Genomic DNA, 56,693 nt, shown 5'->3' with positions numbered 1-56,693 from the left:
GCTCGGTTACCTGACGGAAGCGGCCAACACGGTTGGCGCGCACCTGGTCGCCAAGCCGCGCGCCAACGTGCAAGCTGCCTTTGCCGTACCGAAAAAAGCCTACGTGCTGCTGCACGCCGAGCCGGAACTCGATGCCGCCAATCCACAAGCGGCCCGCGCCGCCCTGGATGGCGCCGACATGGTCGTGGCCATGTCCGCCTTCAAGCACGGCATGGATTACGCCGACGTTTTGCTGCCGATCGCTCCGTTCGCTGAAACCTCGGGCACCTTCGTGAACTGCGAAGGCCGCGCGCAAAGCTTCAACGGTACCGTCAAACCGCTGGCGGAAACCCGTCCAGCCTGGAAAGTGCTGCGCGTTCTGGGCAACATCCTGGGCCTGGCCGGTTTCGACTACGACACCTCGGAAGCGATCCGCGACGAAGCGTTTGGCGCCGGCGTGACCGATCTGTCGGCACAGCTGAACAATATCGCCAGGAACGCGCCGGAAGCGGCAACGTACGCACCGGCTTCGCCTGCGCTGCAACGCATCGCCGACGTGCCGATCTACTTCGCCGACGCGCTGGTACGCCGCTCCGAACCGTTGCAACGCACGGTCGATGGCGCCGCGCCGCAAGCCCACCTGTCCGCCGAACTGGCTGGCAAGCTGGGCATCAAGGCGGGCGACAAGGTCAAAGTGGCGCAAGGCTCCGGCAGCGCCATCCTGGTGGCGGCAATTCACGCCGGCCTGCCAGCCAATGTGGTCAAAGTGTCGGCGGCGCATGCCTCGACGGCTAGCCTGGGCGGCATGTTCGGTGACATCACAGTTGAAACAGCAGAGGGGAAAATCTGATGGCTCTGCCTGAATTTGTAAACGTCATCAACAGCAGTGGCCAGGATTTGCTGGGCGGCTCGTGGCCGTTCTTCTGGACCCTGATCAAGATCCTCTGCGTGCTGCTGCCGCTGATGGGCCTGGTTGCCTACCTGACCTTGTGGGAACGCAAGCTGATCGGCTGGATCCAGATCCGCGTCGGCCCGAACCGCGTGGGACCGTTGGGCTTGCTGCAGCCGATCGCCGATGCGCTGAAACTCTTGTTCAAAGAGATCATCATCCCGTCCAAGGCCGCCAAAGGCCTGTTCGTCATCGGCCCGATCATGACCATCATGCCGGCCCTGGCCGCCTGGTCGGTCGTGCCATTTGGTCCGGAAGCCGTGCTGGCCAACGTCAACGCGGGCTTGCTGATGCTGCTGGCGATTACCTCGATGGAAGTCTACGGCATCATCATCGCCGGCTGGGCCTCGAACTCGAAGTACTCGTTCATGGGCGCCATGCGCGCTTCGGCACAGATGATTTCGTATGAAATCCCGATGGGCTTCGTGATGGTCATCGTGCTGATGGTCTCGGGCAGCCTGAACTTCATCGACATCGTCGGCGGCCAGCAAATCGGCTACTTCGCCGACAAGGGCGTGAACTTCCTGTCGTGGAACTGGCTGCCGCTGCTGCCGATGTTCGTCATCTACATGGTGTCGGGCCTGGCTGAAGCCAACCGTCACCCGTTCGACGTCGTCGAAGGCGAGTCGGAAATCGTGGCCGGCCACATGGTCGAGTACTCGGGCATGGCCTACGCCATGTTCATGCTGGCCGAATACGCCAACATGATCCTGATCGGCGCGCTGACTTCGCTCATGTTCCTCGGTGGCTGGTCCGCACCATTTGCTTTCCTCGAGTTCTGGGGTGGTTTCGGCGGCTTCTTCTGGCTGTTCGCGAAAACCTTCTTCATCGTGTCGGTGTTCATCTGGGTACGCGGTACTTTCCCACGCTACCGTTATGACCAGATCATGCGCCTCGGCTGGAAAGTGTTTATCCCGTTGACGCTGGTCTACCTGGTCTTCGTCGCTGCCTGGATGCAGACATCCTGGAATATTTGGAAGTAAGAGAGTGCATACGAATGGATAAGGTAAAAGATTTCTTCAGCAGCCTCTTGTTAGGCGAGCTGATCAAGGGCATGGCGCTGACAGGCAAGTACATGTTTTCGCGCAAGATCACGGTGCAATTCCCGGAAGAGAAGACACCGATCTCGCCGCGTTTCCGTGGCTTGCACGCGCTGCGCCGCTACCCGAACGGCGAGGAACGTTGCATCGCCTGCAAACTGTGCGAAGCGGTTTGCCCGGCGATGGCCATCACGATCGAATCGGAACAGCGTGACGACGGCTCGCGCCGCACCACGCGTTACGATATTGACTTGACCAAGTGCATCTTCTGCGGTTTCTGCGAAGAGTCCTGCCCGGTCGATTCGATCGTCGAGACGCAAATCCTGGAATACCACGGCGAGAAACGCGGGGATTTGTATTACACGAAAGAGATGTTGCTGGCCGTGGGTGATCGTTATGAAAATGACATCGCCGCTGCGCGCGCCGCCGACGCACCTTATCGCTGATGGATGCGCCGTAGCCTCTGGCTGCGGCGCGCCCCTCGTTCATCTGTACGTCTATTGGGTTTTTTATGGACTTTAAAACAATTTTGTTTTACGCCTTCGCGCTGATCTTGATTCTGGCAGCGACGCGCGTCATCACGGCCCGTAATCCGGTCCACGCAGTACTGTTCCTGGTACTGTCGTTCTTTTCCGCAGCCGGCATCTGGATGCTGCTGCAAGCTGAATTCCTGGCCATCGTGCTGGTATTGGTGTACGTCGGCGCCGTGATGGTGCTGTTCCTCTTCGTGGTCATGATGCTCGATATCAATATCGACCGCATGCGCGAAGGTTTCTGGGGCTATCTGCCTTTGTCGGTGACGGTGGGCGTGATCATCGTGCTGGAAATGGCCGCTGTCCTGTGGCACGGTTTCCGCAACTTTGCGCCTAGCATCGCTCCGGTCAACGTCAATCTGGGCGGCACCAAGGAACTGGGCCTGCTGATCTATACGGAATATGTGTTCGCCTTCGAGATCGCCGCCGTCGTGCTGCTGGTGGCCATCGTTGCCGCGGTCGCACTGACCCTGCGCAAACGCAAGGACACCAAGCACTTTGCTCCAGGCGACGCCGTGCGCGTCAAGCGCAACGACCGCCTGAAGATCATCAAGATGGACGCGGTTGTCGAGCGTCCTGCGGCTGAGCCGGAAGTTAAGGAGGCACCATGACATTATCGCTCACACATTTTTTGGTCCTGGGCGCGATCCTGTTCGCAATCTCGATCGTCGGTATTTTCCTGAACCGCAAGAACATCATCGTATTGCTGATGGCAATCGAATTGATGCTGCTGGCGGTGAATATGAATTTCATCGCGTTCTCCCATTTCATGGGCGACGCGGCCGGTCAGATCTTCGTTTTCTTCATCCTGACGGTTGCCGCCGCTGAGTCGGCTATCGGTCTGGCTATTCTGGTGGTGATGTTCCGTAATCTGGATACCATCAACGTCGAAGACCTGGACAGCCTCAAAGGCTGATGTTTTTCAGACTCGATCTCTCGAATAATAACGATTAAGGTTCATCATGGCGGGGCAACTCCTCAACCCTAACCTCCTTCTTGCCGTACCGCTGGCGCCGCTGGCCGGTGCCGCGATTGCAGGCTTGCTTGGCACCCAGTTCCTGGGTAATTTGGTCGGACGCAAGACGTCGCATACCGCGACGATCCTGGGCGTACTGATTGCGTTCATCCTGTCCGTGCAGACACTGCTGGCAGTGATGGATGGCGCGACATTCAATGGCACGATCTATAACTGGATGACGATCGGCACCCTGAAGATGGAAGTGGGCTTCCAGATCGATTCGCTGTCGGCGATGATGATGTGCGTGGTCACCTTCGTCTCCCTGATGGTGCACATCTACACGATCGGCTACATGAAGGACGACGAAGGCTACAACCGCTTCTTCGCCTACATCTCGCTGTTCACGTTCTCGATGCTGATGCTGGTCATGGCCAACAACTTCCTGCAACTGTTCTTCGGTTGGGAAGCCGTGGGCCTGGTTTCTTACCTCTTGATCGGTTTCTGGTACCAGCGCCCGACGGCCATCGTGGCCAACATGAAGGCTTTCCTGGTCAACCGCGTGGGCGACTTCGGCTTCATCCTGGGCATCGGCCTGCTGCTGGCCTATGCCGGCACCATGAACTACCAGGAAGTGTTCGCCAAGAAAGACGAACTGGCGCTGTTGAGCCTGCCAGGTACCGACTGGGCCCTGCTGACCGTGGCCTGCATCTGCCTGTTCATCGGCGCGATGGGCAAGTCGGCGCAGTTCCCGCTGCACGTGTGGCTGCCTGACTCGATGGAAGGTCCTACCCCGATCTCGGCACTGATTCACGCCGCGACGATGGTGACGGCCGGTATCTTCATGGTTTCGCGCATGTCGCCGCTGTTCGAACTGTCCGACACGGCACTGTCCTTCATCCTGGTGATCGGCTCCATCACGGCATTGTTCATGGGTTTCCTGGGCATCATCCAGAACGACATCAAGCGCGTCGTCGCTTACTCGACCCTGTCGCAGCTGGGCTACATGACCGTCGCGCTGGGTTCGTCCGCGTACTCCGTGGCCGTGTTCCACCTGATGACACACGCATTCTTCAAGGCACTGCTGTTCCTGGGCGCCGGTTCCGTCATCATCGGCATGCACCATGACCAGGATATCCGCAACATGGGTGGCCTGCGCAAATACATGCCGATCACCTGGATCACGTCACTGGTCGGTTCGCTGGCCCTGATCGGCACGCCGCTGTTCTCCGGTTTCTACTCGAAAGACAGCATTATCGAAGCCGTCGAAGCGACGCACATCTGGGGCGCTGGCTTTGCCCAGTTCGCCGTGCTGGCTGGCGTGTTCGTCACCGCCTTCTACTCGTTCCGCATGTACTTCCTCGTCTTCCACGGCAAGGAGCGTTTCGGCCAGGCGCACGCGCACGGTCATGACGACCATCACGCGCCTGCGGCCAAGCACGATGCCCATGCGCATGACGACCACCATGAAGAAGAGGAAGACGACCACGCGCACCACGGTCTGGAACCTGGCCAGAAGCCGCATGAATCCCCATTCGTCGTCTGGTTCCCGCTGGTGATGCTGGCGATTCCGTCGCTGATCATCGGTTACCTGACGATCGGCCCGATGCTGCATGGCGATTTCTTCAAGGGCGTGATTTTTGTGGGCGAAAACCATCCAGCAATGGAAGAGTTGTCGCATGAATTCCACGGCGCAATGGCGATGGCGATCCACGGCCTGTCGACGGCACCGTTCTGGCTGGCATTGTCCGGCGTGGTGGCAGCCTACTACTGCTACATGGTCAACCCGCGTGTACCGGCCTGGTTCTTTGCCAAGTTCCACGCGATCCACACCCTGCTGGACAACAAGTACTACATGGACAAGTTCAATGAAGTCGTGTTCGCCGGCGGTGCCCGCTTGCTGGGTAATGGCCTGTGGAACTTCGGTGACAAGAAGCTGATCGATGGCCTGCTGGTCAACGGTAGCGCCAAGGTTGTCGCCTGGCTGTCCTCGCTGTCGCGAGTGTTGCAGACCGGCTACATCTATCACTATGCATTCGTGATGATCCTGGGCGTGCTGGGCTTCCTGATCTATTTCCTGCCATTCTGGCCCGCTAAGTAAGCTGACCTGATAAAAGAATACTGAGAACCATGATGCAGTCTACGATTTCTACACTACCTCCTTACCTGAGTCTGTCGATCTGGGTGCCGATCATTTGCGGCGTCCTGATCCTGGCTCTCGGCCGTGACAGCAAAGCGGGCTTTACCCGCTGGCTGTCGCTGGCTGGCGCCGTGCTCAGCATGCTGTGCACCTTGCCGCTGATCCAGCATTTCGACAACGCCGCACACGGCATGCAATTCGTCGAAAAAGCACCGTGGATAGCAACCTTCAATATCTGGTACTCGCTGGGTATCGACGGCCTGTCCCTGTGGTTCGTGCCACTGACCGCCTTCATCACCGTCATCGTCGTCATTTCGGCCTGGCAAGTGATCGAGAAGCGCATCGCTCAGTACATGGGGTCGTTCCTGATCCTGTCGGGCCTGATGATCGGCGTGTTCTGCGCGCTGGACGGCTTGCTGTTCTACTTCTTCTTTGAAGCAACCCTGATCCCGATGTTCATCATCATCGGTATCTGGGGCGGCTCGAACCGCGTGTACGCGTCGTTCAAGTTCTTCCTGTACACCTTCTTCGGTTCGCTGCTGACCCTGGTTGCCATCATCTACCTGCGCAATGTGTCGGGCACCTTCGACATCCTGGCCTGGCATGCGTTCAAGCTGACGATGAACGAGCAGATCTTCATCTTCCTGGCCTTCCTGATGGCGTTTGCCGTCAAAGTGCCGATGTTCCCGGTCCACACGTGGTTGCCGGACGTCCACGTGGAAGCGCCTACGGGTGGTTCCGCCGTGCTGGCCGCCATCATGCTGAAACTGGGCGCCTACGGCTTCCTGCGTTTTTCGTTGCCGATCACGCCGGACGCCAGCCACTACCTGTCGGGCTTCATGATCACCCTGTCGCTGATCGCCGTGATCTACATCGGTCTGGTTGCCCTGGTGCAAACCGACATGAAAAAACTGGTCGCCTATTCGTCGATCGCGCACATGGGCTTTGTGACCCTGGGCTTCTTCATGTTCAACGACATTTCGGTGCAGGGCGGTATCGTGCAGATGGTCTCGCACGGTTTCATCTCCGGCGCGATGTTCCTGTGCATCGGCGTGCTGTATGACCGCATGCATACCCGCAACATCGCCGACTACGGCGGCGTCGTGAACCGCATGCCGAAATTTGCCGCCTTCTTCGTGCTGTTCTCGATGGCCAACTGCGGCTTGCCAGCGACGTCCGGCTTCGTCGGCGAGTTCATGGTGATCCTGGGCGCGGTGAAATACAACTTCTGGATCGGTCTGCTGGCTGCAACGGCACTGATCTGGGGTGCGGCGTACTCGCTGTGGATGGCCAAGCGCGTGGTGTTCGGCAAGATCAAGAACAAGCATGTGGCCGAACTGACCGACATCAACAAACGTGAATTCTTCATGCTTGCTGTGCTGGCCATCGCCGTGCTCGTGATGGGTCTGTACCCAGCCCCGTTCACCGACACGATGCAAACTTCGGTTGCTGACCTGCTGCAGCATGTCGCCACCAGCAAGTTGCCTTAAATAGAAGACCGATAACATGACTAATGCACCTAATCTGGTACCGCTGTACGCGGAAATCTTTCTGCTGATCGCCACGTCGGCGCTCTTGCTGATCGATATGTTCTTGCCTGCGGCGAAGCGTTCGATCACCTATGCGCTGTCCTTGCTGACCTTGGCAGGCTGCGCCTTGCTGACCGTGGGCGACTTCAACGCGGGCACCACCGTCTACACGTTCCACAATATGTTCGTGTCGGACCCGATGTCGCAGCTGCTGAAACTGTTCTCGTACGGCGCCGTGGCGCTGACCCTGATCTACTCGCGTGCCTATGCCACCGACCGCAACATGCTGTCGGGTAACCTGGGCGGCGAGTTCTACGTACTGGCCCTGTTTGCACTGCTGGGCCAGATGATCATGATCTCGGCCAACAACTTCCTGATCATCTACCTGGGTCTGGAACTGATGTCGCTGTCGCTGTACGCACTGATCGCTTTGCGCCGTGACAATGCCAAGGCCACGGAAGCGGCCATGAAATACTTCATCCTGGGCGCGCTGGCTTCCGGTTTCATGTTGTACGGTATCTCGATGCTGTACGGCGCGTCCGGCACCCTGGACCTGGGCGAACTGCGCGTGGCGCTGGAAAACGGCAAGACCAACGGCACCATCATGGTCTTCGGCCTGGTGTTCCTCGTTGCGGGCCTGGCCTTCAAACTGGGCGTCGTGCCATTCCACATGTGGGTGCCTGACGTGTATCAAGGTTCGCCAACGGCCGTGACCTTGCTGCTGGGCGGCGCGCCGAAACTGGCCGCGTTTGCCATCACCCTGCGTTTGCTGGGCGAGGGCTTGCTGCCAATGGCGCATGACTGGCAGCAAATGCTGCTGGTGCTGGCCGTGATGTCGCTGGCCATCGGTAACTTCACCGCCATCGCGCAAACCAATTTGAAGCGTATGTTGGCGTACTCGACCATCGCACAAATGGGCTTCGTTCTGCTGGGCTTGCTGTCCGGTACCGTTGACGCACCGAACAACACCCTGAACGCGGCTGGCGCAGCCACCGCCTACGGCGCGTCGATGTACTACGTCATCACCTACGTGTTCACCACCCTGGGTACCTTTGGCGTGATCATGTTGCTGGCACGCAATGGTTTCGAAGCAGAAGAACTGGCCGACTTCAAGGGCCTGGGCAAACGCAGCCCGATCTTCGCCCTGGTGATGACCCTGTTCATGTTCTCGCTGGCCGGCGTGCCGCCGCTGATGGGCTTCATGGCCAAGTACTCGGTGCTGGCCTCCGTGCTGGCCACGGGCCAGCTGTGGCTGACCATCGCCGCCGTGCTGTTCTCGCTGATCGGTGCCTTCTACTACCTGCGCGTCGTGAAAATGATGTGGTTCGACGAGCCGACGGACAGCAATGCACTGGTCGTGCATGGCGACATGCGCGTCGTGCTGGCCCTGAACGGCGTGTTGGTTCTGGCCCTCGGTGCGATGCCTGAAGGCATCCTGGCTGCCTGCGCGACCGCCATCACCAAGACCCTGGCGTCCTGACCGATGGATGTCACCGTCTCGAGCTGGCTGGTGATCGCCCTGGGCATCCTGGGCGCCAACCTGCCTTTCCTGAACGAGAAGCTGTTTGCCGCGGTGCCCCTGAAAAAGGCGGCGCAGGCGGAGCAGGGCTGGCGCAAGCCGCTGGCGCTGCGCCTGCTGGAGATGGTGATTCTGTATTTCATCGTCGGCGCCGTGGCCTTCGCGCTCGAAGCGCGCATCGGCAACGGTTTCCCGCAGACGTGGGAGTTCTATGCCATCACCGGCTGTCTGTTCCTGGTGCTGGCTTTCCCGGGCTTTGTCACACGCTACCTGCGCAAGCGGCGCTAGAACGCTGACCAAACCTGCTGCGCGTCGCGCTTTGCGGCCTGCGATGCTCACTGTGCTACAGCACAGTTCCGCTTCTCAGCCACAAATCACTGCCGCTCGCGACGGTTTTGTCAGTGTTCTCCCCCTCCGAAAGCGGCGCCTCTGGCGCCGTTTTTTATTGAATAAAGGAATTCCATGGATACGCAAGCCACTGATACGCAATTGATTGAAACCAAGGTCGATGGCGAGCTCGTCTACCAAGGCGGCTTCCTGCGCGTGCAGCGCGACCGTGTCGCCCTGCCTGACGGCAAGATCACGGCGCGCGAATTCGTCCTGCATCCGGGCGCCGTCGTCATCCTGCCGCTGCTCGACGATGGCACGGTGCTGATGGAGCGCCAGTACCGCTATCCGCTGGACCGGATCTTCATTGAATTCCCGGCCGGCAAGATCGACGCGGGCGAATCGCACCTGGCGTGCGCCCAGCGCGAGTTGCTGGAAGAGACGGGCTACACGGCCAGCGACTGGCAATTCGTCTCCACCATCCACAACGCCATCGCGTATTCCGACGAACACCTGGAATTGTTCCTGGCGCGCGGCCTGGTCGCCGGCGAACGCCAGCTCGACGAGGGCGAATTCCTGGAAACATTCACGGCCACCGTGCCGCAGCTGCTGGACTGGGTCAAGGATGGCACGATCACGGACGTGAAAACCGTCATCGGCATCTTCTGGCTCGACAAGATCACCAGCGGCGCCTGGCAAGCGGCTTGATACAGCGCATGCGCACGGCAATCTTCCTGCTGCTGGCGTCGGCCAGCCTGGGTGCGCACGGGGCCGCGCGCACGCCGTTCCAGGTGCGCTGCGAGGACACGATCAGCAAGACGGTGTCCGTGCTGACGGCGCAGCAGAACGGCTACAGCATCGACACGCATCTGCCATACAAGGCGCTGACGGTGATGAAGGGCATGGCGCGCGCCAACACCTGGGTGCTGGGCTTGACGAAGACGGATTCGCGCGTCGCCATCGCCCTGGCCGGTCCCATGCTGCAAGATCCGGCCAGCGGCTATGAATGCGTGGCGCCGCAGATCACCGTGTCCCTCACATATGCGCCCGTGGTGCTCTATATCGGCCGCGAGTTTGCGCCAGGCACTTGCGCGTATGATGAGATACTCGCGCACGAGCTGCGGCACATGAAGACCTATATGGAACACTTGCCGCGCGTGGAAAAAACCGTGCGCGCGTCGCTGGCCAAGCGCTTCGAGGCGCGGCCCCTGTATGCGCCCAGCGGCACGGCCAAGGCGGCGCTGGCGCGCGAGATCGACACGGGCTGGTTGCCATACGTCAAGGCCGAAATGCGCAAGGTGGAAGCCTTGCAGGCGGCCATCGATTCTCCGCAAGAATATGCGCGCCTGGGCAAGGCCTGCAAGGGCGAGATCCAGAACATCCTGACGGGCAAGACAGCGTCCGCCAACTAGACAAGGAATGGCATGACAGCAGCACCGAATAGCATCCGTTACTTTGCGTTGATCCCCGCCGCCGGCGTGGGCGCGCGCATGGAGGCGGGCAGTCCCAAGCAATATTTAGCCATCGCTGGCAAACCCATGCTGCGCCACGCGCTCGACGCCTTTCTCGCCAGCCCCCTGATCGCGCATACCTATGTCGTCGTCAGCGCGGAGGATGGCGTGATCGACACGGTCGTGCCGGAGCACGGCGTGACTGTACTGCGCTGCGGCGGCGCCACGCGCATGGACAGCATCCTGAATGGCTTGCACGCCTTGCACGGCAGCATCGCTGCCCACGACCAGGTGCTGGTGCACGACGCGGCGCGGCCCGGCCTGACGCCGGCGCTGATCGCAAAACTCATCACGGAGGTGGGCGACCACCCGGCCGGCGGCTTGCTGGCCTTGCCCGTGGTCGATACCGTCAAGCGGGCCGGCCCTGCCAGTCTGTCGGCGCAGACGGTGCCGCGCGACGGCCTGTGGCTGGCGCAGACGCCGCAAATGTTCAGCTATGCGCTGCTGCACCAAGCCTTGTCCGAAGCGCCCGATCCGCAAGCGATTACCGATGACGCCAGCGCCGTCGAAGCGCTGGGCCTGGCGCCCAGGCTCGTCGAGGGTCATCCGCGCAACCTGAAGGTGACCTTGCCGCGCGACATACACACGGCAGAGCTGTATTTGACCCATCCTTGAATCCTGAATCGAAAGACCGCATGACGACCATCACCACTCCCGTATTGCCATTTCGCATCGGCCAGGGCTATGACTGCCACGCGCTGGTGGAAAACCGCGACCTGATCATCGGCGGCGTGAACATCCCCCATCACCTGGGCTTGCTCGGCCATTCCGATGCCGACGTGCTGCTGCACGCGATCACGGATGCCATCTTCGGCGCCGCCGCCCTGGGCGACATCGGCCGTCATTTCCCCGACACGGACGTGCAATTCAAGGGCGCCGATTCGCGCACCCTGCTGCGCGAAGCCGTGCGCCGCGTGCAGGCCACCGGTTATATCATCGGCAATATCGACGCCACCATCATTGCCCAGCGCCCGAAAATGGCGCCGCACATCGCCGCCATGTGCGCCAATGTGGCCGAGGACCTGGGCGTGAGTGTGGGGCAGGTCAACATCAAGGCCAAGACGAATGAAAAACTGGGCTACCTGGGCCGTGAAGAAGGCATCGCGGCCGAAGCCGTGGCCTTGCTGCTGCGCGCCTGATACGCCACCGACCATCGACCACTGACAGGAGAGAGCATGTTCCAGCGACGCCGTATCAGCATTGTGCTTGCATGGGCACTGACCGCCGCGCCATCGGCCTGGGCAGAACTGCAAGCGACGGGCGAGCCGCCCGCCGCGAAACAGGGCTGGAAGGCCGAGACCGTCGCGCAGGGCGTGCGCCAGCCCTGGGGCATCGCCTGGCTGGGCGAGGGGCGCGCGCTCGTCACCAGCAAGCAGGGCACTTTGCACCTGCTGAACGGCAAGAAATTCGAGGACGTGGCGCTGGAAGGCATGCCCAAGATATTTACGGGCGGGCAGGGCGGCCTGCTTGATATCGTGATTCACCCGCAAGATGCCAGCAAGCCGAATCCACGCGTCTACATGACGGTGTCGACGGGTACGAATGACGCCAACCGCACGACCCTCGTGCGCGGCGTGTTCGACGGCAAAAAGGTGACGGGCATCCAGACCCTGTTCAAGGTGGCCACGGACAAGAGCGGTGGCCAGCACTTCGGTTCGCGCCTGCTGTGGCTGCCGGACGGTACTTTGCTGATGAGCGTGGCCGATGGCGGCAATCCGCCGTTGCGCATTGGCGACCGCCTGGCGCGCGAACAGGCGCAAAACCTGGCCACGCACCAGGGTTCCATCCTGCGCCTGACGGAAGACGGCAAACCGGCGCCCGGCAATCCGCTGGCGGCCAAGGGCGCCTTGCCGGAAATCTGGTCGTACGGCCACCGCAACGTGCAGGGGTTGGCGCTCGATCCCGTCTCCGGCCGCGTGTGGGCCACGGAACACGGCCCGTACGGCGGCGATGAGCTGAACCTGGTGGTAGCGGGCGGCAACTACGGCTGGCCCCTGCAAAGCTATGGCGCCGACTACACGACGCATGAACCGGTCGGCAAGCACGAAGTGGCGGGCATGCTCAATCCGAGCGTGGCCTGGGTGCCATCGCCGGCGCCGTCGGGGCTGGCCGTCTACACGGGCGACAAGATTGCCGCCTGGCGCGGCAGCATCTTCAGCGGCGGCCTCGCGGCCCAGGATATCCGCCGCATCGCCGTCGATGCAAATGGCAAGGTGACGGGGCAGGACCGCCTGTCCATCGGCGCGCGCGTGCGCGACGTGCGCCAGGGGCCGGACGGCTATCTGTACGCGCTGACGGATGAAGACAAGGGACGCTTGCTGCGCATCGTGCCGCAGTAACACGGCAGGCGCCCACTTCGCTTAAGATGGCGCCTTTACTTCATTCAAGGTGGCGGCATGGCCCGTGATACTTATGCATACCGGCACGTCGCCGTCGAATCGCGCGCGATTCATGGCAAGGTGGAAATCCGCCCCGTGCCGGGCCAGGCTTTTTCACCGGAACTGGCCGTGCAGTGTTCGCGCCGCCTGGTCGACCTGCAACAGTACCCGCTGGGCAGCCGCTTTCTGCTCTTTGCCAAGCTGACGGACCGCCTGGGCGGCACGCCTTTCCTGTATGCGTATCACGGCGATGCGGACGTGGTGATGACGCCGGCCGAAGTGACGAAATTCCTTGGCGAATTCCGTCGCGGCCGCATTTGACATCTACGAGGCCATGCAGGCCGCGCCGGTCTTGACGCTGGCGCGCGGCTTGCCGAAAATGGCGATCGTCAGCGCGCAGCCGAGGGCGAACAGGCCACCGATGACCATCGCGCTCGATACACCGAGCCGGTCGACGGCCATGCCTCCCAGCAAGGCGCCCGACGCCAGCGACACTTGCACGATGGCGACAAACAGCGCGCTGCTGCCTTCCATCAGTTCCGGCGCCGCCTTGAACATCCACGTCTGCACGGCGATCGGCATGGCGCCGAAACCGAAACCCCACACGGCCACCAGCAGCATGGCGGTGAGCGAGTGGCTGCCGAACGCGGCCAGGGCCAGAGTGGACATGCCCAGCACGGCACCCGTCACCATCAGCGCGGCCCGTTCGTAGCGGCCGGCGGCCCAGCCGCCCGCGAGGTTGCCGATGAAGCCGGAAGCGCCGTAGACGAGCAGCATGGCGCTGACCGTGCCGGCCGCCAGGTGCGAGATTTGTGTGAGGAAGGGCGCGATGTACGTGTAGGCGGCGAACTGGCCCGTGAAAAGCATGGCCGTGGCGATCAGACCCAGGCGTGCCTTGCGGATGCCGAAAATCATCGGCAACTGGCGCAAGCGGATGGCTTGTGTCGGCCGCAGCTTGGGCAAGAGGAGCAACTGGCCGAGGAAGACCAGCACGGCGATGGCGCTGGCCGCGCCGAAAGCGACCCGCCAGCCCACCAGTTCGCCCACCAGCGCACCGGCCGGCACGCCCGCCACCGTGCCCAGCGAGACGCCGGCGAAGATGATGGACATGGCGCGCGATGCATGTTGCGGCGCCACCAGGCGCGGGCCGATGGCGCTGCCGATGGCCCAGAAGCCGCCGACACCGACGCCCAGCATGGCGCGGCCCAGCAGTATCCACGCGTACGAGGGAGCCAGCGCCACCAGCAGGTTCGAGGCGACCAGCAGGGCCGTGAGGGCCAGCAGCACGATGCGGCGGTCCAGGCGGCCCGAGCCGACGGTGACGAAGATGGCGGCAAACGCGGCAACGATGCCGGGCGTGGTGATCATCAAGCCCGCCTGGCCCTTGCTGATGGACAGTTCGGCGGCCATGGCCGGCAGCAGGCCGACGGGCAGGAATTCGGAGGTAACGAGGGCGAAGGCGCCGATGCCGACCGACAGGACGGCCAGCCATGGCGCCACGGTGGTATCGTCGCCAGTAGCGTTGGAAGGTGTTTGCATGTGAGGTTCCTGAAAAGCCGGATGGTTTTTAACCGGTCGGTATATAATCAGGGCAGGCAGACATCGTTGTCAATAATTTTTTACCGAACGGTATGAAACAAGATAAAAAAGAGGCGGTAGGCAAGGCAAAAACGGGGCGGCCACGCACCTTCGACGAGGACGCGGCGCTCGATTGCGCCATGAAAGTATTCTGGGAAAAGAGCTATGAAGGCAGTTCCTTGCCGGAATTGACGAAAGCCATGGGCATGAACCGGCCCAGCCTGTATGCCGTCTTTGGCAACAAGGAACAATTGTTCCACAAGGCGCTCGAGCGCTACAGCGACACGCGCATGCGGTTTTTCGATGCGGCGCTGGAACAGCCGACGGCGCGCCAGGTGGTGGAAGCCTTGCTGACGCAATATGTCGACGCGCAAACCATGCCCGACGGGCCGCACGGCTGCATGGGCGTGAATGCGGCGCTGGCGTGCAGCGACGATGCCTTGCCGATCCGCGATGAATTGTTCGCGCGCCGGCTGCGCGGTGAAATCAAACTGCGCGACCGCTTGCGGCGCGCCAGGGAAGAGGGGGATTTGCCGCCCGATTCCTGCCCCGAGCAGCAGGCGCGCTTTGTCGTGACCCTGTCGCAGGGCATGGCCATCCAGGCGGCGGCTGGCGTCTCGCGCGAACAGTTGCAGCAGATGGTGGGTTTGCTTCTGCGCAATTGGCCCTTGTAACTACCCTGTCGGGGCGATGGTCTTGGCCAGGTCGCTGGGCGCCTTGCGCCGCCAGGCGGCCGTCAGGGCGGCGGCCAGCATGTCCAGTTCGGCGTCCGCCAGGCGCACCGTGATGCCGGCCAGGCGTTCGCCCCACCAGAGTTTCTCGCAGCCCGATGGCGTGATGACGGTGGCGATGTGCGCCGCTTCCGCATCGAGCAGTACGTTGATGTGCTCGTCATCGGGCAGGGTGGCGAAGATCTTCCCGCCCACGCGGAAGGCCGGACGGTCGTGGTGTTCTTCCTCGGTGGTGTCGGGAAACGACAGTGCCAGATAGCGTAGTTCTTCCAGGTCGACCATTCCTCTTTCCCCCTGTTCGGATAGATAGCAGCGTGACTACATTTTGCCATGCTGTTTCGCCCCGTGGTGCAGCGGCATGCGAAAAGAAATGCGCACGATGCGACACTGGCGCGCGCGTTTGTGGTGCTAGCGCGACAGGTCCGGCTGGCGCGCGAGGGGCACAATGCCCTTGCAGGCAGGATTGCCCAGCCTGTTTTGGCGTGCTTGCCATAAAAGTATCTTGCATGACTAAAAGAAAAATACTTTTCCTCCAGGGAATTTAAGATAGAATAGATTCAACGTTTCACCTGACCCGTCAATTGTCTGGTTTTGTCCCGGGAACCCGAACCCTTTCCAGGACGCTTGCAGTGCCACCATGGCACGCCGCAAGTCCGCGCTGTTTTGCGGAAGCCACGTCCCCGACCGCTCATCCTTGCACTTCCCGCGCTACGCCGACACGCCTCAATGCAGCGTGTATTCAGCTCAAGCGCCTTCACGCCTGTTGCGCCCGTTGAATACTGATTGGAGACCATCATGAAAAACTTGCCCAAATTTGCCTTGTCCTTGATCGTTGCCGGTGTGTTTGCCCAGGCGAACGCCAGCACCGTCCCCTTGTCCTCCGGCTACTCGGACGCTGGCGCACACCCTTCCGCCGTATATGGCGCGACGAGCGAGTACCTCGGCGGTTCGAAGTCTTTGCTGGTCGATAGCCATGCCTTGAGCCTCTTAGGCCTGGAAAACTGTTGCGATGCCGGCGAGCAAGTGCCGGTCAAGGCGGCCAGCAACCATCCCGCCAGCGTTGCCGGCGGCGACAGCCTGGTGTCGGAAGTGCCGGAACCGACCATCTACGCCATGCTGCTGATCGGCCTGGGCCTGCTGGGTTTTACGGCGCGCCGCAAGCAGGATGACAAATTCTAAGCGCAAGTTCTAAGCGCCCGTTTTAACAGCACGACTCTGCGCGCCTCGCGGCGCACGTAAAAAAGCCCGCCGGTCTGCCAGGACACGGCGGGCTTTTTGCATGGCGGCGGCTCAATCGCCGCTGTCTTCGTCTTCGTCGGCACCCTTGGCCGCCTTGCCCCGCTCGGCGTCGACGGCGCGCTGCAGGCCGGCTGCATCGCGGAAGAAGGCGTCCGTCGTACTGTCCGGGCTGACACGCAGGACCGGAGGGTAAATGACCGACATGTATGTCTCGTCGGCCAGGCGGCCGCTGATCTGCAGGTTGCTCAGCAGGATCAGGGTCGAGCCCATGATCGCCAGCACGACGGCGACGAGGCCGAAGCGGCGCGGATGCTGCGGTTTGATCGTGCACAAATGGTAGTAGATCATGACGCAGATGATGACGATGAACATGTGCCGTCCGTAGCGCGTCAGCGCTTCCAGCGACAGCGCATACGCCGCCACGTTGCTGCCCAGTTCCCACACTTCCATGGCCAGCAAGCCGCAGCCGATGATGAACAGGTGGCGGCCGAAGCGCGCCACATGGCCGAACAGCCGGTTTGCCACGGCCCAGACCGACGCCCACACGAGGCCGCCGGCCAGCGCGTAGGCGATGATCATCAGGTAGGAAATCGGCTCGAAGGCGTCCGCATCGCTGAGCCAGTTGCTGAAGGCCGCCGAGGCGCCGATCATGGCCAGGCCGGCGACGGCGGGGCGCAAGCCTTCCCAGTCGTGCCGGGTCGTGTCGCCCAGTTCGGGCGCCACCGGATGATCACTGGCGCGCACGCGCAGGCGCGTGTGGCCGAGGCGCACGATGCTGTTGCCGCTCATGGCCACTTGCAATTGCCGCTGTCCCCGGTGGATCACGCCATTCTGGCTGCCCAGGTCGCGCAGCAGCAGGCCGCCTGCGCCGTCGTCCTCGACGATGGCGTGCTGGGCCGCCGTATGCGCGTCGTCGAGGATGAAGTCGTTGTCATAGCCACGGCCGATGCGGATCGGCAGGGACTCGATCCGCCGGCGTTGCCGCACTTCGCCATTCTCGGCGAGGATTTCAAGGTAATAGGGGGGCTTCATGGCTTGCGGCTGCTGGTGGTGGAGGGCGCGCGCGACAGCGCTTCGAGGAAGGTGCGCGTGACGCGCATGCCGTTGGCGTAGGATACGCCGCGCGCGTCGATGCGGCTTTGCAGGCTCATGAGTGGCTCGTCGGTGCTGGCGGCCAGCAGGGCAAAGTCGTACAGTCCCGTAAACTTGCGGTAGGCGCGCACGCACAGCACGGCGCGCAGGGGCAGGGTCTTGTTCTTGACGAACTGTTCGGTGCACTGCGGGCCGGTCAGGTTAACGCTCTTGTAGCTGCCGAAACTTTCATTCTTGAATGACGCGCTGGCCAGCTCGGAAAAGCGCAGGGCGCCCAGTTCGCTGCTGCGTAAAAATTCGTGGCGCATCGACACTTGCCCCGTCTGCAGGGCGCCGGAAATGAAGATGGCCGACTCCATGGCGCAACTGGTGTTGTCGAGCATGTAGGGCTTGTCGGACTTGACGTTGGAGCGGCCCCAGCAGCGCATCTGGTCGGACTCGCGCACGGGCACGCGGTACGGGCCCATGGCTTTCAGGCTCAAGGGCATGTCGAGCAGGCGCGCCAGCATGACTTCCTGGTGCGCCAGCAGTTGCGCCGTCACCAGGGGCTTGAAGTCTTTCGGCGGCTTGCCTTGCTGCGCCACCTTGGCCAGCAATTGCTGGGCATAGCGGGCGGGCACTAGGAAACTGACGAGTTCGCCATCGAGGCGTTTCGAGACATTGATGCCGGCGACGTCGCCATTCGCCGTGACGCTGGGGCCGCCGCTCATGCCGGAATTGATCGGCCCCGTAAACATCAGCTGGTCGTAGAAGCTGCGCGTGACGACGCCGTTGTACGAGCCTTCCGAAATGGCGAAGCCCAGGTCCAGCGGATTGCCCATCGAATACAGGTACTGGCCCTGCGTCAGCGGCGCCAGCGCTTCCGGCATCTTGAAGAAGCCAGTACCGTGGCGGTTCACGCGCAATACCGCCAGATCGTGCAGCACGTCGACGGCCAGCAATTCCACGTTACCGCGCTGGCCGCTCGTGTCGACCCACTCGCCGACATAGGTATCGGGGTCGAGCGCGAACTGGGACACGACATGATAGTTGCTGACCACCAGGTCGCCCGTGCCGATCAAGAAGCCCGAACCGACGGACGACTGCGTGCGGCCGTTCTTCAGCAGCACGCGCACTTGCAGGATGTCGGCGCGCGCGGCAGTGTACAGCTTTTGCGCGGCGGACGAGGGCGGCGGCAAGGCCGCATGTTCGGTGGCGGCGGGCGCGGCGGTGGCCGGCAGCGGTTTGATTGGGGGAGTCGATGCGGTGGGGGCCGCGGCTGGCGCAGGTGCCGGGGCCGCGTGTGCGCCTGCCGCAGCGCACAGGCTGGCCAGCAGGAAGGCGTAGTCAGATAATTTCATGCATCCTTTGTGCGTGAGCCGGAGTGAGGCCGGCGCCCGGGTGACACGCCGTTCCGCGCCAGCCCGGGGAACTACAGGGCGCCGTCTTCCAGTGCCGGCGCCGTTTCCGGCGTCATCATGTGACCGAGCTTGCTTTGCTTGGTATTCAGGTAGTGCTGATTGAAGGCGTTGCGGTTGACCAGCAGCGGCACCCGTTCGGCCACCGTGATGCCCAGCGCTTCCATGGCGGCGATTTTGCGCGGATTGTTCGTCATCAGGCGCAGGCTGTGGATGCCGAATTGCGCGAACATGGGTTTGCACAAGGTGTAGTTGCGCGCGTCGGCCTTGAAGCCCAGCTGTTCATTCGCCTGCACCGTGTCGGCGCCCGCTTCCTGCAGGCGGTAGGCGCGGATCTTGTTGATCAGGCCGATGCCGCGCCCTTCCTGGCGCAGGTACAGCAGGATGCCGCGACCTTCTTCGGCGATGCGCTTCAAGGCGCCCTCGAGCTGGGCGCCGCAGTCGCAGCGCTGCGAAAACAGCACGTCGCCCGTCAGGCACTCGGAATGCACGCGCGCCAGCACCGGTTCGCCGTTGCCGACATCGCCCAGCACCATGGCCAGGTGTTCCTTGCCCGTCGCGTGCTCGACAAAGGCGTGCAGGGTGAACTGGGCCCACGGCGTCGGCAGTGCGCAGGAAGTCGTGTAATCCAATTCGCCTGTCGCCAGGAGGTCTGCGCCGCTTTGCATGGTTGTGCTCATATAAGTAATTATCAAAAATAAAAGGCGCGCGACACCACTCCGGTGCCGGCGCGCCTTGCCATCATACCAAAAAGCAGGGAAACGTTTTCCCTGGCTGCCATTCGGTCGTTGCAATGTCTGGTGATAAACCTTACTTAGGGGCACTTCCTCCTTTTACAAGGTGCATTGCTGGCTTTGCCTGGCGGATGCCTCCGCCAGGCACGGTCCATCAGCTGCCGATGCGTCCGCCGTCGTTCTTGGTGATCACGATGGTGGCCGAGCGCGGACGCTTGCCGGCGCCATAACCGGCGTTGGCCGGCCATTGGCTCGTGTATTTGGATGGGTCGCCGATATTCGCCAGCGAGGTGTTTTCGCCCGGATGCTGGATGTTGATGAACATGGTCTTGCCGTCAGGCGTTTCGCTGATGCCCGTGATTTCCGAGCCGACCGGCCCCACCAGGAAGCGCTTAAGCGTGTCGGCCGTGGGTTTCTTGCCGATGAAGGTGTCGACGGCCAGGTTGCCGCCGGCCGCCGTCGCGTAGTTCAGGGTCGATTTGGCGCCGTCGCCGACCTTGCCTGGAATGGCGGCCAGCATCATGCAGTTGGTCACGTCCGTGTACGCGCCATCGTCCGTCTGGATCCAGCAGATGCCCGTGTAGGGGCTGAAGGCCAGGCCGTCAGGGCTGGAGAAATCCTGGTCGGCCGTCAGGTTCGACAGGTTGATCTTGCTGGCGTCGGCGCCGCTCTCGGAGCCAAACAGGTAGACATCCCACGTAAAGCTGGTGGCCGCGGCCGCGCCCGTGCCTTCCTTGAAGCGGATGATGTGGCCGTTCGGATTGCCGTTTTGCGCGCTGCGGCCCTTCATGTCCGTATAGGCGCGCGGGTTGGCGCTGTCCGGCGCCAGTTGCGACGAGCCGCTCGGATTGACGGTGCGGTTCGAGTTGTTGGTCAGCGTGTAATAGATCTCGCCATTCGCCGGGTTGACCGAGCACCATTCCGGGCGATCCATTTTTGTCGCGCCCACGGCGTCGGCCGCCAGGCGGGCATTCACCAGCACGTCGGCCAGGTCGGCGAACTTGTAGGCGCCGTAGGCCTGGATCTGCGCGTTCGACATGGCCAGCTCGATCCACTGGCCCGTGCCGTCGGCGGCCAGCTTGGCCACGTACAGCTTGCCCGAATCGAGGTATTTGTCGCCGGTGGCGATACGGTCAGCCGGGTTCGCGTCGGCGGCGGCCCAGACGGCCGTCGTGACGAATTTGTAGATGTACTCGTTGCGTGAATCGTCGCCCATGTACACGGCCAGCTGCTGGCCCACGGCCGGCACGCTGAAGGCGGCGCTTTCGTGCGCGTAGCGGCCCAGGGCCGTGCGCTTGCGGATGGCTTTGGTCTTGTCGTACGGGTCCATCTCGACGATGTAGCCCATGCCGTTCAATTCATTGCGGTAGTCGTCGCTGCCGTTGGTCGAGGCGCCGATCTTGCTCAGGTTCCAGCGCGCGTACTTGTCGTCGCTGCCGCCCGTTTCCCAGCCGTGGCGCGAGGCGCCGCCCTGGCTGCGGCCATAGCGGTTCAGCGAAACGACGGATTTGTCGCCGCGTGCCGCGTTGTCGGTGGCCGAGCGGGTGAAGTAGCCGGCCCAGTTTTCTTCGCCGGACAGGTAGCTGCCCCAAGGCGACTTGCCCGTGCCGCAGTTATTGATGGTGCCGCGCGTCTTGGTACCGGTCGGCGAATACTTGGTGACCACGAGGGCGTTGCCGCGCACGGGACCGGCAATCTCGATGTCCGTCAGCGGCGTGACCCGGCGGTTGAAGGCGGAATCGTTGACGGTGGCCCAGGCGCTGCCCGTCTTCTTGACTTCCACTACGCTCAGGCCGTGGACGGCGACTTCCTTGTCGACTTCGGCCGCAGGGCGGGGCAGCGAGGTGGTGCCGCCATTCACGTGCAGGAAGTGCGAGGACAGTTTTTCGTCCGTGGTCGCTTCGTGGTTCATCGCCAGCAAGCCACGTTCGGCGCCGGACGCCAGCGGCGCACCGGCGGCGGACAGGCCGTAGTATTCCATGCCGTCGTGGTGGTCGCCGGCGCGGTTGTCGAAATCGGTATCGCTGCCATCGTTCTTGTAGGCTGGCGTGGCCGCGCGCAGCGAGTCGCCCAGCGCGTACAGGGCTGTGGCCGTGTAGCCGGCCGGTACCGACACGACGTCGGCCAGGCTTTTCGGCACGGCCGTGAAGGCCAGCAGTTTCTCGGGTGTTGGGGTTGGCGTTGGCGTGACGGCCGCCGCGTCGCTGCCGCCACCGCAGGCGGACAGGCCCATCGAACCCATGACGGCGGTCGCGGCCGTGACGGCGCTGCCGCGCAGCCAGTTACGGCGGCTCAGGCGGGCGTTCAGGATGCTGTTGAAATGGTTGTCGTGGGACGCTTGGCTGTCAATGTCGTTCAGATCGGTGGCGCTGATGGCCAGATCGTTGGGCTTGTTCATGGGCTGCGATGTCCTGTGGTTGCGTGATTTAAGGGCAACCGGATGATAATCAGTTAATGTGACAGCGCCATGTCAGCCTGATGACAAAACAATGACAGGCCGCCGGCCGGGCGGGCCGCGTCGATGACGGGCCCGTCCGGTCAGGCAGCCTTGGTCTTATTTGGTCTGGCGAAAACCGCGCTCCACCAGCAAGAGCATGCCGCCGAAGATGGACAGGTTCTTCAGGAAGTTCGTCAGCTGGTCCTGAAAGTGGGCCGCATCGGCGCTCCAGAAGGCGTGGAAGATGAGCGTCGTCGGGATCAGGAACAGCGCCAGGGCCAGCGCCGCCCAGCGCGCCTGCCAGCCCGTGATCAAGAGCAAGCCGCCGCCCACTTCCAGCACGATCACGCCGACCAGCAAGATATTGGCGATGGGCAAGCCCTGGCTGGCCATGTAGCCGGCCACACCGGCAAAACCGCCGATTTTCAGCAAGCCCGAGACAAAGAACAGCACGCCAAGGGCGGCACGGCCGAGGGGCAGCAATACGTTGCTTCTGTTTTCCATGATTTTCTCTTTCGTTGTATTTATCAATTATTTAGGCAGGTCGAAGAGCAGGAATTCCGCATCTTCCGGCTGAGTGATGATCACGGCCGCTTCCTGCGTCAGTTTCAGCGCATCGCCCGCTTTCAAGGGCGTGCCGTTGACGACCAGGCTGCCGCGGATCAGGTGCACATAGGCGAGGCGGCCTTCGTCGAGCGCATGTTCGGCCTGTTCGCCTTCCTGCAGGATGCTGGCGTAGATGGCCGCATTCTGGTGGATCAGCACGGAACCCTGGCGGCCGTCGGAAGAGGCGATCAGGCGCAGCTTGCCCCGTTTGCTGTCCGGCGTGAAGTGTTTCTCTTCATAGCTGGGGGGAATGCCCGTCACGTTCGGCTGGATCCAGATCTGCAGGAAGTGCAAGCCATCCGTTGCCGAGTGGTTGAACTCGCTATGGCGCACGCCGCTGCCGGCGCTCATGCGCTGCACATCGCCGTAGTGCAGGACGGAACCGGTGCCCATGCTGTCCTTGTGTTCCAGCGCGCCGTCGAGCACATACGAAATGATTTCCATGTCGCGGTGGCCGTGCGTGCCGAAACCCTGGCCAGGCGTGACCCGGTCTTCATTGATCACCAGCAGGGGGCCAAAGCCCATGTGCAGCGGATCGTGGTAGCTGCCGAAGGAAAAGCTGTGGTGGGAATTGAGCCAGCCGTGGTTGGCGGCGCCGCGTTCTTCGCTATGACGAATCTGTAACATGGTGGACTCCGTTTCTATAAGTTAATGTGCGATAATTTCGAAGGACCGTTGCCTGGCGCTGTGCCGTGGCCTCTGCCCTTCGCTGTACGATGAACAAAGTATAGACCCCTGTTCGGCGAAAGAAAAACGGAAAATCTTGCGACCTATGATCGAAAAAATCGAATGTTAAGACTGAGCCTGGAAGCCCTGCAAATCGTTGACGCCATCGACCGCCGCGGATCGTTCTCGTCGGCCGGCAAGGAATTGCATAAAGTCCCGTCCACCATTTCCTATACGGTGGCCAAGCTGGAAGATGACCTGGGCGTGCAGGTGTTCCAGCGCAATGGCCCGAAAGTCATGCTGACGGCGGCCGGCCAGGAATTGCTGAAAGAAGGCCGTTATCTATTGAAGGCGGCGCAGGACCTCGAGCACCGCGTGCGCAGGGTGGCGTCTGGCTGGGAAACGGAATTGTCCATCGGCATCGATTCCATGTTTTCCGCCGTGGCCCTGGCCGACGACGTGCGCGCCTTTTACGACGTGGCGCAGCAGACGCGCCTGCGCCTGTCGCAAGACACGCTGTCGGGCACGTGGGAAGCGCTGCTGGACCGGCGCGCCGACTTGCTGGTGGGCGCGCCCGGCGACGGGCCGGCCGGCGGCGGCTATATCGCGCAGCCGATCGGCATGCTCGACTTCGTGTTTACCGTGGCGCCCACGCACCCGCTGGCCCAGGTGCAGGAACCGTTGTCGCGCGGCCACCTGCAGCAATACCGGGCCGTGGTGGTGGCCGATTCGGCGCGCCAGATGGCGCCGCGCACGGTGGGTTTGCTGCTGGGGCAGGATGCCTTGAGCGTGCCAAACATGCAGGTCAAGTTCGATTACCAGGTGCTGGGGCTGGGCTTTGGCTTCCTGCCGGGGCCGTGCGCGCGGGCCGCCATCGCGCGCGGCTTGCTGGTGGAAAAGGCCGTGGAAGAACCGAAACCGTCGGAAACGTTTTACCTGGCCTGGCGAGTGGGCGAGGACGGCGCCGCATTGCGCTGGTGGATGGCGCGCATGCGCGAACCGGATGTGTTTGCACGCCTGGCGCAGCATCTGCCGGGCCATTCGGCGTAGGTCTTAAAATGTTGACATACGCCAACATTTTTAAGTTACCATATTCGCAGTATTTCGACCGTCTTTCTGCTCCGACTTGTATGCCCCACAGTGGGATTTTGATGATTACACACACCGCAGCGCCCCTGATACCTTCCCCTGACCTGGCCCACGAGTGGGGATGCCATGCTTGAGGCGAAGGTTGCGCTGTGCCTGCGCCTGGCCCAGGATGCCCGTGAACAGGCGGGGCCGCAGCAGGCCGCCACCCTGGCGCGGCTGGAGGAGGAACTGGAGCGGCTGCGCGGCGCCAGCCGCCCCGTGGTGCGCGTGGCGCCCCCCGACGCCTTGCTGGAAATCGATCCCGACGGCTTTTTGATCGGCTGGAACCATGGCGCCGAACAGATGTTCGGCTATTCCGAACTGGAAGCGCTGGGCCAGCACATCCTGTTTTTGTATCCGGAAGACGACGCGGAAGCGAGCGTGCTGGAGTTGCATTTCACCCAGGGCGACGTGGCCACCGATGTGCGCCGGCGCAAGAAGTCGGGCATGGTGACGTGGCTGCGCATGCACCGCCACGTGATCCACGACCAGGCCGGCAAGGCCTGCGGCATGGCCGTGCGCCTGTCGGCCATGAGCGAGCCGCTGTCCGACGTGGACAAGGTGAGGTTGCACGCACGCATCATCGAAGACAGCGAGCAAGCCGTGCTGATCACGGATGCGGAAGAGCGCATCGTCTCGATCAACAGTTCGTTTTCCCGCATCACCGGCTATTCGCCGGCCGAAGCCATCGGCCGCACGCCGGACTTGCTGCGCTCGGGCGTGCACGACCCCGATTTCCGCGCCAAGGTGCGCGCCGCCATGCGCGGCCACGGCTCCTGGCGCGGCGAAATCATCGGCAAGCGCAAGAATGGCGAACTGTTCCCGCAAGACGTCACCATCAGCGTCGTGCGCGACGAATTCGGCGAAATCAGCCACGTGTTTTCCCTGTTTTCCGATATCTCGGTGCACAAGGATGCCGAAGCGCGCATGCAGCGCATGGCCAACTACGACAGCCTGACGGGCTTGCCCAACCGCTGCCTGTTGAACCAACTGGTCGACCAGGGCCTGGCCGAAGCGAAACGGCAAGGCACGCATGGCGCGCTGATGGTCATCGACATCAGCCGCATCGGTTCCATCAGCGACACCCTGGGCCATGAAGTGGGCGACCAGCTGGTGATCGCCATCGGCCAGCTGTTCCGTGGCGCCCTGCGCGACGCCGACATCCTGGCGCGCGTCGACAACAGCAAATTCGTCGTGGCCCTGCTGCATATCGAAAAGCGCGAACACGCGGCGAATGTGGCGCAAAAGCTGCTCAACCTGCTCGAGGCGCCGATCAATATCGATGCCCACGCGCTGCACGTGGGTGCCAGCATCGGCATCACCGTGTATCCGGAAGACGGCCTGGAAGCGCCAGCCCTGTTCCGTTTTGCCGACGTGGCCGTGGCCAAGGCGGGGCAGACGATCGAATCGACCTTCCTGTTTTACCGCGAAGACATGAACCGCCGGGCCAAGGAGCATTTGCGCCTGGAAAGCGAAATGCGGCTGGCCCTGGGCGACAAGGAGCTGGAGTTGCATTACCAGCCGAAAGTGAGCCTGGCCAGCGGGCGCATCGTCGGCGCGGAAGCCTTGCTGCGCTGGAAGCATCCGATGCGCGGCATGGTCTCGCCCGGCCTGTTCATTCCCGTTGCCGAGGAAACCAGTTTGATTCTGGAGCTGGGCACGTGGGTGCTGGACGAGGCCTGCCGCCAGATCCGCAACTGGGAAGACCGTGGCCTGCACATGCCGGCCATCGCCGTCAACCTGTCGGCGCGCCAGTTCGATGAACAGTTGCCGGCGCGCATAGCGGCCGTGCTGGAACGCTACGGCGTGCGGCCCGACCAGATCATGCTGGAAATCACGGAAAGCCTGCTGATGCGCGGCGCCGACAAAGTGATCGACATCATGAACCAGCTGGTGGCCATGGGCCTGGCGCTGGCGCTGGACGACTTCGGCACCGGCTATTCCAGCCTCGCGTACCTGAAGAAATTCCCCATCAGCACACTGAAAATCGACCGCTCCTTCGTCATCGGCTTGCCCTTCGAGGAAAACGATTGCGCCATCGCCCGCGCCATCGTCACCATGGCGCAGCAGCTGCGCCAGGAAATCGTCGCCGAAGGGGTGGAAACGGCCGAGCAGATGCGCTTCTTGCGCGAACTCGGCTGCGACCAGCTGCAAGGTTATCTGTTCAGCCCGGCCGTGACGGCGGCCGAGTTCGAGCTGATGCTCGATGAAGGCCGGCAGTTGCGGCTGGAGGAGCTGGCCTGAGCCGGCGATTGTCAGACGGTTAGTCGCCCACGGAAACCCCGGCTCGCATAATACGATTCGGCGCCATTGTGGTAGACGAAGACCTGGTCATAGCGGCGGTCGCAAAACAGGGCGCCGCCCAGCGCCCGGATGCTGTCCGGCGTGGCGATCCAGCTCGACGTTTTCCGGTCGAACGGTTCCAGTTCCTGCAACTGGCGGTACTGCGTTTCCGTCAGCAGTGTGACCCCCATCGTTTGCGCCATGGCCATGGCGCTGCCGGCCGGCTTGTTGGCCTTGCGCGCGGCCAGGGCATCAGCATCGAAACACAGGCTGCGCCGGCCGAGCGGGCTTTCTGCCGAACAATCGCAAAACGTGACGGCGCCCGTGTCGCCGGCGTGCCCGATGACGTCCGGTTCGCCGCCCGTGTCTTCCATTTGCTGCAATACCGCCAGGCTGGCAGGAGCGGCGTTCAGCCGCGCCAGCACCTTGTCCCACGTCCATTGCGGATGGCGGTGAATGTGCTGGCTGAAGCGGGTTTGCAAGGTGTGGATCAAGTCATCGTGCATGGCGCGGCTCCCTGGAAGTTCAATGGTACGGCCGATTATAAGACGCGATGTGTGTCGGCGGCGCTCACCCCAGCTGCACTTTTTCCAGCAGGTAATCAAGCATCACGCGCACCCTGGCCGGCACCTGCAAACCCGGTCCCACGAAGACGGCGTGCACGAGTTCCTTGTCGCCGGGATTGTAGTCCTGCAGCACGGGGAACAAATCGCCTCGCTCGATATCGCGCAGCACGTGCTGGCGTGAAAAGCGTCCCAGTCCCATGCCTGCCAGCACCAGCTGGCGCATGCTTTCGCCATCGCTGACGCAGGTATTGCCCTGCGGCGCCACTTGCACGGTGTTGCCCGTTTCATCGAGAAAGGGCCAGGTTTCGTTCTGGCAGCGGAAGTTGAAGGCCAGCAGATTATGTGAAGACAATTCCTGCGGCGTGCGCGGCAGGCCGTGCCGTGCCGCGTAGGCGGGCGACGCCACGACGACCATCGCGTCTTCGCCGAGTTTGCGCGCCACCAGGTTCGATTCCTTCAGCTTGCCCGTGCGGATGGCGATGTCGGTGCGGTCTTCCAGCAAGTCGACGATGGCGTCGCTGACGACGACGTCAAGCACGATGTCGGGATAGCGCTGCGCGAACTCGGGCAGGATCGGCAGCAGATGGCGCACGCCGAACGGCACGAAACAGTTGATGCGCAGGCGTCCGCGCGGCGCCGCCCCCTGCGATGCTTCGCGCTCGGCGCCATCGATATCGTCGAGGATGCGCTTGCATTGCACGAAGAAAGCGTCGCCCTCGGGCGTCGTGTGCAGCTGGCGCGTGCTGCGCTGGAGCAGTCGTGCGCCCAGCCGCGCTTCCAGGCGATTGACGAGCTTGCTGACGGCCGACGGCGTCAAGGCCAGGCGGCGCGCGGCGGCGGAAAAGGCGCCCGTTTCCACCACGGCCACAAACACGGCCATCTCGAACGCACGGTTGATGTCTTGCCTGGCCATTATTGAATCCATTTCACAGGTGTTTCCATTATTGGAGTCTATATCAAAAGCGGAATGCCCGATACACTGGCTGGCTTGAACTCTGCCGGAGAACTGCCATGACCACCGCAAGTCCTGTTTCACCTCATTCCAGCAAGATGCCGCCCGGCGTGCTGGCGCTGGCCGTCGGCGCCTTTGCCATCGGCGTCACTGAATTCATCGTCGTCGGCATCCTGCCCACCATCGCGAAAGATTTGCAGATTTCCATCGAATCTGCCGGCTCGCTGGTGAGCCTGTATGCGCTGGCGCTGGCCATCGGCACGCCGCTGCTGGTGCTGCTGATGTCGCGCCTGCCACGCAAGGCGGCCCTGCTGGGGCTGATGAGCGTGTTCCTTGCCGGCAACCTGCTGGCCGCCTTCTCGCACACGTTTGAATTGTTGCTGCTGGGGCGGGTCATCACGGCCGTGGCGCACGGCACCTACTTTGCCATCGGCGCCACCGTGGCGGCCAGCCTGGTCAGCAAGGAACAGGCGGGCAGGGCGATTTCCGTCATGTTTGCGGGATTGACCTTGGCCATGGTGATCGGCGTGCCCTTCGGCAGTTTTCTGGGCAACCTGATGGGCTGGCGCTTGCCCTTCTTTGCCGTGGTGGTCTTGGCCGCGCTGGGCCTGGGCGCCATGGCGCGCTGGCTGCCGGCCGGTTTGCAGCAGGGCAAGGGCGGCAAGGCCATGACGCAGCTGGCGGCCCTCGGCAGCGGCTCCATTATCACCATGATGGCCGTGACGACGTTTGGCTTTGGCAGCAGCTTTGCCGCCTTCACGTTCATTACGCCCATCCTGACGGATGTGACGGGTTTTTCCGCCACCATGGCCAGCGCCTTGCTGATCGTGTTCGGCATCGCCACCTTTGCCGGCAACCTGGCGGGCGGCTACCTGACCAGTCACCTGGGATGGCAAAAGGCCTTGCGCCTGATGCTGCTGTTGCTGGCCGTCACGCAGGCGGGCGTGGCGCTGAGCATCAGTTCACCCTGGATGATGACGGTGATGCTGTTCGTCTGGGGCGTGTTCGCCTTTGGCCTGTCGCCCGCCCTGCAGGCCGGCATGCTGGCCACGGCCGAGCGCTACACGCCGCAAGCCGTCGATTTTGCCTCGGGCCTGAACATTTCCGCGTTCAATCTCGGCATTTCCTTCGGTTCCATGCTCGGTGCGCTGATGGTCTCGCGCCACATGATGGCCTTGTCGCCATGGGCCGGCGTGGCGGCAGCCTTGCTCGCCTTGCTGCCGCTGGCCTGGCTGGCGCGCAAAAATGTGGCCATAGCGTGCCCAAATCAGGCGCGGTAGCGCAGCGCCTCCACGAAGGCTGAAAACGCGGGCGTGGCCTGGCGCCGGTTCGGGTAGTACAGATGGTAGCCCTGGAAGGTGGGACACCAGTCGGCGAGGATTTCGACCAGCCGGCCATCGGCCAGGTAGGGCGCCAGCAGCGGCTCGGGCACGTAGGCCAGGCCGATGCCGTCGAGCGCCGCATTGAGCACGTGCATGATGCTGTTGAAGACCAGCTGGCCTTCGGCCTTGACGGCAAAGGCTTGCCCATCCTTTTCGAATTCCCACGCGTAGATGGCGCCAGCGGGCCGGTGGCGGATATTCACGCAGGCGTATTCCGTCAGCGCATGCGGCGTCGCGGGTGCGCCATGGCGCGCGAAATAGGCGGGCGACCCTACCACGGCCAGGCGCCAGTCGGGGCCGATGCGCACGGCGATCATGTCCTTGCTGATGGCTTCGCCCAGGCGGATGCCGGCGTCGAAGCGCTGCTCGACGACGTTCGTAAAGCCGTAGTCGACCACCAGTTCCAGCGTGATGTCGGGATAGTCGCGCAGGAAGCCGGCCAGCATGGGCCGCAGCAGCAATTCGATATGGTCGTCGGTGCAGGTGACGCGGATGGTGCCCCTGGGCTTGTCGCGCAGCGCGCCCAGCGCCTCGACCTCGGCGGCGATCTGCTCGAACAGGGGCGCGATGGCCAGCATGAGCTTTTCACCCGCGTCGGTGGGCGCCACGTTGCGCGTGGTGCGCGCCAGCAGGCGCACGCCCAGCCGTTCTTCCAGGGTGCGGATGGTATGGCTGAGCGCGGACGCGGTGATGCCCAGCCTGGCGGCGGCCCTGGTAAAGCTGCGTTCCCGCGCCACGGCGAGGAAGGCTTGCAGATCGTTGACTTTGGCTTGGCTCATTACTGAATTTTTCTCATAACTACATCAAGATTGTACCCGCTAATCAAAAGAGCTTGCCTGCGTCAAGATGGTGCCCTGACTTTTAAAGGAGCATGGGCATGAAGACAACACGCATGAAAACGACAGCTGGCCGCCGCGAATTCGTCAAGGCAGCGGGCACGGGCATGGCGGCACTGGGCGTCCTATCCGTCCTGGGCGCACCCATTTTCGCCACCGCCGCGCCGGCCTTGCCGGCCATGCCCGATGGCGCCGACAATTTCTACAAAAGCGGCAAGGTGACGGTGCAGCCGGTGCGCTTCCGAAACCAGTACCAGATGACGGTTGCCGGCAATCTGTTCCTGCCGGCGCAGCTGGACCCCGCTCGTCGGCACGCCGCCATCATCGTTGGCCACCCGATGGGCGCGGTCAAGGAGCAAAGCGCGAACTTGTATGCGACCAAAATGGCCGAGCAGGGCTTCGTCGCCCTGTCGCTGGACCTGTCGTTCTGGGGCGAGAGCGAAGGGCGGCCGCGCAACGCCGTCTCGCCCGATATCTACGCCGAGGATTTCAGCGCGGCCGTCGATTTTCTCGGCGCACAAGCGCTTGTCGACAGCGAACGCATCGCCGCCATTGGCATTTGCGGCAGCGGCAGCTTTGTCATCAGCGCGGCCAAGATCGACCCGCGCATCAAGGCCGTCGCCACGGTGAGCATGTACGACATGGGCAGCGTCAGCCGCCATGGCTTGCGCCGCTCGCAAACGCTGGCGCAGCGCCAGGCGTATATCGCCGCGGCCGCGCGCCAGCGCCAGGTGGAGTTTGCCGGCGGCGCCACCGCCTACACGAGCGGCACCTTGCCCGAGCTGAGCGCCAACGCGGGGCCCATCGAACGCGAATTCCACGATTTCTACCGCACGCGGCGCGGCGCCTACATCCCGGCCGGCCAGCTGCCCGAGCGCGCCACCCGTCCCACCTTGAGCAGCAATGTGAAGTTCATGAATTTCTATCCCTTCATGGATATCGAGACGATCTCGCCCCGTCCGCTGCTGTTCATCACTGGCGACCAGGCGCACTCGAAGGAGTTCAGCGAGGATGCCTACCGGCGCGCCGCCGAGCCGAAGGAACTCCATTACGTTGCCGGCGCCGGCCACGTCGACCTGTATGACCGCGTGACCCTGATCCCGTGGGACAAGCTGACGTCGTTCTTCCAGCGCGCCCTGGCGGCATGAGCGCGGTCCGCAGCGAGGCGGCAGCGCCCGCGTTCTGGGGCGGCATCTTTGCCATAACCCTGTGCGTGTTCACCCTGATCGCCTCCGAATTCATGCCGGTCAGCCTGCTCACGCCCTTGGCGGCGGACTTGCACGTCAGCGAAGGCCTGGCCGGCTATGGCATCGCCATCTCGGGCGCCTTCGCCGTGCTGGCCAGCCTGTCCATCGCTACCCTGGCGGCATCGATGAACCGCAAGACCTTGCTGCTGCTGTTGACGGGCCTGATGTGCGTGTCGGCGCTGGTGGTGGGGCTGGCCACCAGCTACGCGATGTACATGGCGGGGCGCGCGCTGATCGGCGTTGTGGTGGGGGGATTCTGGTCGATGTCGGTGGCCGTGGCGATGCGCCTCGTGCCCAGCCACAGCGTGCCCAGGGCGCTGGCCATCTTCAACGGCGGCAATGCGCTGGCGACTGTGGTGGCCGCGCCGCTGGGCAGCTATCTGGGCGCCAGCATCGGCTGGCGCGGCGCCTTCCTGTGCCTGGCGCCGGTGGCGCTGCTGGCGCTGGCCTGGCAGTGGTGCAGCCTGCCATCGATGCCGGCGGCGCCGCGTTCGGCCCGTTCCGGCCAGGTCTTGCGCCTGCTCGAACGCCGCCAGGTCGCCCTGGGCATGCTGGCCGTCGGCGCGTTCTTCATGGGGCAGTTCGTGCTGTTTACCTATGTGCGACCGTTCCTGGAAAACGTCACGCGCGTCGGCGTGCCCACCTTGTCGATGCTGCTGCTGGCGATCGGCGTGGCCGGCTTCATCGGCACGGCGCTGATCGGCGTCGCGCTGCGGCGTGGCCTGTACCGCACGCTGGTCGCCATCCCCTTGCTGATGGCCGCCATCGCGCTGGCCCTGCTGGCGTTCGGCGACGAGCTGGCGCCCGTCTTCGTGCTGCTGGGGCTATGGGGATTGCTGGCGACGGCCGCGCCCACGGGCTGGTGGTCGTGGCTGGCGCAGACCTTGCCTGATGACGCCGAAGCCGGTGGCGGCCTGATGGTGGCCGTCGTCCAGCTGTGCATCGGCTTCGGTTCCACCGTGGGCGGCATCCTGCTCGACGGCTACGGCTTTCGCGCTACCTTCACGGCCAGCGCCGCGCTGCTCGTGCTGGCGGCGCTGCTGGCCTGGCGCACGGCGCGGCTGAGGTGAGCTTATTCCAGCAGCGCGGCAATGGCCAGTGGTGTGGCGCTGGTGAGGACTTGCCCCGCGTCCGGATGCGCGCTGAAACGGTAGGCGAAGACGCGGAAACCGGCCACGGCGTCGCCGGGAAACGCGGGGCCTTCCTGCGCCGCCAGCGGGACCGGCGCGCCATCGCCGCCCTGGTAGCGCACTTGCGCCGCTTCCATCCTCGCATACGAAAACTGCACGCCGGCGCAGCGCTTGCCGTTCGCTCCGCCCGTCGAGCGCAGGTAGGCGAGCAGCTGTTCGCAGGCGGCGCGCAAGTCGGCCGCCGCATACACGCCATCGGGCCGCGTGACGATGGAGACCCAGGCGATTGACGTGATCTGGCCCGGCTTGCGGTTCCAGGCCAGCTCCGCGTTGTCGTCATACGCGGCCCGGGAAAACGGGAAGACGGCCCGGCCCAGCGCATCGAGCGGCAGCGCCAGCTGCGCGCCCTTGCCGTGCAAGGTCAGGCGCAAGCCATCGGTGGACACGCCGGCGTCGCGCGGGCGCAGGCGCAGATGGTTTTGCAGGAATTGCTTGGGCTTGCCGTATTTTTCGAACCAGATCATGTGGCGGTAGGCGTCGCGGTAGGCGATCCAGTCGCCCGCTTCCTGCGCGCAGGCGAACGCGGGCAGCAGTGCCAGGGCGAGAAGCAGGGATCTGAGCATGGAGCTTAAAACCGGTAACCGAGGCCGCTCGACCAGGTGATGACGTTACGGCGTTCGATGAAGGGACTGTGGGCCGGTCCGTTGCCCAGCCGCGTGCCCGTCACGGCGCTGTTGAGCAGCCACTTGCTGCTCAGGGCCCAGTTCCAGTTGACGCCCATGTCGACGGACGCGACACCGCCGGTCGGGCGGTAGTCGCGCGCGCCGCCGGCTGCCGCGCTGACGGCGTACAGCTCGTCCATCACGGCGCCGCTGGCCAGGGACACGCCGGCCGACAAGGTCACAGTGTGATGGGCCGCCAGCGAGGGCAGGGTCTTTTGCAGGCCGAGCTGGCCGCGCCAGCCGTGCGCGCTCGTGTCGTGCATCAGGTTAGCCGTGACGCGCGCCTGGTCGTCCAGGTAATAGCCGTAGAAGCCGCCCACGTCGGGCGAGCCCTTGATCCGCCGCGTGCCGCGCAGGCGCCGGCTGTCTTCCGGAGCGCGCGCATTGCTGGCGGCCAGCAACGGGCCGTATTCCACGCCCGGCGTGGCCGACAGGTGCATGCCCGCCACGCCGCTGGCCGAAACGAACAGGCCGTTGCTCCACTGGACCTGCAGCAGCGGGCGCAGGACGGCGCCGCGCGATGCGCCATCGTCCGCCGCCGAGCTGCCCGTGAGCGCCGCTCCCACGTACATATCCCTGCTCCCATCGGGCATCATCAGCGCGCTGGTGCCGGTGCTCGCTTCCTCGGCCAGCGCCGGGCCGCAGGCGGCCAGCAGCAACAGCAGGGGAGAAAAACAGGGAAAAAAACGGGGAGCGAACTTGTTCATGCCATCCTTTTAAAAGCCGAAGCGCACGCCGAGCGCCAGGCGGTTCATCGTGCTATTGAGTCCTTCGTATCTGACTTTCGGGGCGTGCTCCCATTCGAGCTGCAGCGCCACGTCCTTGCCGATCTGGTAGGCGGCTCCCACGCTCAGGTACAAGCCGGTCTTGCTGGCCGACTCGCCCGGCGGCGCGTTCTTGCCTGCGATGGAGAATTCGGCATGGCTGCGCGCCACGCCAGCCTTGCCGAACAGCGACCAGTCGTCGTTCAGCCGCCACGTGCCGCGCGCCGCCATGTAGGCGGCACTATTGCGTACCTTGAGCTGGTAGCCGGGATCGAGGTCGAAGCTGGTCGCGCCGCCGCTGGCGCGATAGCCGCCTTCCAGCGCCCAGGCCGGCGTCAGTTCGTAGCCGGCAAAGACGCCGAAGGGCACCGCCTTGCTGCTGGGGCCGCGCCGCGCCGTCGCGCCGCCCTCGGCACGCTCGATCTTGCCATCGCTGGAAGGGCTGACGTTGGCGCCCAAGTACAGGCCTTCGGCATGGACCGTCGACGTGGCGGCGATGGCAAACAGGGTGCTGTAGACAATTTTTTTCATGTTCGGATTCCGGTTGAGGTAAGAGCTATCCATGTTAGGCAAACCTCGTGCCGGAATCCGCCCAGGTTTGTCCTTGAATTGTCCTTAATTTGTAGGCCGCATTTGTATAGAAAGTGTACAAATGTGTACCTGATTGTCGAATATGCCACTTGTGCGCCGCGCTCCACTACAATACGCGACAAAATGGCGGCGCGGAGGGGCGATGCAACGTGTAATGCTGGTGGAGGACGATGCGCGGCTTGCCGCGCTGGTCAAGGAATACCTCGATGAATACGACTATGCGGTCGACGTGGTGATGCGCGGCGACCAGGCCGTGGCGCGCTTTCGCGACCTGCAGCCCGACCTGGTCATACTCGACTTGACCTTGCCCGGCGTCGATGGCCTGGTGGTGTGCCGCCAGCTGCGCCAGCTCAGCGCCGTGCCCATCCTGATACTCACCGCGCGCGAAGACACCTTCGACGAAGTATCGGGCCTGGAGCAGGGCGCCGACGACTACGTGAGCAAGCCGGTGCAGCCCCGCGTGCTGCTGGCCCGCCTGCGCGCGCTGCAGCGGCGCGGCAGCGCGGCGGGCGGCAGCGACATCGTCATCGGCCAGTTGCGCGTGTCGCGCGAAAACCGCGCCGTGCACTGGCGCGGGCAGGAAATCGCCATGAACAGCGCTGAATTCAAGTTGTTCGCAATCCTGGCCGACGCCGCTGGCAAGGTCATGTCGCGCAACGAGATCCTCGTGCGCATGCGCGGCATCGAGTTCGATGGCCTCGATCGCAGCATCGACAACTGCATCTCGCGCTTGCGCCGCAAGTTCGATGACGGCGGCGCGGAACGCATCAAGACGGTATGGGGCGAAGGCTATCTGCTCACGCCCTCCGCCTGGGAATGACCCGTCTTTTCTGGCGTTTCGCGCTGCTGGTGGTGCTGGCCATCGCGCTGGCCAGCTGCGTCATTTACTTCACCTTCAGCCGCCTGTTCGGCGATCCGCTCGAACACATCGCGCGCGACCAGGCCGCCGGCCAGATATTCCTGCTGGAGCAGTACATCGACCAGGCGCCCGCCGATGACTGGCTGCCGCGCCTGAACAAGGTGCGCGAAGTATCGGACGTCGCGCTGGAATTGCAGCCCCTGTCCATCGTGCTGCCGGCGCTGCCGACCGAGGCGCGCGCGCAGCTGCTGCGGGGCGCCGTCGTGATGGACGTGGGCGGCAAGGCTTTCTATCGCCGCGTGGACGCCACGGGTGCACGCTATGCCGGCAGCGAGGACGATGTGCTCCACGCGCAAAACCTGCCCATCGACGTTGGCCAGGCGCTGCGCATGGAGGCGATCCGCTTTGCGGTCATCGCGCTGTGCCTGCTGCTGCCGCTGGGCTGGTGGACGCGCGCGCACGGGCGCAGCCTGGCCGCGCTGTCGCGCATGGCCGACGATTTCGGACAGGGCGACCTGGCGGCGCGGGCGCAGGTCAAGCCCGCGTCGAGCATCGCGCCGCTGGCTGGCCGCATCAACGAGATGGCCGAGCGCATCGGCTCGCTGCTGGAAGCGCGCCGGCATTTGCTGCTGTCGGTGTCGCACGAATTGCGCACGCCGATCGCGCGGCTGGAATTCGGCCTGGCGCTGCTGGACGAACGGCATGGGGGACTTGACCCTGCCCTGCGTCGACGCGTCGACGCCATGGGCGCCGATGTCGAGGAATTGAAAACGCTGGTCAACGAATTGCTGGGCCTGATGCAGCTCGATCACGCGCAAGCCTTGCCGCGCCAGCCGTTTGCCGTGGCGCCCTTGCTGCGCGATTGCATGGCGGCCGTCCTGCCGCGGCAAGTGGAAGCGGGCATCGCCGATGACCTGGGCGAATTGCGCGGCGATCCCCGCCTGCTGGCGCGCGCCATCGGCAACCTGCTTGGCAACGCGGCCAAATATGCCACCGCGCGCATCGCGCTGTCGGCCGTGCGCGAAGGCGATGCGCTGCGTATTGTGATCGAGGATGATGGCCCCGGCATTCCCGCCGGCCAGCGCGAACAGGTGTTTGCCCCGTTCTATCGGCTGGCCCGCGAACAGGACCATGCGACCGCCGGCCACGGCCTGGGACTGGCGATTGCCGCCAGGGCCGTCGCGCTGCACGGCGGCGCCATCGCCATCGACGACTCACCGCTGGGCGGCGCCCGCTTCACGATTTATATTCGGGTCTGAGCACCGGCGCAGCGCGTCTCTGGCGCTGCGCCATGTAGGAACTGCCCATCGACGCGGCCATGATCATGGCAATCGCCAGCCATTGCCCGGCACCCAGGCGCTCGTCGAGCAGGATGTATGCGAGCATGGCGGCCACGGCCGGTTCCATGCTGCTCATGATGCCGAACGCTTGCGGCGTCAGCCGCTTCAGGGCCACCATTTCCAGCGAGATCGGGATGGCGCTGGAAATGAGGGCCACGCCCAGGCCCACGCCCAGCACGACGGGCGAGAGCAGGGCGGCGCCGCTGTGCATCACGCCCACGGGCACGACCACCAGCGCGGCCATGGTCAGGCCCAGCGACACGGAATGGCCCGCATGCAAATGGCTGGCGCGCTTGCCGAAGACGATGTACGAGGCCCAGCAGACGGCCGCGCCCAGGGCGAACAGCACGCCGGTGGGGTCGAGGTTGCTGACGTCGTGGCCGAGCGGCAGCAGCAGCGCCAGTCCCGCCACGGCCAGGGCCACCCAGACGAAGTCGAGCGGGCGGCGCGAGGCCAGCAGGGCCACGGCCAGCGGGCCGGAAAATTCGATCGCCACGGCGATGCCGAACGGGATCGTGCGCAAGGCCATGTAGAAGCACAGGTTGGTCAAGCCCAGCGCGGCGCCGTACAGGGCCACCGTGCGCAGGTCGGCGCGGTTCAGCTGCCAGCGCCACGGGCGCCAGAACAGCAACAGCAGCAGGGCGGAAAAGCCCACGCGCACGGCCGTCGTGCCTTGGGCGCCGACCAGCGGAAACAGGCTGTGCTTGGCCCATGAGGTGCCCAGTCCCAGGCAGGTGACGGAGCCGAGGATGGCCACCAAGGGAATCAGCGAGGAATAGCGGCGTAATGGCATGGTGATAAAAGGCTTGATATCGGAATAGTGAAAGTTTATTGTGTCTGCTCCGAGTTTTGTACTGCAATTTGACCTTCATGACGCAACTTTCGCTCACGCCCTCCATTGCCCTCGACGCCTTCGACCTGGCGATCCTCGACATCCTGCAGCGCGATAACACAACTTCGCAGCGCGAAATCGCCCAGGCCGTGCATTTGTCGGCGCCGGCCGTGCAGCGGCGCATCCGCCGCCTGCGCGAGAGCGGCGTGATCCGCAACGAGGTGGCCGTACTCGACGCGAGCCGCCTGGGCCGCCCCCTGATCCTGACGGTGGAAGTGCATCTGCACGACGAACACCCGCAGCGCACGGCCGCCATGCGCGCGCGCATCATGGCCGAGCCTGCCATACAGCAGTGCTATGGGATCACGGGCGAGGCTGATTATTTGTTGATCATCACGGCCAGCAGCATGGCCGAATACGAGGCGCTGACGGAACGCTTGTTCGGCGGCGACGACAATATTCGCCGCTACCGCACCTCGGTGGCCTTGACTTGCCTCAAGATGGGCTTGCACGTGCCGCTGGGCTAGGGGAAGATTTTGCCCAGGCATAAGCGGGACAGGGACGAATGTGGGAGCATGAAAATTGGAAGAACAAGGAATGTCGAATCTGGCCGATCCCGGCCTGCTTGCCGCCTGGCTGGCGGCGCGTTCCATTGCGCGCGGCTTGGCGCTGCCCGTGCCCGATCACGGCGGGTGGCGTGTCGATACGGACTTGCCGGGCGAAATCCGGCGCCACGTTTTTGCGGGACCCTGCTCAGGCATCAGCGCGCTGGCAGCCGCTATCCACGGTCCGCATATCTTCATCAAAATGTGCGGCGACGGGGAGCAATTGCTGGGGCTGTTGCCGCCGCGATGGCAACTTTGCCCCGGCGGCTATTTCATGACCCATGAAGGCAGTCTGCAGGCGCCGGACCTGCCTGCCGGCTACCGCCTGGACGTGGCAACATCACAGGAAATCACGACGGCGCATATTCTGGCCGAAGATGGCGGTATTGCCGCCAGCGGCCATGCCGTCGAATATGCCGGTGTCTTTGTCTTTGACCGCATCGTCACCGAGGCCGGCCACCGGCGCCGGGGTCTGGGGCGGGCGCTGATGGCCGCGCTGGCGGCCAGGCAACGATCGGCCAGCGCGCGCCGGGTGCTGGTGGCAACGGACGATGGGGCGAAATTGTATGCGAGCCTGGGCTGGCATAGCGAATCACCCTATTCGACGGCAACGATCGTTCAAGCTGGCATACCGTGCTCCCTATCGGGCAGCTAGGGCTGCGCATCGCGTTCGCGGCAGCTCAATGACGCGTAATGGCCCTTGGGCAGCCGGGCCTTGATGGCAACCTCGCTCAGGGCATGTTGTACATCGACGGGGTCGGTCAGGGTGCAGCGCTGGGCGCTGGCGAACGCTTGCAGTTTTTGCGTGCTGCCGCGCACCTTCACCGTCACGCCGGCGCCGGGGCTGACGCAGCAGCCTATGTATTGCGTGATGTATTCTTCCTCGATGAGCACCAGTTCATGTCCCATGAAGCTGGCCGGTTTCTTCAGCAAATAATAGTCTGTGTAGTCGAAGCGCTGCTGGGGGCGCTGGCTGATCAAACCTTCGCGCATGTAGGCGGCGATGGCCTTGCCCGAGGTGCCCACTCTTGCTGTCGTGCCCTTTTTCAGCTGCAGCGCATGCGTCAAGCCGCTTTCCAGGCCGGCATCGGCGGCGTGGACGCTGGCGCAGCTGGCGGCTAGCAGAAGAGCGCAGAGCAGGCGGCGGGGGCGGCATGCAGGTATGAGAGTGATTTCTTGCATATATTCAAACGAAGGGGGGAGGGGCGCAGTGTAGCCCACGCCGGCCCGTGTGCGTGGCACAATGCGTGATCCGCACGCCACGTGCCACTCACCCCAGGACTTTCATGACCCGCGCCCTCCTTGACCAAGCCCAGATCCATCCCGCCGCCCGCCCCTTGATCGGCAGCAAGCACAAGGACATCGTGCGCGAGGTGCAGGCGGCCATCGCCGCGCACCAGGTGGTGGTCGTCGGCATGGCGCTCAATCCGTTTCCCCGCAAGGCGCGCAAGATCCTCGACGTGCTGGGCACGCCCTACCAGTACCTGCAATACGGCAGCTATCTGAACCAGTGGCACCGCCGCAATGCCCTGAAAATGTGGACCGGCTGGCCGACGTTCCCCATGGTCTTTGTCAACGGGGTGCTGATCGGTGGCGCCAGCGAGCTGCACAAGCTCGTGGAAAATGGCGAGTTCAGCGCCATGCTGGCCAAGAAGGTGCGCGAGTTTTAAGACACGCCTTCTATTCTCCTTACTCGCCCGGCCGCCACGGTGACTTGCGCGTGCGCAGCGGGTCGAGCAAGCTGCGCAAGTCGTTGTGATCGAGTTCGTACATCAGCGCGATTAAACTGCCCAGTTCGCCCGAGGGAAAGCCCTCGCGCGCGAACCAGCCCAGGTAGTGTCCCGGCAAGTCGGCCAGCAAGCGTCCCTGATATTTCCCATATGGCATTTCGCGCGTGACCAGCAGCGCCAGTTTTTCTGAATTCATGGTGGTGATCCCGTGTTGATGCGGTCAGTGTAGCAGACCATACAATTATTGATTTGCGCGCAAGTATCTTCTTCCTGTGGAGGTATTTTTCGAAACAAAGAAAACCCCGATACTGCATGCCAACATCATTTATCGGAGTTTGCCATGCCCATTGCCTTGCTCGCGCTGACCCTCAGCGCATTTGCCATCGGAACCACCGAGTTTGTCATCGTCGGGCTGTTGCCCACCATCGCCGCCGACCTGGGCGTCAACCTGCCCTCGGCCGGCCTGCTCGTCAGCCTGTATGCGCTGGGCGTCGCCGTCGGCGCACCCGTGCTGACTGCCCTGACGGGCAAGATTCCCCGCAAAACCCTGTTATTGTCGCTGATGGTCCTGTTCACCCTGGGGAACTTGCTGGCGTGGAAGTCGCCGGGTTATGAAACCCTCGTCGTTGCCCGCATCCTGACGGGGCTGGCGCATGGCGTGTTCTTTTCCATCGGCTCGACCATCGCCACCTCGCTGGTGCCGAAGGACAAGGCTGCCAGCGCGATTGCCATCATGTTTACGGGCTTGACCGTGGCCCTGGTGACGGGCGTGCCGCTGGGTACCTTCATCGGCCAGCATTTCGGCTGGCGCGAAACCTTCCTCGCCGTCTCCGCCCTGGGTCTGGTCGCCTTTGTCGGCAGCCTGCTGTACGTGCCGTCGACCATCAAGCACAGCAAGCCTGCATCCCTGCTGCAGCAAGTGCAGGTGCTGGGCCAGCCGCGCCTGTTGCTGGTGTACGCCATGACGGCTGTCGGCTATGGCGGCTCCTTCATCGCCTTTACGTATCTGGCACCGATCCTGCAGCAAGTGTCGGGTTTCAGCGCCGGCGCCGTGGGCGTGGTGATGCTGGTGTATGGCGTGTCCGTGGCGTTCGGCAATATCTGGGGCGGCAAGCTGGCCGACAAGAAAGGTCCTGTCAGCGCTCTGAAACTGATCTTCCTGCTGCTGGCGTTGGTTTTGCTGCTGCTGACCTTCACGGCGCCGCATCCCGTGCTCGTCGTCATCACCGTGCTGCTGTGGGGCGCCGTGGCCTTCGGTAACGTGGCTGGCTTGCAAGTGTATGTGGTGCAGCAAGCGGAACACTTCACGCCGCGCGCCGTCGATGTGGCTTCGGGCCTGAACATCGCCGCGTTTAATCTGGGCATCGCCGGCGGCGCCTGGGGTGGCGGTCTGATCGTGGAACACCTGGGCCTCGTGCATACGGGCTGGATCGGTGCACTCGTCGTGCTCGGGGCGTTCGGCTTGACGGCACTGAGCGGCAGGCTGGACCGGCGCTATCCCATCCCCGTGCGTGCCGGCGGCGAGAAGTCGATCCATGCAGTGGGGCACTAAGCCAGCTTGATCTGCCAGTAAGTTTCTGGCAGAAAACATCAAAACGGGCGAGAATGGCGTTTACTTTCTTCTTGCCCATACTTCCCATGTCCGATACAGCAACGTCACCGCTGCGCCTGCGCGCCGCCATCAATCCGAAACCGCTGGGCGTCGCGCTTGTGCTCATCGTGCTCGGCGCCTGGTATTTGGCGCAAACCGTCGGCGCCACGCTGTCCGCGCTGTACGTGGTGGGCGCCTTGCTCGGCATCACCCTGTATCACGCGGCCTTCGGTTTTACGTCCGCCTGGCGCGTGTTCATCGCCGACGGCTGCGGCGACGGCTTGCGCGCGCAAATGCTGATGCTGGCCGTCGGCGTGGCGCTGTTCTTCCCTGCGCTGTCGGCAGGTACCCTGTTCGGCACGCCCGTCGCGGGCCTGGTCTCTCCCGCCGGCACCTCCGTCATCTTTGGCGCCTTCATCTTCGGCATCGGCATGCAGCTGGGCGGCGGCTGCGCGTCCGGCACCCTGTACACGGTGGGCGGGGGCAGCACGCGCATGCTCATCACCCTGGCCGCCTTCATCGTCGGCTCCGTGATCGGCACGGCGCACATGCCGTTCTGGACGGCGCTGCCGCAGCTCCAGCCGATTTCCCTCGTCACGACCCTGGGCCTGGTGCCCGCGCTGGCGCTGAACTGGATCGTCTTCGCGTTGATCGCCGGCATCACGGTGCTGGTGGAAAAGCGCCGCCATGGCAAGCTCGTCGCCACGCCCCTGCGCCCGGCGCAAGCGTCGCCCTGGCTGCATGGTCCGTGGCCGCTGGTGGCAGGCGCCGTTGCCCTCGTCGTGCTCAACTTCGCCACCCTGGCGCTGTCGGGCAAGCCATGGGGCGTGACGTCCGCGTTTGCCCTTTGGGGCGCCAAGGCCGCGTCCGTGGTCGGCATCGATACGGCCAGCTGGGCCTACTGGTCGACCAAGGCCAACGCGGCCGCCCTGGCCGCGCCGTTGACGCAAGACAAGACGTCCGTGATGGACATCGGTATCGTGCTGGGCGCCATGCTGGCGGCGGCGCTGGCCGGCCGCTATGCGCCCGTGTGGCGCATCCCGCGCCGTTCGGTGATCGCCGCCATCGTCGGCGGCTTGCTCCTCGGCTACGGCGCGCGCCTGGCCTACGGCTGCAACATCGGCGCTTACTTCAGCGGCATCGTCTCGGGCAGCTTGCACGGCTGGCTGTGGCTGGTCTGCGCTTTCCTCGGCAACGTCATCGGCACGCGTTTGCGTCCGTGGTTCGGCCTGGAGGTGGAGAAAGTCAAACCGAGCGGCTGCTGATGCCGGCGTGAATAGGGGCTTTGCTGTATATTTCGGCCCCTGTTCCCCTTTGCCGCCAGCGCAACGCCCATGTCCCCCCTCATCCTGTTTGCCGTCGTCCTCGCGTATTTCCTGATCCTGCTGGGCGTGGCATGGCGCACCTCGCGCCATGCCACCAATGACAGTTTTTTCATCGGCAACAAGGACAGCAACTGGATGCTGGTGGCCTTCGGCATGGTGGGCACGACGCTCACCGGCGTGACTTTCATCAGCGTGCCCGGCGCCGTGGGCAGCAACGGTTTCGGTTATATCCAGCTGATGATCGGCTATGTACTCGGTTACCTGGCCATCACCTTCATCCTGCTGCCGCTGTATTACCGGCTGCAGCTGACCTCGATTTACCGTTATCTGGAATTGCGCCTGGGACGGCGTTCCTACCAGAGCGGGGCGGCGTTTTTCATCGTGTCGCGGCTGCTGGGCGCTACGGCGCGGCTGTATCTGGTGGTCAATATCCTGCAAGCCACCATACTCGACAGCCTGGGCGTGCCGTTCTGGCTGACCTCGTGCGTCGTGCTGCTGCTGATCCTGCTGTACACGTATGAGGGGGGCGTCAAGACCATCGTCTGGACCGATACCCTGCAAACGGCGTGCATGCTGGCCGGTCTCGTCATCTGCAGCGTGTTTTTGCTGCGCGACATGGATCTGTCCCTCGTCGACAGCCTCGAGCGCATGCGCGCGCAAGGCCTTACGCGCATCTTCACCGTCGACCCGGACAGCCCTGCCTATGTCTGGAAGCACATCGTGGCCGGCATGTTCATCACGATCGCCATGACGGGCATGGACCAGGAAATGATGCAAAAGAACATCTCCGTGCGGACCTTGCGCGACTCGCAAAAGAATATGCTCAGCCTGACCGTGGTGCTGACCGGCGTGCTGCTGCTGTTCCTCTTCCTCGGCGGCTTGCTGCACCTGTATGCGCCGCTGGCCGGCGTGACGGCCTCGGGCGACAAATTGTTCCCCGCCGTGGTGCTCGGGCATTTCCCGGCCGTGGTGCAGCTGATTTTCTTCATTGCCCTCATTTCCGCCCTGTTCCCCAGCGTGGATGGAGCGCTCACCGCCTTGACGTCCACCTTCTGCATCGACATCCTCGGCGTGCAGCGCAGGCAGGATTTGACTGCGGCGCAGCAGATGCGCTGGCGCCGCCGCGTGCATCTGGGGTTTGCCGCGCTGTTCCTGATCCTGATCATGGCCTTCAAATGGCTGGACGACCCCAGCATGATCGGCGTGATCCTCAAGCTGGCCAGCTATACCTATGGTCCGCTGCTGGGCTTGTTTGCCTTCGGCTTGCTGAGCCAGCGCGGCGTGCGCGACCGCTGGGTACCGCTGGTGGCCGTGGCCGGGCCATTGCTGTGCGCGCTGATCGAGCAGGAGCAGGTGCGGCTGTTCGAGCATTACCGCATCGGCCTGGAGTTGCTGATCCTGAATGGCGCCCTGGTGCTGGGCGGCCTGTTCCTCATTTCCACGCCGCCAGGGCAGGGCGGCCAAGGCGTGGAATACTTGTCAAAATAAGACGAATCCGAAGACGATCAGGGCCATTTTCAGCTATATTGATTTCCTTTAGGTATATAACCTCACGGAGCATCAATGTCACTCAACCCCTTCCCGCCGCTACGCCGCGGTTTTGGCGCATTCTGGCGCGCGCTGGACGCCACCCGCCGCGCGGTCATCAATCTGCTTTTCCTGCTGATCGTCATCGCCATCCTGATCGCCATTTTCGGCGGCGGCGCCAAGCCCCTGGCGGAAAAGACCACCCTGGTGCTGGACTTGCAAGGCCCGCTGGTCGAGGAAACCCCGGGCGGCGTGCGCGAGGCCGTGCTGGCCAACGTGAGCGGCGAAGTCAAGAAAAACGTGCAGCTGCGCGACGTGCTGGCGGTGCTCGACACGGCGGCCAAGGACAAGAACATCGGCTCCATGGTGATCCTGCTCGACGAATTGCAGGGCGGCGGCCTCGCTTCGCTGCGCGAAGTGGCGGCCGGCGTGGAACGCTTCCGCGCCACGGGCAAGAAAGTCACGGCCTGGGGTTCGAGCTATAACCAGCGCCAGTACCTGGTGGCGGCCAAGGCCGACGAGGTATTCCTGCACCCGATGGGCGGCGTCATGCTGGAAGGCTTTGGCCGCTACCGCAATTACTACCGCGACGCGCTCGATAAAGTGGGCGTGACGGTCAACCTGCTGAAAGTGGGCACGTATAAAAGCGCGGCCGAGCCTTTCATCGCCAACGGCCCGTCCGAAGCGGCGGCCGAAGCGGACCGCTACCTGAACAACGGCCTGTGGACCACCTACACGACCGACGTGGAAAAATCGCGCAAGCTGCCGGCCGGCGCCATCATGCAATCGATCGATGCGCTGCCCGCGCTGATGACGGCCGCCGGCGGCGACCTGGGCAAGCTGTCGCTGGACGCCAAACTGGTCGACGGCCTGAAAACGCGCGACGAACTGCGCCAGTTCATGATGGCGCGCGGCGCGAAGAACACGGAAGGCACGAATTTCCGCCAGGTGAACTACACCGATTACCTGGCGCGTTTGCGTCCCGTGCACATCGGCGACGCCGTCGGCGTGGTCATCGCCTCGGGCGAAATCGGCGATGGCATCGCGGCACCGGGTTCCATCGGCGGCCTGTCCACCTCGCGCCTGATCCGCCAGGCACGCGAAGACAAATCGATCAAGGCCATCGTGCTGCGCGTCGATTCGCCGGGCGGCAGCGCCTTCGGCTCGGAACTGATCCGCCGCGAACTGGAACTGACGCGCGCCGCCGGCAAACCGGTGGTCGTCTCGATGGGCAATGTCGCCGCTTCGGGCGGCTACTGGATCAGCACCTCGTCCGATGAAGTCATCGCCGACGCGGCCACCATCACCGGATCCATCGGCGTGTTCGCGATTTTGCCGACGGCCGACAAGGTGGTGGAAAAGCTGGGCATCCACACGGCCGGCTCGCCGACCACCTGGCTGGCCGACGCGGGCAACCCATTGCGTCCGCTCGACCCCCGCTTTGCGCAAGTGATCCAGGGCTCGATCAACCACGTGTATGGCGACTTCCTGAAGCTGGCCGCGAAGGCGCGCAAGACGACGCCGGAAAAGATCAATGAAGTGGCGCAGGGCCGCGTCTGGACGGGCTTGCAGGCGAAAGAGCGCAACCTGGTCGACCGCATCGGCAGCTATGGCGATGCGCTGGCCTCGGCCGCCAAGCGCGCCAACCTTGGCGCCGACTACCGCGTGACGTACCTGGAGCAGGAAACGTCGAATGTGGACCGCTTGATCGGCATGTTCGGCTCCAAGGCCATGGCCTCGCTGGGCCTGGGCGAACACGTGAAGCTGGGCCTGGCCACGACCGGCTTGCCGGCCGACGCGGCGCTGGGCATGGCGCAGGACCTCTCCTGGCTGTCGGGCATCACGCGCGAGCACAAACCGTTCATGGCCCTCACGCATTGCCTGTGCGAGGTGCCTTTGGGCAGCAAGTAATCGCAGTAGTGATATGACCTCAAGCCGGCTTCGCCCGGCTTGTTTTCCTTGAGGAGCAGACTATGCCAAGCGATATGAATACACACACTGACAACGCGATCACCATCCGCCCTTGCGCCAAGGGCGATGAAGCAGCGCTGGCGCTGGTGGGGCAGGCCACTTTTCTCGAGGCGTTTGCCGGCATCCTCGATGGCGCCGACATCATCGCCCATTGCCAGCGCCAGCACGACGTGCAGCTGTACCGCGACTGGCTGGCGCTGCCGGCCATGCGGCTCTGGCTGGCCGAGGCCACGCCGGGCGGCGCACCCGTCGGCTATCTGGTGCTCAGCCCCGCCAGCCTGCCGGTGGCAGACCCGCGGCCGAACGACCTGGAAATCAAGCGCATCTACCTGCTGCACCGCTTCCAGGGCCAGCGCGTGGGCCAGCGCCTGATGCAGGCGGCGCTGAGCCAAGCGCGCGCCGCCGGAGCGGGGAGGGTGCTGCTGGGCGTGTACGCGGAAAACCACGATGCGCTGGCGTTCTATGCGCGCTGCGGCTTTGCGCAGCTGGGCCGGCGCACCTTCCGCGTGGGCCGCACTGACTACCAGGATGTCATCCTCGGCATGACGCTGTAGGGCTGCGCTGCGATCGAGCCGTCATCGAGGTAAGGCGCTGCACGCGCACGCCTGGCGGCAAGTTCATCCACCATTGGTTTCTTTTTATGCCTGCTTGTTACTTTCTATGGCTGGCGGCGCGGACGTATTTCAGTACTTTTACACGAAGTTTCCAAGAAGAAAGCCAGGGTGGCATCGCCTTGAGGTTACTTTTCAGTAACAAAAATCTCTCGAATTGTTGCAGTCAATGTAAATAAGAATTATTATCATTTGGCTGCTTGGCACATTACCAATCAATCCTTGAGAGACCTTTCTTCATGCATGCTATTTCCTTGCCGCGGCAACGTCCGCTCCACAGCGCGCTCATGGCGGCCTTCGGGACTGCCGCCGCATTCCTGAGTTTTGCGGCATCGGCGCAGGGCGTCCGCGCGCCTGAGCCTCCTGAGCCCGCCAGTACGCTGCCGGAAATCACGGTGCGGGGCGAACAGCCGGAAACGGCCACCGGTCCGGTGCCGGGCTATGTGGCGCGCCGCAGCGCGACAGGCACAAAGACCGATACGCCGCTGCTCGAGGTGCCGCAGTCGGTATCGGTCATCGGACGCGAGGAAATGGACGCGCGTGGCGCCCAGGACATCATGGAAGCCGTGCGCTACACGCCCGGTGTGACCGTCAACAACTGGGGCTTCGACCCGCGCGGCATCGAATGGATACTGATGCGCGGCTTCGACGCCACATCGGGCATCGCCGGCTACCGCGACGGCCTTGTCCTGCCCGCCTATTCGGTCACCGAATCCTACGGCGTCGAGCGTGTCGACGTGCTGCGCGGACCGGCTTCCGTGCTGTTCGGCCAGGGGGATGCGGGCGGTATAATCAATCGCGTGAGCAAGATGCCCGGCGACACGCCCGTGCGCGAAGTCGAGGTGCAATACGGCACCTTCCAGCGCAAGCGGCTGGCAGTCGACCTGGGCGGGACGGCCAGCGACACGCTGAGCTACCGCCTGGTCGGCCTGGGTCTGGACAGCCACTCGCAGATGCGCTATGGCGACGGCACGCCGTTCGCCAGCAAGCGCACCTATCTGGCTCCCTCGCTGCGCTGGCAGCCCTCGGCCGCCACGTCGCTCACCTTGCTTGGCGAGTATCTCGACAACAAGGCCAGCGACGACATTTTTTATGTGATGGACAACGCCGGCCGTAACACAGGCATCGTCCGCGGCGACCCCGATTACAGCCGTATCCGGAATCGCCAGACATCGTTCGCTTACCTGTTCGAACACCATCTGAACGACAACTGGACGCTGCGCCACAATCTGCGCTACTTCCATGCCCGCACCGACAAGCGCATCCTGCGCGACGCGTTGTTGCCGGACAATTACACGCTGACGCGCAGCGCGCGCTCCTTTTTTGAGCGGTATAACCAGTGGAGCTCGGATGCGCAATTGCAAGGGCGCATGCGTGCGGGAAGCGTCGAGCACACGCTGCTGTTCGGTATCGACGCGACCCGCATCCGCATCGCCGGCGAGGATTTCTCGGGGCCGGCCCCCAGCCTCGACCTGCGCAACCCCGTCAATGTCGTGCCGGTGCAAGAGCCGTCGGTGCTGGATCGCAGCAGCACGCAAATCACCGAGCAGCTTGGCCTTTACGCGCAAGACCAGATCAAGCTCGACGAGCGCTGGGTGTTCACGCTCAGCGGCCGCCAGGATAGGGCGAAATCGGCGACCACCGACCGCATCGGGAACTCGCGCCAGGATCAGACCGACAATCAATTCAGCGGCCGCGGGGCTTGAGCTACCTGGTCGGCAACGGCTGGGCGCCGTATATCAGCTATGCCACGTCCTTCATGCCGACCAGCGGCGTCGACAGCAACAGCACGCCCCTGCAGCCGACGCGCGGCAAGCAGGTCGAGGCCGGCATCAAATACCAGCCGCAAAGTGCGCGCACCTCGTTTACCGCCGCCATCTTCGACTTGCGCAAATCGAACGTGCTCACCACCGATCAGGCCACCTTCGTTCAGCGTCAGATCGGTCTCGTGCGTTCGCGCGGCCTGGAACTGGAGGCAAAGGCCGAGCTGGCCCGCAGCCTGAATCTGACCGCCGCGTATACCGTGCTGGACATGCAAGTGCTGGAGAGCGCCGACCAGGGTGAATCCGGAAAGATGCCGATCCAGGTGCCGAAGCAATCGGCATCCGTGTGGCTCGACTACACCATGCACAGCGGCTTCGGTGTCGGCGGCGGCGTGCGCTATATCGGCAGGCGCTGGAACGACGCGGGCAATACTTCGGCCGAAGGCGGTGTCGGGCTGCTCGACGCCACGCTGCATTACACGACCGGCCCATGGCGCCTTGCACTGTCTGCGAGCAACCTGGCCGACCGCAAGTACGCAGCCTCGCGCGCCTATAACGGCTACTATCCTGGCAATGAACGGACGATGGTCGCCTCCGTCAAATACCAGTTCTGATGGCGGGGCCGGCGTTGACAGCAGGGCGTCTGAAGCCGGCCCCTGCTGTCAAGCCAGGTAAATCAAGCCGGCTGGCGGGAGATTTGTAGCGAGTTTGTATCTGCATGCGAGTCGCCCGCGCGCCGCTGGCGCCGGGGTGCGACGCCCGCCAAGCCTGATTTTTCCACCGTTCCCCCACAGTGGCGGCCCACCTGCCGGCCCGCCCGATCCTCCCATGTCTGCCTGGCTGTGTGTAATTGTTTCAAGTAGAAATGAAACAGTTACATGACTATGCTAGAGTCGTTTGACGCTAGGGAGCGATGTTTTTTCAGCTGATTTTCAGCTCTTGACTCCCCCGGCTTTTTACCGAAACAACCCCGAAAAATGGTCGTCCGGCCTGAGTGTGTCCCACCTCGGCCGGCGCCACAGACTCGCCGTGCCAGCGGCCTAGACAAGGATAAGCGATGGATTCGCAGATTACACCCAACACCCCGCGGCGCAGCCGCCGTTCGAAAATCGTCAGCACGGTCATCGCGCTGGCCGTGATGGCTGCGCTGGGGGGCGGTGCCTGGTACCTGACCCACTCGGGCGTCAGCGCGCAGCCTGGCGCCGGTGGCCCTGGAGGGCCCGGTGGCCCCGGCGGGCGCCGCGGCGGCCCTTCGACCACCGTCGGCGTGGCCACGGCCGTCAAGTCCGACCTGCCCGTGGTGCTCGATGCGCTGGGTACCGTGACGGCGGCGTCCACGGTGACGGTGCGCCCGCAAGTGTCGGGTATTTTGAAGGAACTGAAATTCAAGGAAGGCGGCATGGTCAAGGCGGGCCAGGTGGTGGCGCAGATCGACCCGGCCCAGTTCGAGATGGCGCTGATGCAGGCCACGGGCCAGCGCCAGCGCGATGAAGCGCAGCTGGAAAACGCGCGCCTGACCCTGAAACGCTATCAGACTTTGCTGGGCCAGGATTCCATCGCGCGCCAGGATGTCGACACGCAGGCCGCCCTGGTGAAACAGCTGGAAGGCACGGTGATGACGGACCGCGCCGCCGAAGGCACGGCCAAACTCAATCTGGGCTACACCAAGGTGGTCTCGCCGATCAGCGGGCGCGCGGGCCTGAAAGTGGTCGACATCGGCAACCTGGTGAGCACCAGCGACACGGGCGGCGTGGTGGTGGTGACGCAACTCTCGCCCATCGACGTGGAATTCTCCGTGCCGCAGGATAAAGTGCAAACCATCCAGGAGCGCCTGAACGCGGGTTCGGCCCTGGCGGCGCTGGCGCTGGACCGCACGCGCACGCATACGCTGGACAAGGGCGGCTTGAGCGCGCTGGACAACCAGGTCGACGTGCAGACGGGCACCGTGCGCGCCAAGGCCCGCTACACGAATGACAAGATGGCGCTGTTCCCCAGCCAGTTCGTCAACGTGCGCCTGGAGCTGGGCAACATCACGGGCGCCGTGCTGGTACCCGTGACGGCCCTGCGCCACAGTAACAACGGCGACTTCGTCTACGTGCTGAAAGCGGATAAAACCGTCACCGTGCGCATGGTCACGCGCGGCCAGGCCACCACCGACATGGTGGAAATCCGCGCCGGCCTGGAAGCGGGAGAGCAAGTCATCACGGAAGGCGCCGACCGCCTGAAGGAAGGCGCGAAAGTCACCTTGGCGGGCGACAAGCCGGCCATGGGCGGCGCCGGTGGCGCCGCAGGTGGCGAACGCCGCCACCGCCGCCAGCACGCTGAGGGCGCGGCCAGCGCGCCGGCCGCATCGGCACCGGCCAGTGCGCCAGCTGCGGCGCCAGCGAAGGGCGCAGCGCAATGAGTCCATCGACGCCATTCATCCAGCGCCCCGTCGCCACGGCGCTGCTGATGCTGGCCATCGTGCTGGCGGGGCTGGTCGGCTTCAAGTTCCTGCCGCTGGCCGCCTTGCCGCAGGTGGATTTCCCCACCATCCAGGTGCAGACCCTGTACCCGGGTGCCAGCCCGGAAGTCATGGGGCAGACCGTCACGGCGCCGCTGGAACGCCAGTTCGGGCAGATGTCGGGTTTGCAGCGCATGAGTTCCACCAGCGCGGCCGGCGTCTCCCTCATCACCCTGCAGTTCACCCTGGGCCAGACCCTGGACGTGGCCGAGCAGGAAGTGCAGGCGGCCATCAACGCGGGTGGCTCCCTGCTGCCGACCGACTTGCCGGCGCCGCCCGTGTACGCGAAGATCAACCCGGCCGACGCGCCCGTGCTGACCCTGGCCATCACGTCGGACACGATGCCGCTGACGCAGGTGCAAAACATCGTCAACACGCGTCTGGCGCTGAAAATCAGCCAGGTCAATGGCGTGGGCCTCGTCTCGCTGTCGGGCGGCCAGCGTCCGGCCGTGCGCATTCAGGGCGACACCAAATTGCTGGCCTCGTACGGCCTGGGCCTCGACAGCCTGCGCACGGCCATCGCGGCGGCCAACGTCAACAGCGCCAAGGGCAGTTTCGACGGCCCCACGCGTTCGTTCACCATCAACGCCAACGACCAGCTGGTCACGGCGGAAGACTACAAGCGCCTGATCATCACCTATAAAAACGGCGCGCCTGTGCGCCTGTCCGACGTGGCCAACGTCGTCGACAGCGCGGAAAACACGCGCCTGGGCGCCTGGTCGGGCAAACAGCCGGCCATCATCCTGAACGTGCAGCGCCAGCCCGGCGCCAACGTCATCAAGACGGTCGACGCCATCAAGACCCTGCTGCCCGACCTGCAGGCCAGCCTGCCGCCGGCCATGAAGCTCGACGTGCTGAGCGACCGCACGACGGGCATCCGCGCCTCGGTCGAACACGTGGAACTGGAACTGCTGTTGTCCGTGCTGCTGGTGGTGCTGGTGATCTTCGCCTTTTTGCACAGCATGCGCGCCACCGTGATCGCCAGCCTGTCCGTGCCGATCTCGCTGATCGGCGCCTGCGGCGTCATGTATCTGCTCGGCTACAGCCTGAACAACCTCTCCTTGATGGCCTTGACGATCGCCACGGGCTTTGTCGTCGATGACGCCATCGTCATGATCGAAAACATCGCCCGCTACATCGAGGAGGGCGAAACGCCGATGGCCGCCGCCCTGAAAGGCGCCTCGCAGATCGGCTTTACCATCATCTCGCTGACGGTGTCATTGATCGCCGTGCTGATTCCCCTGCTGTTCATGGGCGACGTGGTGGGCCGCTTGTTCCGCGAATTTGCCATGACCCTGGCCATCACGATTCTGATTTCCGCCGTGGTGTCCTTGACCTTGGTGCCGATGATGTCGGCGCGCTGGCTGAAAAGCCACGCCGATGAAAAGGTCAGCGCCACGGGCCAGCGCATCCAGGCCTTCCTCGACCGCGTCATCGTGCAGTACGACCATGCGCTGGTGTGGGTATTGAAACGCCAGGGATTGACCCTGCTCGTCGCCCTGGCCACCTTGCTGCTGACGGTGATTTTGTACATCACGATTCCGAAAGGGCTGTTCCCCACGCAGGACACGGGGCAGCTGAAGGTGCGCATCGAAACCTCGCAAGCCGTCTCGTACGAGCGCATGGCCACCTTGCAGCAGGCCGCCGCCAGCGCGCTGCTGGAAGACCCGGCCGTCGATACCCTGAGTTCCCTCGTCGGCGTCGATGCGGCCAACAACACCATGCTGCACACGGGCAGCATGCTGATCAACCTGAAGCGCCCGCGCAGCGGCAGCCAGGACGAGGTCATGGAGCGCCTGCGCAACCGCGTGGCCAAGGTGGCCGGCGTGACCCTGTATCTGCAGCCGACGCAGGATCTCACCATCGATGCGGAATCGGGTCCGACGCAGTACCGCGTCTCGCTCGAAGGGGCCGACACGGCCACCGTCACCGAGTGGGCCGGCAAGCTGGCCGCGCGCATGCGCGAAAAATCGCAGCTGCGCAATGTCGTCACGGATGCGGGTGCCACGGGCGCCGCCGTCACCGTGGCGATTGACCGCGACAGCGCCGCGCGCATGTCCGTCACCACGGCAACCGTCGACGACGCGCTGTACAACGCCTTCGGCCAGCGCATCATCTCGACGATTTTCACGGAAACCAACCAGTACCGCGTCATCCTCGAAGCGCAGCCGGGCATCGTCACCACGCCGACCGACCTGTCGGATCTGCAGGTGCGCACGGGTTCCGGCAAGTCGACGCCGCTGTCCGCCTTTGCCAGCGTCAGCGAAAAACAGGCGCCGCTGCAAATCACGCACGTGGCGCAGTATCCGGCCACCACCCTGGGCTTCGATACGACGCAGGGCGTGGCGCTGGGCAGCGCCGTCGACGCCATCCGCCAGGCGGCGAAAGACATCGCCTTGCCGCCGTCGGTGACCCTGACCTTCCTCGGCGCGGCCGGCGCGTATGAAAATTCGTTGTCGAACCAGCTGTGGCTGATTCTCGCCGCCGTCGTTTGCGTCTACATCGTGCTGGGCGTGCTGTACGAAAGCTACATCCACCCGCTGACGATTTTGTCGACGCTGCCGTCGGCCGGCGTGGGCGCCTTGCTGGCGCTGATGATCTCGGGGCAGGACTTGGGCGTGATCGGCATCATCGGCATCATCCTCCTGATCGGCATCGTCAAGAAGAACGCCATCATGATGATCGACTTCGCCATCGAGGCCGAACGCGATGAAGGCAAGAGCCCGCAGGAAGCCATCCACCAGGCGGCGCTGCTGCGCTTTCGTCCCATCCTGATGACGACCCTGGCGGCCCTGTTCGCGGCCGTGCCGCTGATGCTGGGCTGGGGCGAGGGCGCCGAGCTGCGACGTCCGCTGGGCCTGGCCATCTTCGGCGGCCTGATCGTCAGCCAGGTGCTGACCCTGTTTACCACGCCCGTCATCTACCTGGGCTTCGACCGCCTGGGCCAGCGCTTCGCCTCCAGAACGCGGGGTGTCAAGCTGGACAAGCCGGCCGATAATGCGGGGAGCACCGCGTGAACCTGTCCGAACCGTTCGTCAAGCGTCCCATCGCCACCGTGCTGCTGACCATCGGCATTGCGCTGGCCGGTGTTGGCGCCTTCTTCGTGCTGCCCGTCTCGCCGCTGCCGCAGGTCGATTATCCGACCATTTCCGTCAGCGCCAGCTTGCCCGGCGCCAGCCCCGCGACCATGGCCACCTCGGTGGCCACGCCGCTGGAACGGCGCCTGGGCGTCATCTCGGGCGTGAACGAGATGACGTCGTCGTCGGGCACGGGCTCGGCGCGCATCAACCTGCAGTTCGACTTGAACCGCAAGATCGATTCGGCCGCGCGCGAAGTGCAGGCGGCGATTGCTGCCGCGCGCGTGGACTTGCCGGCCACCTTGCGCAGCAACCCCACTTACCGCAAGGCCAATCCATCCGACGCGCCCGTGATCATCCTGGCGCTGACGTCGAAAACGCGCACGCCGGGGCAGATCTACGACGCCGTGTCGAACCTGGTGCAGCAGAAGGTGGCACAAGTGAAGGGTGTGGGCGACGTGGAACTGGGCGGCGGTTCGCTGCCGGCCGTGCGCGTGGAACTGCTGCCATATCAGCTCAATCACTACAGCGTGTCGATGGAAGACGTGCGCGCGGCCATCCAGGCCAGCAACGCCAACCGCCCGAAAGGGGCGATTTCCGGCGATGAGCGCAGCCTGCAAATCTATTCGGGTGCGACCACCGCTTCGGGCGGGCGCAGCGCCGCCGATTACCGCAGCCTGGTGGTGGCCTGGCGCGACGGCGCCGCCATCCGCCTCGACGACGTGGCCGAGGTGGTCGACGGCGTGGAGAACAACAATACCCTGGGCCTGTTCAATGGTGACCCGGCCGTCATCGTGCTGATCACGCGCCAGCCCGGCGCCAACGTCATCGCCACGGTGGACGGCGTGCGCGCGCTGCTGCCGCAACTGCAGGCGCAGCTGCCGGGCGACATCAAGCTGCAAGTGGCGTCTGACAGCACCAATTCCATCCGCTCCTCGCTGCATGAAATCGAGTTCACCCTGATCCTGTCCATCGTGCTGGTCGTGCTGGTGGTCAGCGCCTTTTTGCGCAGCGTGCGCGCCACCATCATCCCGGCTGTCGCCACCATCGTCTCGCTGTTGGGCACCTTTGGCGTCATGTACGTGCTGGGCTTTTCCCTGAACAACCTGTCGCTGATGGCGCTCACGGTGGCCACGGGCTTTGTCGTCGACGACGCCATCGTGGTGCTGGAAAACACGCAGCGACACATCGAGGCGGGCATGGACCGTTTCAAGGCGGCCCTGCTGGGCGCGCGCGAAGTGGGCTTTACGGTGCTGTCGATCAGCCTGTCGCTGGTGGCCGTCTTCATCCCGCTGCTGTTCATGGGCGGCCAGGTGGGGCGGCTGTTCCGCGAATTTGCCGTGACCCTGTCGGCGGCCGTGATGATTTCGCTGGTCATTTCGCTGACCACCACGCCGATGATGTGCGCCTGGCTGCTGAAAAGCGGCGAGCAGCACAAGCCGCCAGGTCTTGTCGCGCGCTGGTTCGAACGGGGCTTCGAGCGCATGCTGAAAGTGTATGAACACTGCCTGGACTGGGCCTTGTCCAGCGCCGCGCTGGTGATGACCATCCTCGTGTTCGTCGTCGGCTTGAACGTGTATTTGTTCGCCGCCGCGCCCAAGGGCTTCTTCCCGCAGCAGGATACGGGGCAGATCAACGGCGGCATGCGCGCCGACCAGAGCATCTCGTTCCAGGCCATGCAGGGTAAATTGCGCCAGCTGGTCGACATCATCAAGGATGATCCTGCCGTCGCCACCGTCGTCGGGTTTACGGGCGGCGGCAGGGCGGGGGGCGGCTTCATGTTCATCGACTTGAAACCCGCGTCGCAGCGCACGGACAAGGGGCAGGCCGTGATCGCGCGCCTGCGCCCGCAACTGGCCAAGGTGACGGGCATTTCGCTGTTCCTCAACCCCGTGCAGGATTTGCGCATGGGCGGGCGCTCCAGTAATTCGACCTACCAGTACACCCTGATCAGCGACAACCAGGCGGACCTGAAGAAATGGGCGGCGAAACTGGCCGACCAGATGAAGCTGCAGCCG

General features: G+C 63.9%; 52 protein-coding genes and 1 pseudogene (2 of these 53 running past the window's edge). 36 read left to right on the top strand and 17 right to left on the bottom strand.

The window, feature by feature from the left end:
* The 15 genes from nuoG to FG13_RS09955 all read left to right on the top strand — a co-directional run.
* Positions 1-829: the 3' portion of an NADH-quinone oxidoreductase subunit NuoG gene (nuoG, locus tag FG13_RS10025; RefSeq protein WP_035820518.1), read on the top strand. It extends 1,505 nt beyond the left edge of the window; only the last 829 of its 2,334 coding nucleotides appear in the window; the start codon falls outside the window, past its left edge; it ends in the stop codon at positions 827-829.
* Entirely contained in the window at positions 829-1,911 is a 1,083-nt protein-coding gene (nuoH, locus tag FG13_RS10020; RefSeq protein ID WP_035820515.1) for an NADH-quinone oxidoreductase subunit NuoH, read from the top strand. Before nuoG ends, nuoH begins: the two co-directional genes overlap by 1 nt.
* A gap of 14 nt (positions 1,912-1,925) precedes the next feature.
* Positions 1,926-2,414, top strand: coding sequence for an NADH-quinone oxidoreductase subunit NuoI (gene nuoI, locus FG13_RS10015; protein WP_010399726.1), 489 nt, complete (start codon positions 1,926-1,928; stop codon positions 2,412-2,414).
* A 65-nt stretch (positions 2,415-2,479) separates the two neighbouring features.
* Positions 2,480-3,112 carry an NADH-quinone oxidoreductase subunit J gene (locus FG13_RS10010; protein WP_034749981.1) on the top strand — a complete coding sequence of 211 codons (633 nt, stop codon included), beginning with the start codon at positions 2,480-2,482 and terminating at the stop codon, positions 3,110-3,112.
* A complete protein-coding gene (gene nuoK, locus FG13_RS10005; protein WP_010399724.1) occupies positions 3,109-3,417 on the top strand; it encodes an NADH-quinone oxidoreductase subunit NuoK in 309 nt (102 codons plus the stop codon). The genes FG13_RS10010 and nuoK overlap by 4 nt, the downstream gene beginning before the upstream one ends.
* Before the next feature lie 46 nt (positions 3,418-3,463).
* Positions 3,464-5,557: an NADH-quinone oxidoreductase subunit L gene (nuoL, locus tag FG13_RS10000; RefSeq protein ID WP_035820513.1), complete on the top strand. Its 2,094-nt coding sequence runs from the start codon at positions 3,464-3,466 to the stop codon at positions 5,555-5,557.
* Between the two features lie 29 nt (positions 5,558-5,586).
* Entirely contained in the window at positions 5,587-7,086 is a 1,500-nt protein-coding gene (locus tag FG13_RS09995; RefSeq protein ID WP_035820511.1) for an NADH-quinone oxidoreductase subunit M, read from the top strand.
* A 16-nt stretch (positions 7,087-7,102) separates the two neighbouring features.
* Positions 7,103-8,605: an NADH-quinone oxidoreductase subunit NuoN gene (gene nuoN, locus FG13_RS09990; protein ID WP_035820509.1), complete on the top strand. Its 1,503-nt coding sequence runs from the start codon at positions 7,103-7,105 to the stop codon at positions 8,603-8,605.
* A gap of 3 nt (positions 8,606-8,608) precedes the next feature.
* Complete coding sequence (locus FG13_RS09985; protein WP_035820507.1) at positions 8,609-8,932, top strand: DUF2818 family protein; 324 nt, start codon at positions 8,609-8,611, stop codon at positions 8,930-8,932.
* A gap of 174 nt (positions 8,933-9,106) precedes the next feature.
* A complete protein-coding gene (locus FG13_RS09980; RefSeq protein ID WP_035820504.1) occupies positions 9,107-9,679 on the top strand; it encodes an NUDIX domain-containing protein in 573 nt (190 codons plus the stop codon).
* A gap of 8 nt (positions 9,680-9,687) precedes the next feature.
* Positions 9,688-10,383: a membrane protein gene (locus FG13_RS09975; protein WP_035827824.1), complete on the top strand. Its 696-nt coding sequence runs from the start codon at positions 9,688-9,690 to the stop codon at positions 10,381-10,383.
* Between the two features lie 12 nt (positions 10,384-10,395).
* The gene (ispD, locus tag FG13_RS09970) at positions 10,396-11,097 is read left to right on the top strand and encodes a 2-C-methyl-D-erythritol 4-phosphate cytidylyltransferase (RefSeq protein ID WP_035820501.1); all 702 of its coding nucleotides are present in this window, start codon (positions 10,396-10,398) and stop codon (positions 11,095-11,097) included.
* 20 nt (positions 11,098-11,117) lie between these two features.
* On the top strand, positions 11,118-11,621 hold the full coding sequence (ispF, locus tag FG13_RS09965) for a 2-C-methyl-D-erythritol 2,4-cyclodiphosphate synthase (RefSeq protein ID WP_035820499.1): 504 nt from the start codon (positions 11,118-11,120) through the stop codon (positions 11,619-11,621).
* 36 nt (positions 11,622-11,657) lie between these two features.
* Entirely contained in the window at positions 11,658-12,821 is a 1,164-nt protein-coding gene (locus tag FG13_RS09960) for a PQQ-dependent sugar dehydrogenase (protein WP_035820497.1), read from the top strand.
* Positions 12,822-12,878: 57 nt separating this feature from the next.
* Complete coding sequence (locus tag FG13_RS09955) at positions 12,879-13,181, top strand: hypothetical protein (RefSeq protein ID WP_035820495.1); 303 nt, start codon at positions 12,879-12,881, stop codon at positions 13,179-13,181.
* A gap of 3 nt (positions 13,182-13,184) precedes the next feature.
* On the opposite strand, the gene FG13_RS09950 is transcribed toward FG13_RS09955, so the two are convergent.
* Complete coding sequence (locus FG13_RS09950; RefSeq protein WP_035820493.1) at positions 13,185-14,399, bottom strand: MFS transporter; 1,215 nt, start codon at positions 14,397-14,399, stop codon at positions 13,185-13,187.
* Positions 14,400-14,491: 92 nt separating this feature from the next.
* Between FG13_RS09950 and FG13_RS09945 the strand changes: the two genes are divergently transcribed.
* Positions 14,492-15,112: a TetR/AcrR family transcriptional regulator gene (locus FG13_RS09945; protein ID WP_035820491.1), complete on the top strand. Its 621-nt coding sequence runs from the start codon at positions 14,492-14,494 to the stop codon at positions 15,110-15,112.
* Here FG13_RS09945 and FG13_RS09940 read toward each other — a convergent pair whose 3' ends face one another.
* Complete coding sequence (locus FG13_RS09940; RefSeq protein ID WP_034779482.1) at positions 15,113-15,451, bottom strand: MmcQ/YjbR family DNA-binding protein; 339 nt, start codon at positions 15,449-15,451, stop codon at positions 15,113-15,115.
* A gap of 513 nt (positions 15,452-15,964) precedes the next feature.
* Between FG13_RS09940 and FG13_RS28915 the strand changes: the two genes are divergently transcribed.
* Positions 15,965-16,348 (top strand): PEP-CTERM sorting domain-containing protein, encoded by a 384-nt coding sequence (locus tag FG13_RS28915; RefSeq protein ID WP_081922798.1) that lies wholly within the window; start codon positions 15,965-15,967, stop codon positions 16,346-16,348.
* 111 nt (positions 16,349-16,459) lie between these two features.
* On the opposite strand, the gene FG13_RS09930 is transcribed toward FG13_RS28915, so the two are convergent.
* The 6 genes from FG13_RS09930 to FG13_RS09905 all read right to left on the bottom strand — a co-directional run bounded on the left by FG13_RS09930 (position 16,460) and on the right by FG13_RS09905 (position 23,301).
* Complete coding sequence (locus FG13_RS09930; RefSeq protein WP_035820488.1) at positions 16,460-17,440, bottom strand: FHA domain-containing protein; 981 nt, start codon at positions 17,438-17,440, stop codon at positions 16,460-16,462.
* Entirely contained in the window at positions 17,437-18,840 is a 1,404-nt protein-coding gene (locus FG13_RS09925; RefSeq protein WP_035820486.1) for a S1 family peptidase, read from the bottom strand. Before FG13_RS09925 ends, FG13_RS09930 begins: the two co-directional genes overlap by 4 nt.
* Before the next feature lie 71 nt (positions 18,841-18,911).
* Positions 18,912-19,565 (bottom strand): GTP cyclohydrolase II, encoded by a 654-nt coding sequence (gene ribA, locus FG13_RS09920; RefSeq protein WP_035820484.1) that lies wholly within the window; start codon positions 19,563-19,565, stop codon positions 18,912-18,914.
* A 220-nt stretch (positions 19,566-19,785) separates the two neighbouring features.
* Positions 19,786-22,029 carry a PhoX family protein gene (locus FG13_RS09915; protein WP_035820482.1) on the bottom strand — a complete coding sequence of 748 codons (2,244 nt, stop codon included), beginning with the start codon at positions 22,027-22,029 and terminating at the stop codon, positions 19,786-19,788.
* A 156-nt stretch (positions 22,030-22,185) separates the two neighbouring features.
* Positions 22,186-22,572 (bottom strand): DoxX family protein, encoded by a 387-nt coding sequence (locus FG13_RS09910; protein ID WP_035820481.1) that lies wholly within the window; start codon positions 22,570-22,572, stop codon positions 22,186-22,188.
* Positions 22,573-22,599: 27 nt separating this feature from the next.
* Positions 22,600-23,301, bottom strand: a complete 702-nt coding sequence (locus tag FG13_RS09905) for a pirin family protein (RefSeq protein WP_035820478.1) — start codon at positions 23,299-23,301, stop codon at positions 22,600-22,602.
* Positions 23,302-23,463: 162 nt separating this feature from the next.
* On the opposite strand from FG13_RS09905, the gene FG13_RS09900 reads away from it, so the two are divergent.
* Positions 23,464-24,390: a LysR family transcriptional regulator gene (locus FG13_RS09900; protein ID WP_035820476.1), complete on the top strand. Its 927-nt coding sequence runs from the start codon at positions 23,464-23,466 to the stop codon at positions 24,388-24,390.
* A gap of 165 nt (positions 24,391-24,555) precedes the next feature.
* Entirely contained in the window at positions 24,556-26,712 is a 2,157-nt protein-coding gene (locus FG13_RS09895) for a putative bifunctional diguanylate cyclase/phosphodiesterase (RefSeq protein WP_035820474.1), read from the top strand.
* An 11-nt stretch (positions 26,713-26,723) separates the two neighbouring features.
* On the opposite strand, the gene FG13_RS09890 is transcribed toward FG13_RS09895, so the two are convergent.
* Both FG13_RS09890 and FG13_RS09885 read right to left on the bottom strand, forming a co-directional pair.
* Positions 26,724-27,257 carry a DUF4256 domain-containing protein gene (locus tag FG13_RS09890; RefSeq protein WP_035820473.1) on the bottom strand — a complete coding sequence of 178 codons (534 nt, stop codon included), beginning with the start codon at positions 27,255-27,257 and terminating at the stop codon, positions 26,724-26,726.
* A 64-nt stretch (positions 27,258-27,321) separates the two neighbouring features.
* Positions 27,322-28,230 (bottom strand): LysR family transcriptional regulator, encoded by a 909-nt coding sequence (locus FG13_RS09885; protein ID WP_035820471.1) that lies wholly within the window; start codon positions 28,228-28,230, stop codon positions 27,322-27,324.
* Between the two features lie 98 nt (positions 28,231-28,328).
* Here FG13_RS09885 and FG13_RS09880 point away from each other — a divergent pair, with 98 nt between their 5' ends.
* Positions 28,329-29,549 (top strand): MFS transporter, encoded by a 1,221-nt coding sequence (locus FG13_RS09880; RefSeq protein WP_035820468.1) that lies wholly within the window; start codon positions 28,329-28,331, stop codon positions 29,547-29,549.
* Here FG13_RS09880 and FG13_RS09875 read toward each other — a convergent pair.
* On the bottom strand, positions 29,537-30,430 hold the full coding sequence (locus tag FG13_RS09875) for a LysR family transcriptional regulator (RefSeq protein ID WP_035820467.1): 894 nt from the start codon (positions 30,428-30,430) through the stop codon (positions 29,537-29,539). The genes FG13_RS09880 and FG13_RS09875 overlap by 13 nt on opposite strands.
* 98 nt (positions 30,431-30,528) lie before the next feature.
* Between FG13_RS09875 and FG13_RS09870 the strand changes: the two genes are divergently transcribed.
* Positions 30,529-31,635: an alpha/beta hydrolase gene (locus tag FG13_RS09870; protein ID WP_235211709.1), complete on the top strand. Its 1,107-nt coding sequence runs from the start codon at positions 30,529-30,531 to the stop codon at positions 31,633-31,635.
* Entirely contained in the window at positions 31,632-32,804 is a 1,173-nt protein-coding gene (locus FG13_RS09865) for an MFS transporter (protein WP_035820465.1), read from the top strand. The genes FG13_RS09870 and FG13_RS09865 overlap by 4 nt, the downstream gene beginning before the upstream one ends.
* 2 nt (positions 32,805-32,806) lie before the next feature.
* Here FG13_RS09865 and FG13_RS09860 read toward each other — a convergent pair whose 3' ends face one another.
* Genes FG13_RS09860 through FG13_RS09850 form a run of 3 tightly spaced genes read right to left on the bottom strand, consistent with a single transcriptional unit; the run spans position 32,807 to position 34,881 of the window.
* Positions 32,807-33,487: a hypothetical protein gene (locus tag FG13_RS09860; protein ID WP_035820463.1), complete on the bottom strand. Its 681-nt coding sequence runs from the start codon at positions 33,485-33,487 to the stop codon at positions 32,807-32,809.
* A 5-nt stretch (positions 33,488-33,492) separates the two neighbouring features.
* A complete protein-coding gene (locus FG13_RS09855; RefSeq protein ID WP_051958857.1) occupies positions 33,493-34,293 on the bottom strand; it encodes a MipA/OmpV family protein in 801 nt (266 codons plus the stop codon).
* Positions 34,294-34,302: 9 nt separating this feature from the next.
* Positions 34,303-34,881, bottom strand: a complete 579-nt coding sequence (locus tag FG13_RS09850) for a porin family protein (protein WP_035820461.1) — start codon at positions 34,879-34,881, stop codon at positions 34,303-34,305.
* Between the two features lie 202 nt (positions 34,882-35,083).
* On the opposite strand from FG13_RS09850, the gene FG13_RS09845 reads away from it, so the two are divergent.
* Both FG13_RS09845 and FG13_RS09840 read left to right on the top strand, forming a co-directional pair.
* Positions 35,084-35,761, top strand: coding sequence for a response regulator transcription factor (locus FG13_RS09845; protein WP_035820458.1), 678 nt, complete (start codon positions 35,084-35,086; stop codon positions 35,759-35,761).
* On the top strand, positions 35,758-37,059 hold the full coding sequence (locus FG13_RS09840; RefSeq protein ID WP_035820457.1) for an ATP-binding protein: 1,302 nt from the start codon (positions 35,758-35,760) through the stop codon (positions 37,057-37,059). Before FG13_RS09845 ends, FG13_RS09840 begins: the two co-directional genes overlap by 4 nt.
* Here FG13_RS09840 and FG13_RS09835 read toward each other — a convergent pair.
* Positions 37,037-37,933, bottom strand: a complete 897-nt coding sequence (locus FG13_RS09835) for an EamA family transporter (protein ID WP_035820455.1) — start codon at positions 37,931-37,933, stop codon at positions 37,037-37,039. The two genes, FG13_RS09840 and FG13_RS09835, sit on opposite strands and share 23 nt — an antisense overlap.
* A gap of 77 nt (positions 37,934-38,010) precedes the next feature.
* Here FG13_RS09835 and FG13_RS09830 point away from each other — a divergent pair, with 77 nt between their 5' ends.
* Positions 38,011-38,499 (top strand): Lrp/AsnC family transcriptional regulator, encoded by a 489-nt coding sequence (locus tag FG13_RS09830; protein WP_035827813.1) that lies wholly within the window; start codon positions 38,011-38,013, stop codon positions 38,497-38,499.
* A gap of 55 nt (positions 38,500-38,554) precedes the next feature.
* A complete protein-coding gene (locus tag FG13_RS09825; protein ID WP_200880265.1) occupies positions 38,555-39,232 on the top strand; it encodes a GNAT family N-acetyltransferase in 678 nt (225 codons plus the stop codon).
* Here the strand turns inward: FG13_RS09825 and FG13_RS09820 are convergent.
* Positions 39,229-39,759 carry a hypothetical protein gene (locus FG13_RS09820; RefSeq protein WP_152598730.1) on the bottom strand — a complete coding sequence of 177 codons (531 nt, stop codon included), beginning with the start codon at positions 39,757-39,759 and terminating at the stop codon, positions 39,229-39,231. The genes FG13_RS09825 and FG13_RS09820 overlap by 4 nt on opposite strands.
* Positions 39,760-39,863: 104 nt before the next feature.
* Here FG13_RS09820 and FG13_RS09815 point away from each other — a divergent pair, with 104 nt between their 5' ends.
* Positions 39,864-40,247, top strand: coding sequence for a glutaredoxin (locus FG13_RS09815; RefSeq protein WP_035820452.1), 384 nt, complete (start codon positions 39,864-39,866; stop codon positions 40,245-40,247).
* A gap of 19 nt (positions 40,248-40,266) precedes the next feature.
* Here FG13_RS09815 and FG13_RS09810 read toward each other — a convergent pair whose 3' ends face one another.
* Positions 40,267-40,503 carry a DUF3820 family protein gene (locus FG13_RS09810; RefSeq protein ID WP_034749909.1) on the bottom strand — a complete coding sequence of 79 codons (237 nt, stop codon included), beginning with the start codon at positions 40,501-40,503 and terminating at the stop codon, positions 40,267-40,269.
* A 144-nt stretch (positions 40,504-40,647) separates the two neighbouring features.
* Here FG13_RS09810 and FG13_RS09805 point away from each other — a divergent pair, with 144 nt between their 5' ends.
* The 9 genes and pseudogenes from FG13_RS09805 to FG13_RS09765 form a co-directional block, all read left to right on the top strand.
* Positions 40,648-41,859: an MFS transporter gene (locus FG13_RS09805; protein ID WP_035820450.1), complete on the top strand. Its 1,212-nt coding sequence runs from the start codon at positions 40,648-40,650 to the stop codon at positions 41,857-41,859.
* 86 nt (positions 41,860-41,945) lie between these two features.
* Positions 41,946-43,163: a YeeE/YedE family protein gene (locus FG13_RS09800; protein WP_035820449.1), complete on the top strand. Its 1,218-nt coding sequence runs from the start codon at positions 41,946-41,948 to the stop codon at positions 43,161-43,163.
* A 69-nt stretch (positions 43,164-43,232) separates the two neighbouring features.
* The gene (locus FG13_RS09795; RefSeq protein ID WP_035820446.1) at positions 43,233-44,711 is read left to right on the top strand and encodes a sodium:solute symporter; all 1,479 of its coding nucleotides are present in this window, start codon (positions 43,233-43,235) and stop codon (positions 44,709-44,711) included.
* Positions 44,712-44,786: 75 nt separating this feature from the next.
* Positions 44,787-46,661 (top strand): signal peptide peptidase SppA, encoded by a 1,875-nt coding sequence (gene sppA, locus FG13_RS09790; RefSeq protein WP_035820443.1) that lies wholly within the window; start codon positions 44,787-44,789, stop codon positions 46,659-46,661.
* A gap of 74 nt (positions 46,662-46,735) precedes the next feature.
* Positions 46,736-47,275 (top strand): GNAT family N-acetyltransferase, encoded by a 540-nt coding sequence (locus FG13_RS09785; RefSeq protein WP_035827810.1) that lies wholly within the window; start codon positions 46,736-46,738, stop codon positions 47,273-47,275.
* A gap of 296 nt (positions 47,276-47,571) precedes the next feature.
* A pseudogene (locus FG13_RS09780) lies at positions 47,572-49,709 on the top strand (TonB-dependent siderophore receptor).
* Between the two features lie 443 nt (positions 49,710-50,152).
* Positions 50,153-51,499 carry an efflux RND transporter periplasmic adaptor subunit gene (locus tag FG13_RS09775; protein WP_035820440.1) on the top strand — a complete coding sequence of 449 codons (1,347 nt, stop codon included), beginning with the start codon at positions 50,153-50,155 and terminating at the stop codon, positions 51,497-51,499.
* The gene (locus tag FG13_RS09770; RefSeq protein ID WP_035820438.1) at positions 51,496-54,615 is read left to right on the top strand and encodes an efflux RND transporter permease subunit; all 3,120 of its coding nucleotides are present in this window, start codon (positions 51,496-51,498) and stop codon (positions 54,613-54,615) included. The genes FG13_RS09775 and FG13_RS09770 overlap by 4 nt, the downstream gene beginning before the upstream one ends.
* Positions 54,612-56,693, top strand: partial view of an efflux RND transporter permease subunit gene (locus tag FG13_RS09765; protein ID WP_035820436.1) — the 5' portion only. The gene runs 1,170 nt beyond the window's last position; 2,082 of the gene's 3,252 nt are visible here — the first part of the coding sequence; its start codon is at positions 54,612-54,614; its stop codon lies off the right edge, out of view. The genes FG13_RS09770 and FG13_RS09765 overlap by 4 nt, the downstream gene beginning before the upstream one ends.

Source organism: Janthinobacterium sp. RA13, assembly GCF_000745325.1.
Lineage (GTDB): Bacteria > Pseudomonadota > Gammaproteobacteria > Burkholderiales > Burkholderiaceae_D > Janthinobacterium > Janthinobacterium rivuli.
This window is presented reverse-complemented; position numbering and strand designations above follow the sequence as displayed.

Bases quoted from the DNA above. Each gene is read 5' to 3' on its own strand.
- nuoH (WP_035820515.1), top strand. From the start codon at position 829: ATGGCTCTGCCTGAATTTGTAAACGTCATCAACAGCAGTGGCCAGGAT.
- nuoI (WP_010399726.1), top strand. From the start codon at position 1,926: ATGGATAAGGTAAAAGATTTCTTCAGCAGCCTCTTGTTAGGCGAGCTG.
- FG13_RS10010 (WP_034749981.1), top strand. From the start codon at position 2,480: ATGGACTTTAAAACAATTTTGTTTTACGCCTTCGCGCTGATCTTGATT.
- nuoK (WP_010399724.1), top strand. From the start codon at position 3,109: ATGACATTATCGCTCACACATTTTTTGGTCCTGGGCGCGATCCTGTTC.
- nuoL (WP_035820513.1), top strand. From the start codon at position 3,464: ATGGCGGGGCAACTCCTCAACCCTAACCTCCTTCTTGCCGTACCGCTG.
- FG13_RS09995 (WP_035820511.1), top strand. From the start codon at position 5,587: ATGATGCAGTCTACGATTTCTACACTACCTCCTTACCTGAGTCTGTCG.
- nuoN (WP_035820509.1), top strand. From the start codon at position 7,103: ATGACTAATGCACCTAATCTGGTACCGCTGTACGCGGAAATCTTTCTG.
- FG13_RS09985 (WP_035820507.1), top strand. From the start codon at position 8,609: ATGGATGTCACCGTCTCGAGCTGGCTGGTGATCGCCCTGGGCATCCTG.
- FG13_RS09980 (WP_035820504.1), top strand. From the start codon at position 9,107: ATGGATACGCAAGCCACTGATACGCAATTGATTGAAACCAAGGTCGAT.
- FG13_RS09975 (WP_035827824.1), top strand. From the start codon at position 9,688: ATGCGCACGGCAATCTTCCTGCTGCTGGCGTCGGCCAGCCTGGGTGCG.
- ispD (WP_035820501.1), top strand. From the start codon at position 10,396: ATGACAGCAGCACCGAATAGCATCCGTTACTTTGCGTTGATCCCCGCC.
- ispF (WP_035820499.1), top strand. From the start codon at position 11,118: ATGACGACCATCACCACTCCCGTATTGCCATTTCGCATCGGCCAGGGC.
- FG13_RS09960 (WP_035820497.1), top strand. From the start codon at position 11,658: ATGTTCCAGCGACGCCGTATCAGCATTGTGCTTGCATGGGCACTGACC.
- FG13_RS09955 (WP_035820495.1), top strand. From the start codon at position 12,879: ATGGCCCGTGATACTTATGCATACCGGCACGTCGCCGTCGAATCGCGC.
- FG13_RS09950 (WP_035820493.1), bottom strand. From the start codon at position 14,399: ATGCAAACACCTTCCAACGCTACTGGCGACGATACCACCGTGGCGCCA.
- FG13_RS09945 (WP_035820491.1), top strand. From the start codon at position 14,492: ATGAAACAAGATAAAAAAGAGGCGGTAGGCAAGGCAAAAACGGGGCGG.
- FG13_RS09940 (WP_034779482.1), bottom strand. From the start codon at position 15,451: ATGGTCGACCTGGAAGAACTACGCTATCTGGCACTGTCGTTTCCCGAC.
- FG13_RS28915 (WP_081922798.1), top strand. From the start codon at position 15,965: ATGAAAAACTTGCCCAAATTTGCCTTGTCCTTGATCGTTGCCGGTGTG.
- FG13_RS09930 (WP_035820488.1), bottom strand. From the start codon at position 17,440: ATGAAGCCCCCCTATTACCTTGAAATCCTCGCCGAGAATGGCGAAGTG.
- FG13_RS09925 (WP_035820486.1), bottom strand. From the start codon at position 18,840: ATGAAATTATCTGACTACGCCTTCCTGCTGGCCAGCCTGTGCGCTGCG.
- ribA (WP_035820484.1), bottom strand. From the start codon at position 19,565: ATGCAAAGCGGCGCAGACCTCCTGGCGACAGGCGAATTGGATTACACG.
- FG13_RS09915 (WP_035820482.1), bottom strand. From the start codon at position 22,029: ATGAACAAGCCCAACGATCTGGCCATCAGCGCCACCGATCTGAACGAC.
- FG13_RS09910 (WP_035820481.1), bottom strand. From the start codon at position 22,572: ATGGAAAACAGAAGCAACGTATTGCTGCCCCTCGGCCGTGCCGCCCTT.
- FG13_RS09905 (WP_035820478.1), bottom strand. From the start codon at position 23,301: ATGTTACAGATTCGTCATAGCGAAGAACGCGGCGCCGCCAACCACGGC.
- FG13_RS09900 (WP_035820476.1), top strand. From the start codon at position 23,464: ATGTTAAGACTGAGCCTGGAAGCCCTGCAAATCGTTGACGCCATCGAC.
- FG13_RS09895 (WP_035820474.1), top strand. From the start codon at position 24,556: ATGCTTGAGGCGAAGGTTGCGCTGTGCCTGCGCCTGGCCCAGGATGCC.
- FG13_RS09890 (WP_035820473.1), bottom strand. From the start codon at position 27,257: ATGCACGATGACTTGATCCACACCTTGCAAACCCGCTTCAGCCAGCAC.
- FG13_RS09885 (WP_035820471.1), bottom strand. From the start codon at position 28,230: ATGGCCAGGCAAGACATCAACCGTGCGTTCGAGATGGCCGTGTTTGTG.
- FG13_RS09880 (WP_035820468.1), top strand. From the start codon at position 28,329: ATGACCACCGCAAGTCCTGTTTCACCTCATTCCAGCAAGATGCCGCCC.
- FG13_RS09875 (WP_035820467.1), bottom strand. From the start codon at position 30,430: ATGAGCCAAGCCAAAGTCAACGATCTGCAAGCCTTCCTCGCCGTGGCG.
- FG13_RS09870 (WP_235211709.1), top strand. From the start codon at position 30,529: ATGAAGACAACACGCATGAAAACGACAGCTGGCCGCCGCGAATTCGTC.
- FG13_RS09865 (WP_035820465.1), top strand. From the start codon at position 31,632: ATGAGCGCGGTCCGCAGCGAGGCGGCAGCGCCCGCGTTCTGGGGCGGC.
- FG13_RS09860 (WP_035820463.1), bottom strand. From the start codon at position 33,487: ATGCTCAGATCCCTGCTTCTCGCCCTGGCACTGCTGCCCGCGTTCGCC.
- FG13_RS09855 (WP_051958857.1), bottom strand. From the start codon at position 34,293: ATGAACAAGTTCGCTCCCCGTTTTTTTCCCTGTTTTTCTCCCCTGCTG.
- FG13_RS09850 (WP_035820461.1), bottom strand. From the start codon at position 34,881: ATGAAAAAAATTGTCTACAGCACCCTGTTTGCCATCGCCGCCACGTCG.
- FG13_RS09845 (WP_035820458.1), top strand. From the start codon at position 35,084: ATGCAACGTGTAATGCTGGTGGAGGACGATGCGCGGCTTGCCGCGCTG.
- FG13_RS09840 (WP_035820457.1), top strand. From the start codon at position 35,758: ATGACCCGTCTTTTCTGGCGTTTCGCGCTGCTGGTGGTGCTGGCCATC.
- FG13_RS09835 (WP_035820455.1), bottom strand. From the start codon at position 37,933: ATGCCATTACGCCGCTATTCCTCGCTGATTCCCTTGGTGGCCATCCTC.
- FG13_RS09830 (WP_035827813.1), top strand. From the start codon at position 38,011: ATGACGCAACTTTCGCTCACGCCCTCCATTGCCCTCGACGCCTTCGAC.
- FG13_RS09820 (WP_152598730.1), bottom strand. From the start codon at position 39,759: ATGCAAGAAATCACTCTCATACCTGCATGCCGCCCCCGCCGCCTGCTC.
- FG13_RS09815 (WP_035820452.1), top strand. From the start codon at position 39,864: ATGACCCGCGCCCTCCTTGACCAAGCCCAGATCCATCCCGCCGCCCGC.
- FG13_RS09810 (WP_034749909.1), bottom strand. From the start codon at position 40,503: ATGAATTCAGAAAAACTGGCGCTGCTGGTCACGCGCGAAATGCCATAT.
- FG13_RS09805 (WP_035820450.1), top strand. From the start codon at position 40,648: ATGCCCATTGCCTTGCTCGCGCTGACCCTCAGCGCATTTGCCATCGGA.
- FG13_RS09800 (WP_035820449.1), top strand. From the start codon at position 41,946: ATGTCCGATACAGCAACGTCACCGCTGCGCCTGCGCGCCGCCATCAAT.
- FG13_RS09795 (WP_035820446.1), top strand. From the start codon at position 43,233: ATGTCCCCCCTCATCCTGTTTGCCGTCGTCCTCGCGTATTTCCTGATC.
- sppA (WP_035820443.1), top strand. From the start codon at position 44,787: ATGTCACTCAACCCCTTCCCGCCGCTACGCCGCGGTTTTGGCGCATTC.
- FG13_RS09785 (WP_035827810.1), top strand. From the start codon at position 46,736: ATGAATACACACACTGACAACGCGATCACCATCCGCCCTTGCGCCAAG.
- FG13_RS09775 (WP_035820440.1), top strand. From the start codon at position 50,153: ATGGATTCGCAGATTACACCCAACACCCCGCGGCGCAGCCGCCGTTCG.
- FG13_RS09770 (WP_035820438.1), top strand. From the start codon at position 51,496: ATGAGTCCATCGACGCCATTCATCCAGCGCCCCGTCGCCACGGCGCTG.